Source organism: Streptomyces sp. NPDC054872, assembly GCF_053610705.1.
Genome location: NZ_JBSGYY010000048.1, coordinates 1 through 55,543 on the forward strand (window position 1 = coordinate 1; position 55,543 = coordinate 55,543).

The window sequence follows — 55,543 nt, forward strand, 5'->3', positions numbered from 1 at the left end:
GCGTATCGCCGCGGGCCACTCCCTTTGCCGGTGACTCTGCCGGTGCCTCGCCGGTGAGTCCTACGTCCGGCGCCGTCAGGCCTCGATGCTGTCCTTCGAGCTCTCGTCGGAGGCGTCCTTGCCCTCCGCCGCGTCCTTCTCGGCCTGCTTCTTGGAGGCGATGAGGCTGGTGATCGTGGTGATGACCAGGACACCGCAGATGACGCCGAGCGAGACCGGGATGGAGATCTCGGGGACGTGCACGCCGTTCTCGTGCAGGGCGTGCAGGACCAGCTTGACGCCGATGAAGCCCAGGATGACCGAGAGGCCGTAGCTGAGGTGGACCAGCTTCTTGAGCAGTCCGCCGATGAGGAAGTACAGCTGACGCAGACCCATCAGGGCGAAGGCGTTCGCCGTGAAGACGATGTACGGGTCCTGGGTGAGGCCGAAGATCGCGGGGATCGAGTCCATCGCGAAGAGGATGTCGGTGGTGCCGATGGCGAGCATGACGATCATGAGCGGCGTCATGATCTTCTTGCCGTTCTTGCGGATGAAGAGCTTGGTGCCGTGGTACTGGTCGGCGACACCGAACTTCTTCTCGGCAGCCTTCAGGAGGCGGTTCTCCTCCCACTCCTCTTCGTCGTCACCGGCGCGCGCCTCCTGGATGAGCTTCCAGGCGGTGTAGATCAGGAACGCGCCGAAGATGTAGAAGACCCAGGAGAAGTTGGCGATGACCGCGGCGCCGGCGGCGATGAAGATCGCTCGCAGGACGAGCGCGATCAGCACACCGAACAGCAGCACCCGCTGCTGGAGGTGGGTGGGCACCGAGAACTTCGCCATGATCAGGATGAAGACGAAGAGGTTGTCGACACTGAGCGACTTCTCGGTGATGAAGCCCGCGAAGAACTCACCGCCCGCCTGGCCACCGCCCCAGATCATCAGGCCCACTCCGAAGAGAGCGGCCAGCACGATCCAGACGATCGTCCAGATTCCGGCTTCCTTGATCGATACGTCGTGCGGCTTGCGGCCGATGAAGAAGTCGACCGCGATCAGGGCACACAGACCAAGAATGGTCAGCACCCAAAGGGTCATTGAAACGTCCACTGCGCCTCCGGCGTCGTACGGCTACTGATCAGCGTCGTCGCTGCCGGAGGTCTCTTCCACCCGAGGCGGCTCACCGCCCCGCGGGCCGACGCCCCGGGATCGATGGCGATCCGTATTGACGGGCACGTCGCGTTCGGGAGTACTCCCCTCCGCTGCAAGAAGAGTACGCGAAACACCAAGGGTTGGTAAAGGGGAATCCAAACTGGAGCCAAAAGCGCAGGTCAGGGGCGGTCGAAAGTCGCTTTACCGTCAGTGGCCAGAGTGGCCAGAGTGGCCAGAGTGGCCAGAGTGGCCCGAGTGGTCCGAGTGACCTGCCGGGCGCACCGAGGTGTCAGCGGCCCCCGGTGCGCCGGGCGTGCGCGACCTGGTTCAGGACCTGTTCGATCACCCGGCTGCCGGGCGGCGCCATCGGCGGTTCGTAGGTCCAAGCGTGACCGACCCAGGGGTCGGCGAGGTGGTCGTCGGCCACCGGGGTCAGGCGCATGAGGGCCCGCCAGAGCGGGTCGAGCAGCGGGCCGTACTCCGCGGCGTCCTCGCGGTCGGCGACCATCATCAGGTGCACGCCCACCGCCGGGCCCTCGTCCGCGAGATAGCGGAGCTGGGTCACCGCGCGGTCGTCGAAGCCGTGCGGGAAGTCGTTGACGATCAGGAGCTGCTCGGCGGTGTCCAGGTCCGGCGGCAGCGCGTCGGCGGCACCCGCGCGGATGGCCATCTGCACCAGGTCCACGCGCTGGGTGAGCTTGGCGAGCACGGCGGAGACGCCCGCCGCGCCGGCGGCCGGAGCTCCGTCGAGCACGCCCGCCGTCACCAGCGGGGAGAGCGTGCCGGCCGCGGAGCCCGCCGCGTCGATGACGTGCACCGTGAACTCGCCCGCGGGATAGACCGCAAGGAGCCGCGCGGCGTGCGCGACCGCGCTGTCCATGGCGAGGCGGCGCAGCTGGTCGGTGTCGGCCAGGGAGTCCGTGCCCGACGACCGGCCGCTGTCGATCCACAGGCCGCGCTCCAGGGGCAGCCGGACAAGCAGCGGAATGCGCAGGTCGGGGCGCTCGGGCAGATGGAGGTCGCCGAGGCGCAGCGCCATGGGGATCTCCATCGGGGTGCGATAGGCGTGCCAGACCGGGCTGTCCCAGCCGGCGAACGCCAGGGGCAGGGCGGGCTCGACGACCTCGGACTCGGCGGCGAGCTGCCCCAGGTCGCGGTCGAGGGCGGCCCTTGCCCGGTCGACGAGGAGGCCGTGCTTGGCGCGGGCGGCCTCGCGCGCCATGTCCCCGGTGTTGCCGATGCGGCTGCGCGGGTCGGAGAGGGCCTTGTCGAGCTCCTGGTCCATGCGCGACTCGGCGAAGTCGACGGCGCTGCGATACGCGGCCGTGGAGCGGGCCAGGTCCTCGAACATGCCCCACACCTGGTTGTAGAGGCGCTCCTCCATGGACCAGCCGGTCGCGTCGCCCGCCACGGGCTGGGCGGCCCTGCCCGGTTCGGCCGGGGCCGCGGCCGGTGAGGGCGGCGGCGGTGCGCTGGTCTGGCGGCCGGGGTGGGTGTAGTTGACCGGGCCGCCCGTGGTGGTGCTCGCGTCGCCCGGCTGGGGCGCCGGGGCGGGCTGCGGGGACGCGGCGCTGTCCGGGCCCGGGCCCGGCGCTGCCGCCGGGCCGGGTGCGGCGGTCTGGCCCGTCGTCCGCACTCGGGCCTCGTCCGAGGAGCGTGGCGGCGGCGCGGCCACCGAACGGGCCAGGCCCTGCGCCACCGCTTCGTTGATCGAACCCGCCAGTTCATGGGCCCTCGGGAGGCCCTGGTCGGTGAGCATATCGGCGAGGCCGCCCGCGTATCCCTGGCCGACGGCGCGCACCTTCCAGGCGTCCTGCCTGCGGTAGAGCTCCAGGGCGACGACGGCGGACTCGGCGTCCAGGTCGGTGATGGTGTAGCTGGCGACCTCGGAGCCGTCCAGCGCGGTGACCGCGATGAAGGGGGCGGCGAGGGAGCCGAAGCTGACCGGCCCCCCGACGCCGACGGGCAGCGCGAGGAGGACGTTGACCCGGTGCACCGCTTCCGGGACCGCGTCGAGGTCCACCGCGAGGCGGTGGTCGGCGGCCGCCTGCCTGGGCACTTCGAGCCCGGGCAGCGTGGGCGCGCCGGGGTGGGCCACCCAGTCCGCGCCGCGCACCTTGCCGTGCTCGTCGCTGAGCGTGACCCCCGCCACGATCGGTTTGCCGATCGAGACCCGGATCTCCAGACGGGTCTCGGAAAGCGGGTGGTTCTGCCCCCGGACCAGCTCGGCCGTCATCGCCTTCGTCCCCCTCGTGCCCTCTGAACTTGTGGGTGCCGCGTGTCTACAGGTGCGGCAGGATCGACGGCATCAGGTCCTGGAACGTCCGGCCGTTGGCGGGATTGCCGATGGCCGTCATCTGCCAGCCCGTGCCCGCACGGTGGACCTTCGCCATGATCTGCGCGGTGTACTGACCGCCGCCGTCGAGTGTGTACCGGGCGAGCTCCTGGCCGTTGGTCTCGTCGACCAGGCGGCAGAACGCGTTCTGCACCTCCTGGAACGTCTGGCCCGTGAAGGAGTTCACCGTGAAGACGATCTGGTCGATGTGGACCGGGATCCGCTGCAGGTCGACGAGGATCGCCTCGTCGTCCCCGCCCTGGCCGACACCGCCCACCAGGTTGTCGCCGGTGTGCCGCACGGAGCCGTCGTCACTGACGAGGTGACGGAAGAACACGACGTCCACCGGCTGCTTGTCGGCGAACAGGACCGCCGACGCGTCCAGGTCGACCTCACGCGTGCGCGTGCCGAACAGGCCCCGCCTCGGGGCCGCTTGCCAGCCGAGTCCCATGCGCACCGCGGTCAGGGCGCCCCCGTCGTCCTTCTGCAGGCTGATGGCCTGACCCTTGGTCATGTTGACCGTCACGCGCTGTCCCCTCTCGAACTGCCTCGGCAACCGCCGGTCTGTGCGGTTGCCCAGCACCTTATGCAGAGGCACTGACAGTGCCGCACCGCGGGCAGCACTTTGTGTCGGTCTTGCAACACACCAGGCAGTACGCCTACGCCTGCCCCGCCTCCCTCATCTGCCTGAGCTCCTTCTTCATCTCTGACACCTCGTCACGCAGCCGTGCGGCGATCTCGAACTGGAGGTCCGCGGCGGCCGCGCGCATCCGGGCCGTCATCTCCTCGATCTGTTCCGCCAGTTCGGCCGCGGGACGGTCGGTGGGCACCTTCGGGGCGCCCTTGCCCTTGGCCGCCTTGCCCGCCTTGTCGGCCTTCCCGCCGAGCGCGGGCACCGGCGCCTTGGCCTCCTTGCCGTCCTTCGCCTTGCGGTAGTCGGTGCCGAGGAGCTGCTCCGTGTCGACCTCCTCGCGCGCGATCGCCGACACGATGTCGTTGATCTTCTTGCGCAGCGGCTGGGGGTCGATGCCCCTCTCCTCGTTGTACGCGATCTGCTTCTCGCGCCGCCGGTTGGTCTCCTCGATGGCCTGCTCCATCGCGGGGGTGACCTTGTCCGCGTACATATGGACCTGCCCGGAGACGTTTCGCGCCGCGCGGCCGATCGTCTGGATCAGGGAGGTGCCGGAGCGCAGGAAGCCCTGCTTGTCGGCGTCGAGGATGGCGACCAGGGAGACCTCGGGCAGGTCGAGTCCCTCACGCAGGAGGTTGATGCCGACCAGCACGTCGTACTCACCGGCGCGCAGCTCGCGCAGGAGCTCGACGCGGCGCAGGGTGTCGACGTCGCTGTGCAGATAGCGGACCTGGATGCCCAGCTCGAGGAAGTAGTCGGTGAGGTCCTCGGCCATCTTCTTGGTGAGCGTGGTGACCAGGACGCGCTCGTCCTTCTCGGTGCGCGTGCGGATCTCGTGCACCAGGTCGTCGATCTGCCCCTCGGTGGGCTTGACCACGACCTCCGGGTCGATGAGGCCGGTGGGGCGGATGATCTGCTCGACGAAGCCGTCGCCGCGCGAGAGCTCGTACTTCCCGGGCGTCGCGGAGAGGTAGACGGTCTGGCCGATGCGGCCGAGGAATTCCTCCCACTTCAGCGGGCGGTTGTCCAGCGCGGACGGCAGGCGGAAGCCGTGGTCCACCAGGGTGCGCTTGCGGGAGGCGTCCCCTTCGTACATGGCGCCGATCTGCGGGACCGTGACGTGCGACTCGTCGATGACGAGGAGGAAGTCCTCGGGGAAGTAGTCGAGGAGGGTGTTCGGGGCGGTGCCGGGCTCGCGGTCGTCGAAGTGCATCGAGTAGTTCTCGACGCCGGAGCAGGAGCCGATCTGGCGGAGCATCTCCAGGTCGTACGTCGTGCGCATGCGCAGGCGCTGGGCCTCCAGCATCTTGCCCTGCTTCTCCAGCTCGGCGAGGCGCTCGGAGAGCTCCTTCTCGATGCCGGTGACCGCCTTCTCCAGGCGCTCGGGACCCGCCACGTAGTGCGAGGCCGGGAACACGTACAGGTGGTCGTCGTCGCTGATGACCTCGCCGGTGAGCGGGTGCAGCGTGGAGAGCGCCTCGATCTCGTCGCCGAACATCTCGATGCGGACGGCCAGCTCTTCGTAGACCGGGAAGATCTCGATGGTGTCGCCGCGCACCCGGAAGGTGCCGCGGGCGAAGGCCATGTCGTTCCGTGTGTACTGGATGTCGACGAAGCGGCGCAGGAGCTGGTCGCGGTCGATCTCGTCGCCGACCTTGAGCGGCACCATCCGGTCGACGTACTCCTGCGGGGTGCCGAGGCCATAGATGCAGGAGACCGAGGCGACCACGATCGTGTCGCGCCGGGTGAGCAGCGAGTTCGTCGCGGAGTGGCGCAGGCGCTCGACCTCCTCGTTGATCGAGGAGTCCTTCTCGATGTACGTGTCCGACTGCGGGACGTACGCCTCGGGCTGGTAGTAGTCGTAGTACGAGACGAAGTACTCGACCGCGTTGTTCGGCAGGAGCTCGCGGAACTCGTTGGCCAGCTGGGCGGCCAGCGTCTTGTTCGGCGCCATCACGAGGGTGGGGCGCTGGAGCTTCTCGATCATCCACGCGGTGGTGGCCGACTTGCCGGTGCCGGTCGCGCCGAGCAGGACGACGTCCTTCTCACCTGCATTGATGCGCCGCTCCAGGTCGGCGATGGCCGCCGGCTGGTCGCCGCTTGGCTGGTAGTTGCTGACGACCTCGAAAGGCGCCACCGTGCGTTCGATCTTGGATACGGGCCGCATGGAACCAACCGTACGACCCCCCACTGACAATGGGGTCGGATCACCAGCTCTGCGGGGTTTTCGGACCGGGGCGCTGCGGGGGCCTGCGGCCCGCCCGCGGGGCATGGCGGTCGCCCGAGCGCGGGACGGGGTAGGGGGCGTGCTTTCCCTGCGCGGCGCTCTGGAGCTCGGCCTTCCCCATCACCATCAGCGGGTCGAACATCACGATCACCCCCGCGAGGAGCAGGAAGGCGAGCGGACCGATCATCATGGGCGCGAGCAGCTCGGCCGCCGAGTCTCCCCCGGTGGGCGCCGCGGACGAGCCGTGCAGATGGACCTTGAGGGCGGCCATCCCGGTGTAGTGCATGCCGCTGACGGCGAGCCCCATGACGAGGCTCGCGCCCAGGCTCCAGAGGAAACCCCTGACCTGCGCGGCCGCCCAGAGGGCCGCCGAGGCGGCCACCACGGCGATCACGACGGACGCGGAGACGGTGAGGGTGTTGTACTCCAGCGTCCCGCGCAGACGCATACCGGCCATTCCCAGATAGTGCATCGAGGCGACGCCCAGACCGGTGATCGTCCCGCCGGTGAACAGAGCCGTCCCGGTCGCTCCGCGGTAACCCACTATGAAGATCCCGATGCCGACCATGACGATGGCCACGGCGAGACTCGCGAAGGTCAGCGCCTTGTCGTAGTGGATCGGGGCCTCGTCGACGCTGAAGCCCATCATCGCGATGAAGTGCATGGTCCAGATGCCGGATCCGATCGCCGCCGACCCGAGCGCGAGCCAGCCGGGCCGCCAGGAGTGCGCGACTAGGAGCGACCTCGTGGTGCAGCGCAGGCCCAGCGCTCCCCCGAGGCAGGCCATGAGGTACGCCGCCACCGGTGTGACCAGTCCATAGCTGAAACCGTCGACTGTCCCCTGCATGCGCGGTAACCCTTCCGCCTGTTGTGTCCAAATGCCCGGGATTGCCCCCAAGTGGCCCCACCCGACCGCGTTCTGACAGGCCATGGGCTGACGCAGAGAGTAAAGCTCACTCCGGAACTTGCGAACGATTTTCCGGGAAAGAAACCCGGCTGTCTCCGTTCAACCTGTGGCCATCCTGCACCTGTCTCGCGTTGGCCGTGGACTGTCACTCTCATCCGGTCCGTGCCCGAACATCACGAGGAGTCACCGTTGTACGCACGCGTTGCCGCTGCCACCACTGCCGCTCTTCTTGGAGCCGGTGCACTGGCTCTCCCTTCCGCCTCCGCTCACGCCGCCGACCAGAAGTCGGCGCAGACGTCCACGCGCACGCCCGCACAGACGTCCGCCTCGCACGACACCCCGCTGGTCGTCGCGCACCGGGGCGCTTCCGCCTACGCGCCCGAGAACACTTTCGCAGCCATCGACAAGGCGGCTGACATGGGGTTCCGGTGGGTCGAGAACGACGTCCAGCGCACCAAGGACGGCGAGCTCGTGATCATGCACGACGACAACCTGAAGCGGACCACGAACGTCGAGGAGCTCTTCCCCGACCGCGCGCCGTGGAAGGTCGCGGACTTCACCGCGGCGGAGATCGCCAGGCTGGACGCGGGCAGCTGGTTCAGCCCGAAGTACGCGGGCCAGCGCGTGCCGACGCTGAAGCAGTACATGAACCGTGTCTCGCGCAACCACCAGAAGCTCGTCTTCGAGTTCAAGAAGCCCGAGCTGTACCCGGGCATCGAGAAGCAGGGCCTCGACGTCCTGCGCAAGACGGGCTGGCTGGACAAGCACCACGTCAAGAGCAAGCTGGTCATCCAGAGCTTCAGCGCGGACAGCGTCAAGACGGTCCACAAGCTGCGGCCCGACATCAAGACCGGCTTCCTCGGCACGCCCGCGGTCGCCGATCTGCCCGAGTACGCCAAGTTCTCCGACCAGATCAACTCGACGCACGGCTCCATCTCCGGTGAGTACGTCTCCGCGATACACGCGCTCAAGGGGCCGCACCGCAAGCGCCTGGAGATCTTCACGTGGACCGTGAACGACGCGGCCGCCGCCAAGCGGGTGGCCGGGTTCGGGGTGGACGGCATCATCACGAACACGCCCGACGTCGTGCGCAAGGCCATCGCCGGCTGACGCCGTTCCGGCGCGGGCGGCGTTGTCAGTGCCCGGTCGTACGGTGGTCCACATGAACGCCAACGGGCAGCACGGGCAGGGCCGGCCAGGTCAGGACGGATCGCGGCAGGTGGTGTGGGCCGTCGTCGCGAGCGACATCGGCCCACTGCTGCTCGCCGGGACCGACGAAGGCCTGGTCAGCGTCGTCTTCCACGCCACGGACGAGATACGCGACACGGCGATCGAGCGGCTCGGCTCCCGGCTGGGGGCCGAGCCGGTCGAGGATCCCGGGTCCCCGCTCCTCGCCGAGCCGATACGCCAGCTCTCGGCGTACTTCGCGGGCGAGCGGCACGCCTTCGAGCTGCCGCTCGACTGGTCGCTGATCTCCGGCTTCAACCGCCAGGTCCTGCGCGAGCTGACCACCGTTCCGTACGGCGCGGTCGTGGGGTACGGAGACCTCGCCCGCCGTGTGGGCCAGCCCGGCGCGGCCCAGGCGGTCGGCATGGCGATGGGTGCCAACCCGCTGCCGGTCGTGGTGCCGTGCCACCGGGTGGTCGAGAGCGACGGCGGCATCGGCGGTTTCGGCGGCGGCATCGAGACCAAGCGCCGGCTTCTCGCCCTGGAGGGAGTACTGCCACAGCCGCTGTTCTGAGGCTCCCGCACCGTGCGGGGCGAGCCGTGAAATCCCTGTTTCCCCCGTTCGAACGCCCTGGCACACTGCGTCAGTGACTTCGACCCTCGACGCTCCTGACATACCCGCGCCGGAAGCGCTGCCCGCGTTGCGCCGCCGGACCACCGCGGTGCTGGTCGCCAGTCAGATACTGGGCGGGCTCGGGGTACCGATCGGCATCGCCCTCGCACCGATGCTGGCGACCGAGGTGAGCGGGACGGAGGCGCTGTCCGGCCTCGCGCCCACCGCGTCCGTGGCCGGGACGGCGCTGCTCTCGCTGCCGCTCGCCGCCCTGATGACCTCGCGCGGACGGCGGCCCGGTCTCGTCCTCGCGTATCTGATCGGCGCGCTGGGAGCGGGCCTCGTGGTCCTCGCCGCGGTCATCGAGAGCTTCCCTCTGCTGCTGCTCGGCATGGCCGGCTTCGGGGCTGGTTCGTCGGCCAACCTGCAGGCCCGCTTCGCGGCGGCCGACCTCGCCGAGCCCGACCGGCGCGGCCGCGCCATCTCCCTCGTCATCTGGGCCACCACCATCGGCTCGGTCCTCGGCCCGAACATCGCCGCGCCCACGAGTCGCGCCTTCGCCGGGACCTCCATCCCCGAGGCGGCGGGGCCCTTCCTGTTCGCCGCCGGGATCTTCGCCGTCGCCGGTCTCGTGGTGGCGGTGCTGCTGCGTCCCGACCCGCTGCTCACCGCCCGCGCGCTCGCCCCACAGGAGAACGACTCCGCGCAGAGCCGCTCCCTGCGGGCCGGTGTCGCCGCGGTGGCCGCGTCGCCGATGGCCCGGCTCGCCCTGGTGACGGTGGCCGCGTCCCACACGGTGATGGTCTCGATCATGGTCATGACCCCGGTCGACCTGGGACACCACGGGGCGAGCCTGCAGTTGGTCGGCCTGGTCATCAGCGGCCACATCGCGGGCATGTACGCGCTGTCGCCGGTGATGGGCTGGCTCTCCGACCGGTTCGGGCGGCTCTCCGTGATCGGACTCGCGGTCGGGCTGCTGTGCTGCGCGGCGCTCCTCGCCGGTACGGCGGGGGCCGGCCACGGGCAGACCGCCGCCGGGCTCTTCGTGCTCGGTCTCGGCTGGTCCGCGGGCCTGGTGTCGGGCTCCGCGCTGCTCACCGACTCGGTCCCCCAGCCTGCGCGCGCCGCCGTGCAGGGCCTCTCGGACCTGACCATGAACACGGCGGCGGGCATCGGCGGCGCGGCGGCCGGCCTGATCGTCGCGCGGGCGAGCTACGGCTGGCTCAACCTCATCGGGGTCTGCGTACTGCTGCCGATGGCGGCCCTCGCGCTCCGCAGGACGGTCAAGAAGGCCTGAGGCGGTGGCCCTCAAGCCCGGAGTTCAGGGCAGCGTGATGTGGTACGCCTTGCGCAGCGTCTCGTGCACGGTCCACGTCGTACGGTCGCCCTCGCGCAGGACGGCCGCGTCGCCGGGGCCGATCTCGATCACGTCGCCGCCCTCGACCTCGATGGTGGCGCGGCCGCTGACGACGACGAAGAGTTCGTTCGCCTCGGTGTCGGTGACCACGCCGGGCGTGATCTGCCAGATGCCGCGCAGCTGCTTGCCGTCGGCCGACTCCCACAGGACCTTGCCGGTGACCTCCGGGGTGCCGGACACGATCTGCTCGGGGTCGAGGGGCTCGGCCTCCAGGTCGGCATCCGGAATGTGCACGGCAAAGGACGCAACGGCTTGATCATTCGTGGTCATGGCCGGTCACCCTAGCCGGGGCCCGCGCGCCCCTCGGCCAGGGGTCAGCCTTTCCCGTCTTCTCCGTAGTGCCGGGCTTCGAAGATGTTCCCGTCGGGGTCGCGGAAGTAGAAGCCGCGGAGGGCCTCGCCGCGGGCGCCGAACGCGCCCTGCGAGATGTCCGACACCGGCGTTCCGTGCTCCTCCAGACGGGCACGCAGCGCCTCGAAGCCGGTCTCCGTAAGGGCGAGGCAGACGTGGTTGACGGGGTGGCCCGCGCTCTTGTCCGCGTCCGGCACGACGTTCATGCGTTCGGCGAGCGTGAGCGGGGCGAGGTCGAAGATGGTCTCCTCGTTGAGCCGGACGGAGGGGAACGCGACCTTGTTTGCCGTGTAATCGGCGACGCGCAGGGGTTCGAGACCCAGCACCTTCTCGTAGAAGTCGGCTGCCGCCGCGGGATCGCGCACCCACAGGACGACGTGGTCGAGACGTGTCGTGTTGTCCGTCATGCCGCCAGGCTGCTGTCCCCTCCCCGGCGCCGCAAGGGTTTGGCGCGGCGCGCCGGTCGCCAGGGATGAGAGGAGACCCGACAGGCAGGAGGCAGGCCCGTGTTGGTGGTGTCCGACGAGGTACAGGCGGCTGTGGCGAACCGGCGGCCCGTGGTCGCCCTGGAGTCCACGATCATCGCGCACGGGCTGCCGCGCCCGCGCAACCTCCAGGTCGCGCGTGAGCTCGAAGAGGTCGTACGCGAAGAGGGTGCCGTCCCCGCGACGATCGCCGTACTGGACGGGCGCCCTCATGTCGGCCTGGACGACAAGCAGGTGGAGCGGGTCGCGAACGAGGACGGCATCCGGAAGCTGGGCCACCGCGACCTGCCCCTCGCGGTCGCGGCGGGCGCGAGCGGGGCGACGACCGTGTCCGCGACGGCGCTGCTCGCGGCGCGGGCGGGCGTACGGGTGTTTGCCACGGGTGGGCTCGGCGGGGTGCACCGGGAGTGGACGGTGACCCAGGACGAGTCCGCCGACCTGGGGCTGCTCGCCCGGACGCGCATCACGGTGGTCTGCGCGGGAGTGAAGTCGATCCTGGACGTCGCGGCGACGCTGCAGCGCCTGGAGACGCTGGGTGTGGCGGTGGCCGGATACGGGACGGATCGTTTCCCCGGCTTCTATCTCACCGACTCCGGTCATCCGGTGGACTGGACCCTGCGGACTCCGCGGGAGGTCGCGGCGGTGATGCGGGCCCAGGACGCGGTCGGCGGCCCGGAGTCCGCGCTCCTGGTGGCGAACCCCGTGCCGGAGGCGGCGCAGCTCGATCCCGCGCTCCACGCGCGCGTGCTCGCCGAGGCGTTGGAGGCGTGCGCCGAGCGGGGCATCACCGGGCAGGCGGTCACGCCCTTCCTCCTGGACCAGCTGGTGCGGCGTACGGAGGGTGCCTCGCTGAGTGCCAATCTCGCGGCGGTGCGGGGCAATGTGCGCCTCGCGGCGCGGATCGCGACGGCGTGGACGGGGTGGTGAGTTCGGGGCGGGGCAAGGCCCTGTTGGTGGTCGGGGATGTCGTCACCGATGTCGTCGCCCGGCTCCGCACGCCGCCGCTTCCCGGTACGGACACGGTGGCGTCGATCCGTACGGTGCCGGGTGGCGCGGGCGCCAACGTGGCGTGCTGGGCGGCTTCCTGGGGCTGCCGCGAGGTGCGGTTCCTGGGGCGGGCCGGTGCGGACTCGGCGGCATGGCACGAGGAGGCGCTGACGCGCGCGGGGGTGCGCCCGCGGCTCGTCGTCGACCGCGGGGCGCCCACGGGGACGGTGATCTGCCTGGTCGACGGGGGCATCGGGGCGGAGCGGACGTTCCTCACGGACAGCGGCGCGTCGCTGCGTCTGTCGGCCGCCGACTGGTCACCGGGGCTGCTGGACGGAGTGGGCTGGCTGCACCTGTCGGGGTACCTGTTCTTCGCCGGGCCGAGCAGAGGGGCGGCCGAGACCGCCTTGGCGGCGGCACGCGCGCGTGGAGTGCCGGTCAGCGTGGACCCGGCGTCGGCGGGCTTCCTCACCGAGCTGGGGGTGGAGCGGTTCTTGGCGGCGGTGGAGGGGGTGGACGTGCTGCTGCCGAGCGAGGGAGAGCTGAGGTTGCTGGAGGAAGCGGGCGGCCCGGAAGAAGCGGCTGCGAAATTGAGCCGCCGGTTCCCCGCGGTGGTGGTCAAGCGGGGCGCCGCGGGCGCGCTGGTCGCCCGGGAGGGTGAGGTGCGCGCCGAGATCCCGGCGCTGCCGGCCACCGCGGTGGACTCCACGGGGGCGGGCGACGCGTTCACCGGTGCTTTCCTCGCGACGCACCTGAGCGGCGCGGGGCTCGGCGAGGCCGCGGCGGAGGGGTGCAGGGCGGGGGCCAGGGCGGTCGAACTGGTGGGCGGCAGGCCGGTTTAGGGGCCTGCTGACGGAGCTCCCCGGGAGGAGGAGCCGGGGGGCGGTCCGTGCGCTCGGCGTCCGGCGTGCACGTGCGCGTGGCGAGGGTGAGTGCTCGGCGTCGCCACGCCACGGAGTTCCGCCGGAAGGGCCCTGGGGGTGCGGCACTCCGGCGGGCACTTCCCCGCACCGCCCCGCCCCCTCCTCACGAGCCGGCGCCGCGGGGCCGACGAGCGGGTGGGCGGCGCGGCGCGGCGCGTCCGGGTGTGCCCGAGTACCGGTGTCCGGGCGAGAGGGCCCGAGTACCGGTGTCCGGGCGAGAGGGAGCGGGGGTGGACCGCTGTGGGGAAGGGCCCCGGGAGGACCGGAAGGGTTACGGCTTGCGGCCCCAGGCCGAGATCAGAGGGGGTGTGGCCAGGTCCAGGGGTTCCGCGGTGATGTTCGTCAGGTGGTCGGTGATGTCCGCGTCCGTGGCGAGCCCCGCGCTCGTCAGCGCCGCGCGGGACTGCTGGATCGTGGCCGTCTCCAGCGCCGCGCAGGCAGGCGAGGTCAGAGGGAAGTACGCGTCGGCCTCCACCTGGCACAGGCCCGCCGCACGGAGCAGGCGGGGCAGCCCGCGGCCGTACGCGAGGTCGGTGCCGCGCTGGGTGAGCAGCGCGTGCCGGATGCGGTTCGCCAACTGCTGGGCCGGCCCGTGCTCGTCCGGGCAGGACAGGGGCTGCAGGGCCGGGTCCACCTCCTCGACCAGCAGGCGGCCGCCCGGCCGCAGGGCCCGGATCATCATGCGCAGCGCCCGCTCCCGCTCCGGCACCCGGGCGAGGACGAGCCGCGCGTGGACGAGGTCGAAGCCCCCGCCGGGCGGCGCCACCTCCGTCCCCACGTCGTGGATGCGCACCTCGACGGGCGATCGGGCGGCCGAGGTGTGCCAGGAGATGTCCGCGTCGGTCGCGAGGACCCGCCCGGTGGGGCCGACGCGCTTGGCGAGCCAGGAGACGACGGAGGTGCCGCCCGCGCCGACCTCCCAGCAGCGCCACCCCGGCCCGATGCCGAGCCGCTCGATGTGCCGGAAGGTCGTGGGGTCGAAGAGCGCGGAGAAGGCGTCGGAGCGCTGGCCCGCCCCCGCCCCCTCGGCGTGCCGTTTCCGAGTACCGGTCAGATAGCCGTCGATGAGCGTCATAAGGCAATTATCCCGATTGTCCGGCTTGCCCCGGGGAGGCAGCCCCGCAATGCCCGGAGCGGAGTCGTCCGTTCCCACAGGGTCCGGCCACTCCGTCGCAGCTCCCTGGCACACTGGCACGTCAAGTCACCGGAACGAGGAGCCACACGCATGTCGATGGCAGGCAACCTGCGAAAGGTAGGCAACCTCCGCAAGGTGGGCGGCCTGCGGAAAGTCGCGCGGGTCGCCCAGTTCGTGCGGAAGCACAACCGCGTCGACCTGAGCCACCCCGCCCGCTCCCCCCTGGGCTCGGCGGTGGTGAACTGCGTGGCGTATCGCAACGGCGTGCGCCAGGACGGCGGCCGCGACCTCGTCGCGGAGGTCGAGCGGGTCCGCAAGAGCGGTGACGGGTTCGTGTGGCTCGGGCTGCACGAACCGACGGAGGAGGAGTTCGCGGGCATCGCCGAGCTCTTCGACCTGCACCCGCTCGCCGTGGAGGACGCGGTCCACGCCCACCAGCGGCCGAAGGTGGAGCGGTACGACGAGACGCTGTTCGCGGTGTTCAAGACCGTGTGTTACGTGGAGCATGCCGAACTCACCGCGACCAGTGAGGTGGTGGACACCGGCGAGATCATGGTCTTCGTCGGCAGGGAGTTCGTGATCACCGTGCGGCACGGCCGCCACGGTTCGCTCGGCCCGCTGCGCGAGGAGCTCGAATCAGCGCCCGAGCAGCTCGCCAAGGGCCCCGCGGCGGTCCTGCACGCACTGGCCGACCACGTCGTGGACGACTATCTCGTCGTGACGGACGCGGTGCAGGGGGACATAGACCAGGTGGAGATGGACGTGTTCTCCAAGGACGGGGAGCGCGCCGACCCCGGTCGGATCTACCAGCTCAAGCGCGAACTCCTGGAACTGAAGCGGGCCGTGGTGCCGCTCGGCCGTCCCCTGCAGGTCCTCTCCACCCAGCCGATGCGGGCGATCGCCCCGGAGATACAGGCCTACTTCCGGGACGTCGACGACCACCTCAAGCGGGTCACGGAGCAGATCGCCGCCTTCGACGAACTCCTGAACTCCATCCTCCAGGCCCATCTCGCGCAGGTGACGGTCGCGCAGAACGAGGACATGCGGAAGATCACCGCCTGGGCCGCCGTGATCGCCGTGCCGACGATGGTCTGCGGTGTGTACGGAATGAACTTCGACCACATGCCCGAACTGCACTGGAAGTACGGGTACGGCCTGGTGATCGGCGTCATCGTCACCATCTGCGCCTCCCTCTACCGCGGCTTCCGCCGCAACGGCTGGCTCTAGGCTGTACGGGCCATGCCAACTACGGGGGGAAGTGGGGGACGGCGACCGATGCCTCTGCGTGAGGGTGATCCGGAGTCGATCGGCGGCTATCGGATCGAGTCGCGGATCGGCGCCGGAGGCATGGGCGTCGTCTATCTCGGCCGCTCGGCGTCCGGCCGCGCGGTCGCGGTCAAGGTGGTCCACACGCAGTACGCGGACGACCCCGAGTTCCGCGCCCGCTTCCGCCAGGAGGTCAAGGCCGCACGCCGGGTCAGCGGTGCCTTCACCGCGCCGGTGGTGGACGCCGACCCGGAAGCCGCGCTGCCCTGGATGGCCACCGCGTACGTCTCCGGGGACACCCTCGCCCAGCGTGTCGCCGACCAGGGCCCACTGGACTGGCCGCAGCTCAAGCGGCTCGGCGGCGAACTGGCCGAGGCCCTGCGGGAGATCCACCGTGCCGAGGTCGTGCACCGCGACCTGAAGCCGAGCAACGTGCTGCTGCTGGACTCCGCGGGCGGCCCGGACGGTGGCGACGGCAGCGGTGGCGACGGCGGGATGACGCGCGTCATCGACTTCGGCATCTCCCGTGCCGCGCAGAGCGACGTACGGACGCAGACCGGACTGGTGATGGGATCGCCGCCGTTCATGGCGCCCGAACAGTTCAGCAGCCCGCGTGACGTCGGGCCGCCGGTCGACGTCTTCGCGCTGGGCGCCCTGCTGGTGTACGCGGCCACGGGTCGCAGCCCGTTCGAGGCGGAGAACGCGTACCTGGCCGCATACCAGACCGTGCACAACGACCCCGAACTGGGCATTCTGCCAGCGGAGTTGCGCCCCCTGGTGATGTCCTGCCTCGCCAAGGCACCCCAGGACAGACCCACTCCGCTCCAGGTGCTCGACGCGCTGGCCGCGCTGCCGGAGGATGGCCCGCCGGCCGAACGACGGGAACGTACACACCAGGAGGCCCCGGCAACACCCACCGCGACCACGACCACCGCCGCTGCTGCCACTGCTGCCGCTGTCACGGATCGACGCCCGCGCCGCGGACGCCGGTTCAAGGCCGGTCTCGTGAGTGCCGCGGCGCTGGTGGCACTGATCGGCACCGGAGTCTCCGCGGTGTTCCTCGGCGGCACGGAATCCGGCGAAGCCGGCACGCACGCGAAGGCCGGCGTCCCCGAGGGCTGGAGGGCGTGGCACGTCGCCACCGAGAAGGACGAGCGGGACATGATGCCCTCGTCCGAGTCCTGCACCCCGCACGCGCAGGGCGTCTACTGCGCCTCGGACACCACGGCGCTGACCCGGCTCGATCCCCTGACGGGCAAGGTCAGATGGACGAAACCGATGCACCGCCCGAAGTCGACCACCGGCTACTCGGTCACCGATCCGGTCCTGGGCGCCGGCGCGGTGTTCACGTACAGCGCGGAGGGTTCGGGCGGAGTCGACGCGTACGACGCGAAGAGCGGCAGGCGGCTGTGGCGGCTGCCGGGGCCGCACGCGGAGTTCCAGTACCTGAGCGGCGTACTCGTCGTGCACAAGGGCGAGTTGAGCGCATCGCCCACGTCGACGTACACGGCGTACGACCCTCGTTCCGGCCGGGAGCTGTGGCACCACGAGGTGACCAGTGACTCGGCGGGCGCGTTCTACGCGGGCCCGGACGGGACGCTCTTCGCCGATCTCCGCGCGGCCGGACGCAAGGGCGACCCCGGCTCGTCGGAGATCGCCCGCTATGACGCGCGGTCCGGCCGGAAGCTGGGCGGGACCACGGCGCCGAAGGGTGACCTGTGGCTGGCCACGGTGCACGACGGCAAGGGGTACTTCGCGCGCTGGGAGGACGATTCAGGCGTGTCGTCGCGCTTCTTCATCCAGGACCTGACCTCGGGGAAGGTGCGCGGCATCGACTTCCCCTGGGCGGTCGAGCCGGAGGCGCCGCCGCTGGTGCGCGGCGACGCCATGTACCTCTTCGACTACGCGAACGAGACCGTGCTCGCACTCGACCTCAAGCGCGGCAAGCCGCTCTGGACGACCTCCCGCGAACTGCGGATCTTCAGCGAACCGTCGGTGCGGGGCGACACCTTGTACGCCACGATGCCCGACAGCAGCGTCATCGCCATCAATACCCGTACAGGCAGGGAGCGTTGGCGTTCGGAGCCCTCTTTCGAGGAGGCCGAGGACGCCAAGGGCGGCTCGGTCGACCACCGCTCCCCCAGCGGGACGGCCCCGCTGGCACAGGGTGGAGTGCTCTACGGGGTCACGGACGAGGGGACATTCTCGGTGGCCGCCAAACGGTGAGGCGACCGAGAGGTGCGGCGGAGCGGGGAGACGCGGCGGCCGAGAGGTGAGTCGGCCGAGAGGCGCAGCTGTCAGCCCTTCGCGTACACGCTTTCGACCCAGCTCGCGAGTTGCGTGTTGTCGAGGTGGGTGGCGAGGTCGGCCTCGCTGATCATGCCGACCAGGCGCTTGTTCTCGATGACCGGGAGCCTGCGGATCTGGCTGCCCTTCATCTCCTGGAGGACCTCGTCGACGCCCGCGCCCGAGTCGATCCAGCGTGGCGTGCCCTTGGCCATGTCGCCCGCGGTCACCCGGGACGGGTCGTGGCCCATCGCCACGCAGCCGACCACGATGTCACGGTCGGTGAGGATGCCGCAGAGCCGCTCGTTCTCGTCGCTGATGGGCAGCGCGCCCACGTCGAGCTGCCGCATCAGTTGCGCGGCGCGGTCCAGGGTCTCGTGTGCGGGGATCCACTGGGCGCCCCGGTGCATGATGTCTCCGGCGGTGGTCATGTGGTACCTCCCGGTGCCGGACGGCCGGCGCGGCGCGGAGGCACCGCTAGTCCCGGCGCCCCTCATTCTCGCCGGGCCCCCGGAGGTCCGCACTCCGGAGGCGGGCGTCCCGGGCGGGAGAGGCGTCCGGGCGGGCGCCCCGCGCAGGGCCCCGGGGCCTCATGCCGAGAATCCGACGATCTTCTCCGGGGTCACTTTGATGATCACCCGGACCTCCTCCTCTTTCTCGCCGGGCGGGTCGATGCCCAGGTACTTGTGCGCGAGCTCGTGCGGAAGCCGCTTCTCCGGGTCGGGGAGGATCTCGGCGACGCCACGGATCTCGGTCGACGTGTACGGGTTGGCCAGGTCGAAGACCGAGATGCTGATGCGCGGGTCGCGTTCGAGGTTGCGGACCTTCTGACGCCGCGCGGTGGACGAGAACAGCACGGTGTCGCCTTCCCGTTTGATCCACACCACCGAGTTCTGGGGTGCGCCGCCGGGGCCGAGGGTCGCGACGCTGGCGAAGTTCTTGCCGTCGAGGAGGGTGCGGACCGATTCGCTGAAGTGGAGCGCTGTGGTTGCCATGCCCAGACTCTAACTACATGCACGTGCATATAAAAGAGTTTTGGCGAACGTCCTCCTGCGGACTGCGGACTTTCCCGATCGCGGGCGTTCGCCGTCTCAGCCTCAGCCGCTCCAGGCCGGATGCCGTGGATCGTCCGCGCGTACGACGACGTCGGCCACCCCACCGGGGTCCGTCTCCGTCTCGTACCGCTCGAAGGCGGGCAGGGTCCACCGCTCGCTCTCCGCCGTACGCCGCCGCAGGGCGCCCGGCGAGAGGCTCGTGTGGACGGTCAGGTCGAAGGGGAACCAGTGGCCGAGCAGGAGCGGGCCGTGCAGCAACAGCAGCGCGCCGGGCTGCAGTTGTACGTACGGGCTGCGCGTCGCTCGGTCCGACTCCGGGTCCCACAGGTCGGGCAGTACGCGCCCTGTGCCGCCCGGGTCCAGCGGGCCGAAGACCTCGCGCCACAGGGCCCCGGTGTCGAACCAGCCGCTGTAGTACGCCTCCACGTCCTCGCGCCCGTATTCGAGGCGCAGCGAGGCGGGGCGCAGGAAGCCTTCGGTGCCGACGACGAGCGCGGACCGCCCGCGCACCCGTAGCGCGTCGGCCACACCTTGGGCCAGCTCGCCCGGCCTGCCCGCCGGGGCCCCGTCGAAGGCGATGCGCGGCCAGGGGCTCGCGTCGGCCGTCTTCAGGTCCAGCAGCCGGTCGGCGAGGGTGTCCGTGAGCCGGTCCCAGGTGATCGCTTCGAGTCGCACCCGTCCCATGATGCCGCGCGCTCCCTGCCGTGGCGTCGGGCCTTGCTCCGCGGCGATAGCCCCGGCCGTTCGGGGGAATCCTTTCTGCATGGCACCAACTCCCCTAACCCGGAAAGCACTTCTCGCCATCCAGCCCCTCAGGCGCCGGCACTGTGCGGAGTGTCACGACGGGCCGCTCTCCCTCCTGGTCGTCCAGGAATCCGAGCCGCGCTGCCTGGACTGCGCCGACCTGGGCCATCTCGTCTTCCTGCCACGCGGCGACACCGCGCTGACGCGCCGGGCCCGCGAGGGGAGCGGGCTCTCGGCGGTGGTCGTGCGCCTCAACCGGCGACAGGGCCGGTACGAGCGGCAGGGTGTACTCGTCGAGGAGGCGGCGCTCGCGCGCGCCGAGGAGCGGTGCCTCGCGGACGCGGAGGCGAGGGCTCGCCGCCGGGCACGGGACGCCGCGCGCCGGGCTCTGGAGGACGTGCGCTTCACCAGCGCCTTCGCGGAGGAGATACGGCGGCTCTTTCCGGGGTGCCCCGAGGAGCGCTGCCGGGCGATCGCCGCGCACGCGTCCGTGCGGGGCAGCGGGCGGGTGGGCCGGAGCGCGGCGGGCCGGGCCTTGTCCGCGTCGGCGGTGACGGCCGCGGTGGTGGCCGCCGTCCGGCACACCGAGACGCCGTACGACCGCCTCCTCATGAGCGGAGTACCCCGGGGCGAGGCACGGCGCCGGATCGCCCCGACGGTCGAGGCGACGCTGCGGTCCTGGCAGGAGCCCGGGGCCCACGGGGGTGTGGCGGTCTGAGGCGGCCCCCGGCCCGGGGGCCTGGGGCGACGCACACGCATGCCCCCGCGCGCCCCGCGCATGGCCGTCGGGACGGTCGAGGCAATTCACTTGTGGTGCGGGGCCGCGCCATGGAGGATCACTGCGGCTCGCTCACCTGTCGGCTGCCTTACCCAACGCGGGAGTTGTCATGATCGAGGGACCGTATTTCGTGCTCGTCGTGCTGGGCGCGCTCGCCTGCGGCCTGGTCGCGGGCGCGTTCGTCGCGTTCTCGACCTTCGTGATGCAGGGCCTCGCCGCCCTCCCCCCGGCGCAAGGCATCGCGGCCATGCAGTCGATCAACGTCAAGGCGGTCACCGCCGGGTTCATGACCGTGTTCATGGGCGCCGCCGGCCTCAGCGCGGTCGTCGCCGTCGTCACCTTCGTGCTCTGGCCCGAGAACGGCACCGTCGAGTTGCTGCTGGGGGCCGCGCTGTATCTGTTCGGCTCGTTCGGAGTCACCGTCGCCGCGAACGTCCCCCGCAACGACGCCCTCGCCAAGCTCGACCCGCAGGCACCGGAGAGCGCGGACCGCTGGCGTACGTACGTGCGGGAGTGGACCATGTGGAACCACATCCGCGTCGGCGCCTCCCTGGCCGCATCGGCGTCCTTCATCCTCGCCCTGACCTGAGCCCCGGGCAAGGACGCGTCAGCCCCGCGCCCCTGCCCCAGCCAGCACCAGCTCGGCCCGGCCCGGCCCGCGCGAACATGCCCGCACAGCCCTCCCGTCGTACAGTGGCCGAAAGCCTGCGAGAGCACCCGAGGGAGACGGCCATGGCCGACCCCAGAGGCTTCCTCACCACCCCCCGTCAGGAATGGCCGCGCCGGTCCGTCGGCGAGCGGGTCGAGGACTGGGACGAGGTGTACGTCCCCGGCGCGCTGCTGCCCATCGTCGAGCGGCAGGCCGACCGCTGCATGGACTGCGGCATCCCGTTCTGCCACGAGGCCTGCCCGCTGGGCAACCTGATCCCCGACTGGAACGACCTCGTCTCGCGCGCCGACTGGCGTGCCGCGGCCGACCGGCTGCACGCCACGAACAATTTCCCCGAGTTCACCGGCCGCCTCTGCCCCGCCCCCTGCGAGGCGGGCTGTGTCCTCGCGATCAACCAGCCCGCGGTGACCATCAAGAACGTCGAGGCGGCCATCGCCGACCGCTCCTGGGCGGACGGCCTCAATGCGCCTCGCGCCCCGGACCGGCACTCCGGCCGGACGGTCGCCGTCGTCGGCTCGGGCCCGGCAGGGCTCGCCGCCGCACAGCAGCTGACGCGCGCCGGGCACACCGTCGTCGTGTACGAGCGCGACGACCGCGCGGGCGGGCTCCTGCGGTACGGCATCCCCGCGTTCAAGATGGAGAAGCACCATGTGGAGCGGCGCCTCGCGCAACTGCGGGACGAGGGGACGGTCTTCCGTACGTCCGTCACGATCGGGCAGGACATCGGCGCCGCCGAGCTGCGGACCAGGCACGACGCGGTGGTGCTCGCCACCGGCGCCACCGCGTGGCGCGAACTCGACGTCCCAGGACGGGAGTTGAGTGGCATCCACCAGGCCATGGAGTACCTTCCGCTCGCCAACCGCGTCTGCGAGGGAGACCTCGACACCTCCCCGCTGAGCGCCGCCGGACGGCACGTCGTGATCGTCGGTGGCGGTGACACCGGAGCGGACTGTCTGGGCACGGCGATACGCGAAGGGGCCGCGTCCGTCACACAGTTGGACATCTACGGCCGGCCCGGTGACGCACGCGACGAGCTGGCCGAGCCCTGGCCGACGTACCCGAAGGTCTACCGCCTGCCCCCCGCGCACGAGGAGGCGGGCGTGCTGCGTACGGCACCGGCCGCGGACGCGGACGCCGACGCGCGGCTGTTCGCCGCGTCCACACTCCGCTTCACCGGCGACGCGGCGGGCCGGGTGAACGCCCTGCACCTGACCGAGGTCGACGCGGACCGCCGCCCTCGCCCCGGCACCGACCGCGAGCTCCCCGCCGACCTGGTGCTGCTCGCGCTCGGTTTCACCGGGCCCGAGCGGACCGCGGGCGGCTTGGTCGACCAGCTCGGCCTGGACGTCGCGGACCGCGGCACCCTCGCCCGCGGCCCGGACTTCGCGACCAACGTGCCGGGGGTCTTCGCGACCGGCGACGCGGCCCGCGGCCAGTCACTGGTCGTATGGGCGATAGCCGAGGGCCGCGCCACCGCCGCCGCGGTCGACCGATGGCTGACCGGCACGACCTGCCTCGCGGCACCGATCGGTCCGTACGACCGGCCGATGACCGCCTGAAACACCTCCCGGGCCGCGAGGAAACGGGCACACGCGCGCTAACGGGCACACACGCGCGCGCTCAGGACAGCAGGAAGTCGGCCTCCCCCGCCTTCGCCCCCTGGATGAACGCGTTGATCTCGCCGTATGTGTAGATCAGCGCCGGGCCGTCCGGATCTGCCGACTGGCGGACCGCCACCCGGCCGTCGGCCAGCTTCATGGCCTCCAGGCAGTTGCCGCCGTTGCCACCGCTCCACGGCTTGTGCCAGCCCTCGCTGCCGAGTTCGCGGGCGGGCATGCCGTTGTAGATCCGGGAGTCGTCCCGGGAATCGGGACGGGTCCCGGCTCCGGGTTTGGACCCGGGTCGCGTACCGGCTCGGTGTCGATCCATTCACAGCTCCTTGCGGAGGTCCCGGAGGATCTCCTTTGTGCGATGTGCCGTCGCGGCTTGCGCCGCCATGCGGTCCATGACCTCGAGGTGGGTCGCCACCTCGGAGCGCGCGTCCAGATAGACGGCGCCGGTCAGGTACTCGCTGTAGACCATGTCCGGCAGTTCCGCCATGGCGAAGCGGAAGAGCACGAACGGTCCGTACGTGCCCGGGTGCGGACCCGCCGCGAATGGCGCGATCTGCAGGGTCACATGAGGAAGTTCGACGGCTTCCAGGAGCTTGTCGATCTGCTCGCGCATCACCTCGGGACCGCCCACGGGTCTGAGCAGGGCGGTCTCGTCCATCACGACCCAGACCCGGGGCGCGTCCTCGCGGGTGAGCAGCGACTGTCGCTCCATGCGCAGCGCCACGTACCGCTCGATGTCCTCGGGGTTGGTCTGGCCGATCGCTCCGGAGCGCATCACACCACGTGCGTACTCCTCGGTCTGCAGCAGACCCGGCACGAAGTGCGGTTCGTAGGACCTGATGAGGCCGGCCGCCCCCTCCAGGCTGACGTACATGCTGAACCAGCCCGGCAGGATGTCGTGGAACCGCTGCCACCAGCCCGGCTTGTTCGCCTCCTCGGCGAGCGTCACGAAGGCGTCGGCCTCGTCGTCGCCGACGCCGTAGGACTTCAGGAGGAGCTGGAGATACGGGATCTTGAGCGCGACCTCTGCCATCTCCATGCGGCGGACCGTGGCGGGGGCCACGCGGAGAATCCGCGCGGCCTCCTCTCGTTTGAGGCCCGCGCGCTCACGCAGGTCCTGCAAACGACGGCCTAGGACGACCTGGCCGACGGTCGGCGCGGACCGCGGTTCGCTCACGTCCTACCTCCACGTACTCCATGACATGCCAATTCACTCCGCACCTGGAGCCGTTGCCAGCAGTGTGCCACGTGCCGTCTCGAAGGAACACGCCACTGTGCACTTTTCAGAGTGGGTCTTGCCAAGGTGTTCCCGGCGGGGCGATAGTGGATGGCGTGACTCCGCCCGCGCCGTTACACACAGCTGCCGCCGAAGCCCCTGTTGGCATGTCCGCCGACGCGCGGGTCGAGGGCGGCTCCGAGCTCTGCGTCAGCTTCGCGCTGGTGCCACGGCCTGGCTCCGCCGCACAAGCCAGACGGCTCGCGAACGCCCAGCTCCTGGGCTGGGACCTGGGCGAGGACTGCCGCGACGCCGCCGCGCTCGTGGTTTCCGAGCTGGTCACGAACGCGATCGTGCACACGGCGAGTCACCGGATCGTCTGCGAGCTCTGCACCAAACCCGGGTCACTGCGCATAGCTGTGCGTGACGACGGATACGGATCGGGTGTCCCGCGGCCCGCCCAGGAAGGGCCCGACGCCGACGAGGAGCACGGGAGGGGATTGCTTCTCGTCGAGGCGGTGAGCAACGCGTGGGGCGTGCGTGACGAGGGCCCCGGCGCCGGTCTCACCGTATGGGCGGAACTGCGGGCGTGACGTGACAGAGGGTGCGGGCGTGAGGACGACGTGGACAGGGGGCGTGTGAGCGCGGTGACGGTGCGGCGGCTGTGGGACCTGGACACGCTGGTCCGCCTCGAACGGAGGCGGTCCGCCGCCTCCTCCCCACCGGCGCCGACGCGGCTCGCCGTCCCGGCCGGGATGACGCAGCCCCTGGGATGCGACGCGGTCTCGGTGCCCGCGCGGCTCGGGCCCCGGCTGATGGCGCGGCTGCCGCGCGTGGGGTGTGTGTACGAAGAGGCCGGGGACGCCGATGGCGCGGCCGCGGCGCGGTGGTGGTGGATCGTCCCCGCGGACTCCGACGTCGCGCTCGAATGGCCTTCCCCGGCCTACTACGCCGCGGGAGCCGTGGTGCCGGGCGCCCGGCGCGCTCCCTCACTGATCCACAGCCCGTCGGGCGGCGAGGTTCCCTATACGCCGCCCATTCCTCTGTATCTGGCGTTGTGCAGGGCCACGGGCACCACACCGGGATGGTCACGGGCCGTACGCGCCTAGAAATCGCGTCGCGAAGAACTCCTCTCCGTGCGCGGGTGCGGTGCTGCCTGCATGGGGTATGCCATGCAGGCACACCGCACCCGCGCACGGAGAGGGAGAAGAAGACGAACCACCATCAGAGCAACACCCGCAAAGGGGACGGGACTTCGGGGTCGGAGAAACTGCTCTTCGGCGGCCCCCTGCGCTATGACACCGGCTGGGCCCAGTACGAGGAGGCGTTCCTCCAGCTGGGGTTCCGGTCCATGCTGAAGCGGCTTCCCGCGCTGCTGGCCGCCAGCTTCCGGCTCGCGTGGCAGGCCGACCGGCCGGCGGCGCGCGCCGTCATCACCGCCGAGGTGGGCCGCGGACTGTGCCAGGCGGTGAGCCTCCTCGCGGTCAACAGCGTGCTCGCGCGCCTGCTGACCGACGCCCCGCTCGCCGACCGGCTGCGCGGCGCGGCGCCCGCCCTGGTGACGATGGCGTCCGTGCTGTTCGTGGCCGCGCTGCTGCGCGCCGCGTCGACGTACGCGACGGGGCGTCTGGAACCGAAGGTCGAACGCGTCGCCACCGAGCAGTACCTGGAGAGGGCGGCGTCGGTGGAGCTCTCGGCCATCGAGGACGACGCGTTCCACAAGCTGCTGGACACGGCGCAGTACGGGGCCGCGTCCGCCCGCCGCATGATCGGCATCGCGACACGCGTGGTGAACGCGATGATCTCGCTGGTCGCCGCGGCGAGTGTGCTGACCGTCCTGCACCCGGCGCTGCTGCCGCTCCTGGTGACGATGACCCTGCCGAGCGCGTGGAGCGCCCTGACGATCGCCCGGCGCCGCTATGTCTCCTTCCACGCGTGGGTGCAGCACGCCCGCGCGGGCCGTCTCATCGGCAGCCTGCTCACGGAGGAGCGGGCGGCACCGGAGATCCGGGTGCACGGCGTGGGTCCGTTCCTGCTGCGGCACTTCCGGTCCATGTCGGAGGCCGCGGAGGAGGAGCAGGCGCGCCTGGCACGCCTGGCCGCCCGGACGGGCCTGATCGCGGCGGCCTGGACGGGCGTCGCCACCGCGGCGACGTACGCGACGCTCGGCGGCCTGATGCTCGCCGGGGCGATGGCGCTGTCCGTCGCGGGCACCGCCGTCATCGCGATCCGCACCGGCGCTTCCAATCTCGACACACTCGTCGTGGAGGTCAACTCCCTGCATGAGGACGCCCTGTTCGTCGGCGACCTGGAGCGGCTCTTCGTGGAGGCGGCGCGGCGCGAGATCCCGGTCGGCGGCGCCGAACTGCCGCCGGAGCCACGGGAGATACGGTTCGAGAACGTCACGTTCCGCTATCCGGGAGCCTCGGAGAAGGACGCGCTCAGCGATGTTTCCCTCACCCTGCCTACCGGGAAGATCGTCGCTCTCGTGGGCGAGAACGGCTCCGGCAAGACCACACTGGTGAAGCTCCTCGCCGGTCTGTACGCGCCGAAGGGCGGCCGGATCCTGTGGGACGACGTGGACGCGGCGACCGCGGACCGGCAGCAACTCGCGGAACGTATCGCGATGGTGGCGCAGGACTTCAAGCGCTGGCCGTTCACGGCACGCGTGAACATCGCGATCGGCCGGTCATCGGTGCCCCTGACGGACGACCGGATCGGCGCCGCGGTCGAGGAGGCCGGTGCCGATGACGTCGTGGCCGACCTGCCGCGTGGGCTCGACACGCTGCTGGCCCGCGCGTTCACCGGCGGGCACCAGCTGTCCGGCGGTCAGTGGCAGCGGCTCGGCATCGCGCGCGCCGCCTACCGGCGCGGCAGCATCCTCATCGTGGACGAGCCGACGGCGGCGCTCGACGCCCGCGCCGAGCTCGAGGTCTTCGAGAAGATCAGGGCACTCGCCGGGACGGGCCAGACCGTCATCCTCATCACCCACCGTCTGGCGTCGGTGCGCCACGCCGACCTGGTCCACGTCCTGGACGGCGGGCGCCTGGTGGAGTCGGGCACACCGGACGAACTCCTGCGGACCGGCGGCGTCTACGCGGAGCTGTACGCGCTGCAGGCCGACCAGTTCACGGCGAAGATTCCCTCGCCGAAGTCACCGAACGGGCACGCCGAGCGCTGAGGGGCGTACTCGCGCCTATGCCGCGGCGGCTATCTCCGACAGGTCGGTGACGGCGGTCTCGCGCGCCACGGGCTCGCGCACGATCACCAGGAAGGCATCGGACGCGAGGTCCATCACGACCTCCGCCCGCTGCCCTTCCAGGCGGCGGGCCCGCGCGAAGTCCTCCGCGGGCCACGATCCTCGCGGCCCACCGGCCGGAAAGCGTTCCAGTACGACTCGCTTGTTCATCATCGTCCTTCTGTTCCCCCGTTGGCAGTCCTTATGGACTCTTTAGGAGTAGAACGCGCCGGGGGGTGGAAAGGACTCGCAACGTGACGGACCTGACACCTGGTTGTACCGGTTCCTCACCTCTCGTACTCGTCGTGATACCTGACCCGGTCGCTGCCCGCGGGCGCCCCGAGCCCCGTCGCCCGGCCCTTGGGCTCCTCCCACTCCTCCTGCCGGCCGAGGGCGGTGAGGTCGAGGAGGCTCGAATAGGAGGCGATCCAGTCGGTGCCGCGGTCGTACGTCGAGTACGTGTGGAAGACGCGGTCGCCCTCCCGCAGGAAGCAGCTGAGGCCCGGCTGCTCGAAGGACTCCTCGCCCTCGCCGACGGTGGCGTGGAAGTCCTGGTTGAAGTCGCCGCCGTGCGAGGAGTACCACGGCACCGTCCAGCCCATCCGGGCCTTGAAGGGCAGGATCTTGGTGAAGGGCGCGCGGGAGACGGCGATGAAGTTCGTGCCGCGGGCCCGCAGATGGGACAGGTGGCCGATCTGGTCGAGGAAGGCCGAGCAGCTGCGGCAGCCCGCGTCCCACTCCGGGGCGAACATGAAGTGGTAGACGATCAGTTGGGCGTTGCCGTCGAAGAGGTCGAACAGCGTGGCCTTTCCGTCGGAACCGTCGAAGAGGTACTCCTTGTCGATCTCGACCATCGGGAGCCGCCGCCGCTCGGCATTGAGCGCGTCACGCGCCCGTGTCTCCGCCTTCTCCTTGGCGAGCAGGTCCTGGCGAGCGGCGAGCCACTCCTCGCGCGTGACGATGTCGGGAAGTCGCATGGTCCCTCAGTCCCTCCTGCGGACCCGCCCCTCGGATCCGTACGTCTGCGAGGGGTGACCCGCGCGGTCATCGGAACTCATCGGTCGCGACGGAAAAACTTCTCAACCTTCGTAGTCCTGGATCCGCTTCCCGTGACCGCGGTCGATCAGAGCGGGCAGTTCGCCGGCCAACTCCCCTACGATCGCGGGCACATCGAGGGTCAGCAGCCGCCGGTCGCGCATCAGGATCCGCCCGTCGACGATCGTCGTGGTGACGTCCGCCGAGCGGGCGCTGTGCACGAGCGTGGCCGCGAGGTCGTGCACGGGCTGGGTGTGGGGCCCGGTGAGGTCGACGAGGACGATGTCGGCGCGGCGGCCCGGCGCGAGGCTGCCGATCTCCTCGCCCAGGCCGACGGCTCGCGCGCTCTGCAGTGTGGCGTGACCGAGCGCCTGGCGCGCGGTCAGCCAGGCCGGATCGCGCCGCGTGGACTTCTGGACGAGTGCGGTGAGCGTCATGGACTCCCAGACGTCCAGGGTGTTGTTCGACGCGGCGCCGTCCGTGGCGAGCCCGACGGGGATGCCGATGTCGCTCAGGGCATGCACGGGCGTGGTGTCCCAGCCGAACTTCAGGTAGCCGCGGGGCGCGGAGGCCACGGCGACACGTCCCGTGCCCTGCCGGAGGACGGGCAGGTCGCGGTCGAGGATGCCGGTGCCGTGCGCGATGAGGACGTCGACGTCGAGCAGTCCGGCGCGGTGCAGGATCTCGATGGGGGTGCGGCCGTGGCGTTCCAGGCTGTTCTCGGTCTGGGCGCGGTTCTCGGAGGCGTGCAGATGGACCATGAGGCCGTGCTCGCGGGCGAGTTCCGCGGTCGCGGCGAGGTCCGCGTCGTCGACGGTGTACGGGGCGTGCGGGGCGAGCGAGGTGGTGATGCGGCCGTCGGCGGCGCCGCGTTGCCGCAGCGCGAACTCCAGGGACGCGGCGCGGCCCTCGGGCCCCTGCGAGGAGAAGAAGGCGGCACCGAGGTTGGCGCGCAGACCGCTCTCGGCGACGACGTCGGCGACGGTGTCCATCGCGAAGTAGTGGTCGGCGAAGGTCGTCACGCCGCCCCGGATCATCTCGGCGCAGGCGAGACGCGCGCCGAGCCCGACCACCCGCTCGGTCAGGTTGGACTCGATGGGCCAGATCCAGTCGTTGAACCACTCGTGCGCCGGCAGATCCTCGGCGAGGCCGCGCAGGGCCACCATCGGCGTGTGCGTATGGCAGTTGATCAGACCCGGCAGGGCCGCCTGGCCACGTGCGTCGATGCGTTCGGCGGCCCGCAGTCCGGCGACGTCGGGGGTGGTGGTGACGGTGTCGATGCGACCGCCGCGGACGACCACGGCGGCGTCGTCGAGGAACCCGATCCGGCCTTCCGTGTCGTGGACGAGGGCCGTGCAGCCCGTGATGACGAGATCGGCGGGGCCGTGCGCGGGAGGCGGCGTCATCTCTTCAAGGTACGGGGAGTGCGCATCCCGTGCCCTGTCGCGGCACCGGATTCGCGGGCACGCTGGCGTCAACCCGCTGACCACGCCGAACCGTTGGAGCCCGCCATGCTCGTCGGCACCTGGAACCTGGAGAACCTCTACCGGCCCGGCGGAAAGTTCGGGCCCGAGGACAAGGCCGCGTACGAGGCGAAGCTGGCCTCTCTCGCGGCGACGATCAAGGCGCTGAACCCGAGCGTGCTCGGCGTGCAGGAGGTCGGCGACCCGGAGGCCCTCTCGGATCTGGCCGGGATGCTGGAGGGCACCTGGCACACCACGCTCTCGGAGCACGCGGACGAGCGCGGCACCCGCGTCGGCTTCCTCAGCTCCCTGCCGGTGTCCGTCGTGGCCGACGAGAACCGCTTCCCCGAACCGCTGCGCGCGGTGCAGTCCGGTGACGCGGGCAGGCCGGTGACGCGGGCCGGGCGCGGAGTCCTCGCGGTGACGGTGACGACGCGCGCCTTCTTCTTCGACGTGGCCGTCTGCCATCTGAAGTCGAAGCTCCTGTCGTACGGCAACGGCCGGTTCCAGCCGCGGGACGAGGGCGAGCGGGCCCGCTTCGGGGCGTACGCGCTCTACCGGCGTGCGGCGGAGGCCACCCTGGTGCGCTCACTCTCCGACCGCCTCCTGAAGGGGGACGGCCGTACGCACGATGTCGTCGTGCTCGGCGACCTGAACGACGAGGTGTCGGCGGCGACGACCCAGATCCTGCTCGGCCCGCCGGGCTCCGAGATCGGCACCCCCGGGTTCGACAAGGCGGACAAGGGCGACGCGCACCGGCTGTGGAACGTGGCCCCGCTCATCCCGCCCGAGCAGCGCTACTCCCGTATCCACGCGGGACGCCGCGAGCTGATCGACCACGTCCTGGTGAGCCGCGGCTTCCTGAACCTGGTCAAGGCCGCGGGCACGGGTGTGCCGGGGTCGACGGCGACCGCGCTGCCGTCGGTGGAGGACGAGGATCCGGCTGTGCGGCGGGACGCGAGGGGCTCGGATCACGCGCCGGTGTGGGTACGGATCGAACGCTAGCCGCGGGGCCCGTGCGGGTCAGCCGCGCGGGAGCACCGTCGAGAGGACGCCCGGCAGCGGATACCAGTCCGACGACACGATGCTGGCGTTGCCGCGCGCGAGCAGGGCGACGCGGTCGCGGGCCTGGGCCTCGGTCGGGTTCACGGCGTCGATGGCCGGGGCGACGTTGTGGGCGTCGGACATGACGACCAGGTATCGCCGGTCGGCGTACCACTTGGTGTCGATGGTGCCGCCCGCGTACGTGGACGCGTCGCCGTCGAACAGCACGAACCAGGGCCGGATCGCCGCGTCCGTGTACCGCCCGCGCGGGTCGCCCGCCTCGGCGCCGAGCACGGCGGGGAAGGCGGCGGCATCGCCCAGGCGCCCGGCGGCCTTGAGGTCGCGCAGATGGGTGGCGTACTCGCGGTCGGTCCACAGGGTGTCCGCCGGGTTGCCCTGTTCGACGGTGCCGGGGATCAGCTCGACGATGAACTTGCCCGCGAGGGCACTGCGCTGGGGCCAGCCGTCGCTCCGTACGGCCTCGTCGAGGGTGGCGTGCCCTCCGGTGAGCTGGCCGGGGCGGTAGACGGCGTCGCCGAGCTTGCTCTTCAGGAGGGTGTCGAGGTCGGCGGGCCCGCGCCCGTTCCTCCCCTGGAAGCCGTCCTTCAGCTCCACCTTGAGGAGGATGGGCCGGTGGCCCGGGTTGGCGTCGTGCCAGCTCTTCATGTCCGTGAGGCACCCGGCGAGGCTCTGGTTGCGGGCCTTGGTGCGCAATTCGGCCGCACTCGCGGCGTTCTCGCAGTTGTTGTCGTTGCCGACCGGGTTGCTGTGCGACACCCGCCAGCCGCTGCCGAACACATTGGTCCACACGTCGAGTTCGAGCATGCCCGCACCGGAGTCGAGCGCGTCCGCGAAGTACGGGTACTTCGCCTTCTCGTAGGCGTTGTGGACGCCGACGCCGGTGGTGGACGCGTACGGCGACTGCGGGGCCGGGTCGCCGGTGGCCGACGCGGCGGCGCCGCTCGCCGACCCCGCGGTTCCGAGGGCCAGTACGCCTGCCGCCGCGAGCGCCGTGGCGAGGCCCGTCCCCGTCCGTGTCCCGGCCGGTATCCCCGTACGTGTCCCAGTACGTGCCCTCATGCCCGCCGCCCCTCCGCCGCTCCGGTCAAGTCCCCCGCAACGTATGGGGGTTGAGTGGCGTAGGGGAAGACGGCGTCTTACGGGAGGGGATGGATATTCAGCCGTACGGCCGTACGGGAGGGAGCGCGGAGCGTGGCGTGTCGACTACCGTCTGCGCCCGTCATGGATCAACGTACACAGAGATCCACACGCCACGGCTCCCACCGCTACGGCGTTCCCCACCCCTGTGCACCCTGACCTGCTCCCCCTCTCCCCCTGATCTGCCCCACCGAAAGGGATCAGCCGCCATGCCCCGCACCCTCTCCCGCATCTCCCGCACCCGCCTCGCCGTGGCCGCGGCCGCCGCGACGGTCCTCGCCGTCGGCGCCCCGGCGGCGTACGCCTCGTTCGACACCGACACGCGCTCGCCCGGCACGACCACCACGTCGCAGGTCTCCCGGGGGCACGCCTACACCGAGACCCGGCTCCTCTTCGGGACCGAGCGTCCCGACGGTGGCCCCGAGGTGACCGACAAGCAGTTCATGAGGTTCATCGACGTCAAGGTGACGCCGTGGTTCCCCGACGGGCTCACGGTGCAGGAAGGTCGCGGCCAGTGGCGGGACTCGAACGGCAAGGTCGAGCGTGAGCGCACGTACGAGCTGATCCTGCTGTATCCGACGTCGCAGGCGCACAAGCGTGACACCCGGATCGAGAACATCCGCGAGTCCTACGTGAAGAGGTACGAGCAGGACTCGGTGGCACGGCTCGACGACCGGGTGCGGGTGGACTTCTGAGACCCTCCCGGCGCGGGCCCCGGGATCACGCCACCGTGGTGAGCTCCGCGAGCAGCGCGTCGAGGCGCTCCGCGTGCCGCCGCGGCAGGCGTCCCGTGTCGTCGACGTGCACCGCGCAGGCGGTCGTGGTGTCGACGAGGCGTTCGAGGGTGGCCGCCACTCGCTCGGAGCCCTGGGAGTGCCGGGCCAGGGCGGGAAGTTCGGCGGCCGCCAGGTCGATCGCGGCGCGGGCCTCGGCCAGCGTCCGGTAGGCCTCGCGCCGCAGGGCCCAGCGGGCGGCACGGTGGTCGGCAGCGGTTCTCCCGCCGGTGCCGACCGCCGCGCCGACCGTCGTGCCGTCCGCCGCGCCGCTCATGACATGGCGCAGGTAGTCGTGCGCGGAGGCGTGGGCGGCGGCCAGCCGGTCCTGTACGCGACCGCCGCGCCGCACGGGCCACGGCAGATGCCCGACCAGCAGGACGATGCCGCAGGCGAGCAGGGTCTCCCCGATCCGCCCCCGAGCGGCCTGCGGCTCCCCGCCCACCATGACCAGGGCGAGGACGAGGACCGTGACGACCGCGGTCTGGGCGGCGAAGTGCCGCGTGGCCACGGGGATCAGCGCACCGCACACGGCGACGACGGCGACGAGCCCGACCGGGCGTGGTAGCAGGGCGGCGAGCGCCGCGAAGAGGACGGCTCCGAGGACGGTGCCGAGGGCGCGGCACAGGACGCGGGACGCCAGCGGCCCGAGGTCGGGCTTGACCAGGAAGACGGCGGTGGCGGGCAGCCAGTACCAGTGCGGGTGCTGCAGGGCCTGCGCGACCGCGGCGCTCGCCCCGAAGCAGAGCGCGACCCGCACGCCGTACTCGCGCCCGCCGGGCCCGGCCACCGTGCGCAGTACGTCGACGGGGCCGCGCCGCCGGCCGTGCGGGGGCCGCGCGGTGCCGCTGTCGAAGGCCTCGGCGGCGTGCAGCAGCGCGTCGTCGAGGGCGCGGAGCCCGGCGCCGGAGCGTGCGGGCGCGGGCAGCGGTCCGCTGGGGACGCCGTCGCGAATGGCGGCGGCGAGACGGCGCGGCCCCTCGCCCGTGCGCGGCGGGAGCGGCTCACCGGCCCAGGCGAGCGCGGTCGCCGCCTCTCCGAGCGGCAGCGCGGCGAGGTACTGCGCGTGCAGCCGCCGCTCGGCCGCCGAGGCGGCGTGCCTGCGCAGGCGCGGCCCGGAGAGGGCGTCCTGGGCGTGGTCGAGCGCGGCGGTGAGGGCTGCGCGGCGGGCGGTCGCGTCCGAGGTGCCCGCGGAATCGAGAAGCGCGGCGACGGCTTCGTAGACGGCGGACACGGCGGTGCGTTCACCGTCGAGGCGGTAGGGCCGGGCAGCTCCCTTGCGGCTGTCGGGCGAAGGCAGCAGGAGCCGCAGCACGATCAGCCACGCGGCTCCGCCCAGGAAGAACGACGCGCGCTGCCATCCGGGTTCAGGCAACGGCATCCCGGCTCCGACGGCGGCGGCGACGAGCAACTGCGTGCCACCGGCGGAGGCGACGGGCCCCACGGCGCTGAACGCGCCGGCGAGAAGACCGAGCAAGGCGAACAGCAGAGGAAGCAGCAGAGGCCCTCCGCCGGCTTCGACGACGTACGCCCCGAAAACGAGCCCGCCCGCGCCGGCGACCGCGGGCACCCCGAGCCGCCGCACGGCGACCCGACGGCTCCCGGGCCGGTCGTTGATCCCGGCCAGCATGGCCCCGAGCGCGGCCACCACCCCCACGGAGACCCGCCCGGAGACCACGCCCGCGCCCAGCAACGGCCCCGCAGCCAGCGCACCCCGCAGAACGGCGTGCCACGGCACGGGCCCGCGCTGCGTACGCAGGGCATGGCCGAGCCAGGGCGGAAGGGAAGCTGCGCGCGGGATCACCGGACTCACCGTGCTCCTGTGTCGTCATCGGGCGGGCATGGACGGATGGGTGCCGCCGGACGACATCGGCCTGGGCTTGTGATCAACCGTAAACGGTCTTCTTGGAGGGAATGGGACGGGAGTATTTCCGCGATGTGACGATCTCGCGGACGAGCGCGACCGCACGACGGGCCGAGCCGGCCCGCCGAGTGGACAGAGGGCGTCCCGCGTCAGGCGCCGCCCCGCGACTCCCCCCGGCACAGCGGGCAGCGGTCCCTGCCGTCCCAGCTGGACCAGCCGAACTCCTCGGGCGAGAGGGACTGGCCGTCGAGTTCCTTGCGTACGGCGACGCGATAGCCCCAGACGCTTCCGATGTAGGGGTGGTAGGCCGCGTGGAAGGCGGGTGAGGTCTGCGTGGCGCCGGTCGCGACCGCCTTCCGGAGGGCGCGCAGCCGCTCGAACATCACCTGGCCCGCGCCGGCGACGGCGGAGCTCGCGTCGATGAACAGCCGTTCCCGGACCTCGTAGATCGTGGCTTCCGTCAGTGCCGCGCGTGTGACCGCGTCGAGATCGCCTTCTCCGTCGCCTCCCGGCGCACCGGGCCCCTGAGCGATCTGCCGCAGGCGCGAGTGACACCCCTCCGCGGCGCTGATGAACTCGATGTAGACCGCCCGCCGCCGCTCGTTGAGGCCACGGCCCGCCTCATGACGGTGACGCAGGTGGTCGGCCAGAACCGTGCCGGTGATGGCGATGGAACCACCGCTCACCGCGGCGACGAGCGTCCCCCAGTCCACTGCTCCCCCAAGCGACGATCACGGCATCGAGATCTGGAATCTACCCTCGGGCTCGCTCTCAGGGACAGATCGTCGTGCTCAGGGCTCCCACCGGGTCCTCGTCCGCCTCCCCCTCCGGCCACCAGTCGTCACGCCCCGCCTCGCTGCGGTACGGGTACCAGCGGCCGTCCCGGCCGAAGCGGAGTTGCAAGGAACCCCGCGCGTCCGTGAGGTGGTTCCGGTGGATCGTCATGCGCGGGAGGTCCGCCGCGAGGAGCGCGCCCCTAGCTCGGTCGAACGGGCCCGCCGGGGGATCCCACGGGGATTCCAGGACCGCCAGGCCCTCCTCGCCGCCCTGGCGCCAGGCCGCCGCAGCGCGGGCGAGGTCCGCGGGGGTGTGGTCCACCGACTGTGCCAGTTCGGCGAATGGGCGGCTGAAGCTGCGGCGGCCCGTGAGGCCGGGGTGGGAGGCCGCGAGGCGGACCGCGTCGTGCCAGGGGTCGGTGGTGGGGAACGGGTCGGCGCCCGTGGTCAGGTACGCGTGGGCCCGGTTCGCCGTGTCCGTGGCCAGGAACTCCAGGGACGTGGCGCTGGGAGCGCCCGGGACCGACGGGAGGAGCGGGGGTTCGCCCGGGTGGGCGGGGGGTGCGAGCGGGGGCGGGAGCGGGGGGCGGTACTCCGTGGACAGGACGTCTCGGGCCAGGGTGCCGGGGAGCGCTTCGGGGGTCGCACCCCGCGTGGTGGCGGACTGCTCGCGCGCCGCCTGGTGCGCGTTCCGCTGGGCCAGTTCGTCGAGGAGCGCCTGCTCGTCCCCGCCTCGCAGGAGGAGGAGCACGAAGGGGTCGGCATCGAGGAGCCTGGCCGTCTGGTAGGTGAGCGCTGCCGCGTGCTTGCAGGGCCGGCCGTGGTCCGGGCAGGTGCAGGAAGGCACCAAGTCGCCCGGTCCTGGCAGCAGTTGGACCCCGGCTCGCTCCGCCGCGTCCACCAGTGCGTGCGGCATGTCCTTGTCCAGGAGCGCCGCGATGTGCGCGGGTTCCGTGGCCACCGCGTCCAGGAACCCGTCCCAGTCCTCCGGCGCGAGGGTGCGCATACGGATCTCGGCGCGGTAGGGGCGCGGGCGGCTGCCGTGCACGTACGCCACGATGCGGCCCGGCGCCACGGTGATGGTGTCGACGTGCCCCTCCCGGGCGTACGCGCGCCCGCGGGCCAGGCGCCCCGCGTCGAGCGATGTCCCCTCCAGCGCTCCGATCCAGGCGTTGCCCCACCAGGAGGTGGCGAACGGTGCCTGGGGGTCCGGGTGCCGGGGCAGTGGGGGGAAGACCCGGTTGGCGCCGGTCGCGCGACCGCGCGCCCCGGCCCTCACGACACCCTCCGCAACGACACCAGGTCCGCAAGCTCCGCATCCGACAGCTCCGTGAGCGTCGACTCGCCGCCCTCGCCGAGGACCGCGTCCGCCAACGCCTGCTTCGCGGCGAGGAGTTCGGCGATGCGGTCCTCCACCGTGCCCTCGGTGATCAGACGGTGGACCTGGACCGGCTGGGTCTGGCCGATGCGGTAGGCGCGGTCCGTGGCCTGTTCCTCCACCGCCGGGTTCCACCAGCGGTCGTAGTGGATGACGTGGCCCGCCCGGGTGAGGTTGAGGCCGGTGCCCGCCGCCTTGAGGGAGAGGAGGAACACCGGGACCTCGCCCGACTGGAAGCGGTCCACCATCTCCTCCCTCCGCTTGACGGGCGTACCCCCGTGCAGGAGTTGGGTGCCGATGCCGCGCCCTGACAGGTGCGATGCGAGGAGGCGGGCCATCTCCACGTACTGCGTGAAGATCAGTACGCAGCCGTCCTCCGCCAGGATCGTGTCGAGGAGCTCGTCGAGGAGTTCGAGCTTCCCCGAGCGCGAGCGGCCCGCGCGCGTGGCGAGCGCGCCGTCCTTCAGGTACTGCGCCGGGTGGTTGCAGATCTGCTTCAGCGCCATGAGGAGTTTCATGACCAGGCCCCTGCGCGCGATGCCATCGGATGCCTCGATGCGGGCCAGCGTCTCGCGTACGACCGCCTCGTAGAGCGACGCCTGTTCGCGGGTGAGTGTCACCGGGTGGTCCGTCTCCGTCTTGGGAGGAAGCTCCGGGGCGATGCCCGGATCGGACTTCTTGCGGCGCAGGAGGAAGGGGCGCACCAGGCGGGCGAGGCGGGCCATCGCCTCGTCGTTCTCGGCGAACTCGCCGCCCTCCGCCAGGCGGGCGTGGCGGGCCCGGAACGACTTGAGGGGGCCGAGGAGGCCCGGTGTCGTCCAGTCCAGCAAGGCCCACAGCTCGGAGAGGTTGTTCTCGACCGGGGTGCCGGTGAGGGCCACGCGCGCCGCTGAGGGGATCGTGCGCAGCGCCTTCGCCGTTGCCGCGTGCGGGTTCTTGACGTGCTGGGCCTCGTCGGCCACCACCAGTCCCCATTTGTGGGCGGCCAGTTCGGCGGAACTCGTACGCATCGTCCCGTACGTCGTCAGGACGAAGCCGCCGTCCAGGTCGCCGTCCAGGCTGCGGCCCGTCCCGTGGAAGCGTCGCACCGGGACCCCCGGCGCGAAGCGCTCGATCTCCCGCTGCCAGTTGCCCAGCAGCGAGGCCGGGCAGACCACCAGCGTCGGTTCCGGCCTGGCCCGGTGCAGGTGGAGGGCGATCAGCGTGACCGTCTTGCCGAGGCCCATGTCGTCGGCGAGGCAGCCGCCGAGGCCGAGGGAGGTCATGCGGTCCAGCCAGGCGAGGCCCCGGAGCTGGTAGTCGCGGAGGGTGGCGGCGAGCGCGGGCGGCGGGGTGACGGTGCGCAGGTCGTCGGTCAGGCGTTCCCGCAGGCGGGCGAGGGCGCCGATCGGGACGGCCTCGACGCGCTCCCCCTCCACCTCCGCCGTTCCCGTCAGCGCGACGGACAGCGCGTCCACCGGGTCCAGGAGGCCCAGGTCCCGCTTGCGCGCCTTGCGTACGAGTTCGGGGTCGACCAGGACCCATTGGTCACGGAGGCGTACGACGGGGCGGTGCGCCTCCGCCAGGATGTCCATCTCCGCCTCGGTGAGGGGGCTCCCGGTCCCGTCACCTTCGCCGTCTTCTGAACCGAGCGCCAACTGCCACCGGAATTCCAGCAGTTGCTCGGTCTTGAAGAAGTCGAAGTTGTCGGCCGCGGTGCCGGGTGCGGGGCGTACGACCGCGGTCGCCGTCAGGCCGCGCGTCAGCTCGCGGGGCCAGTGCACGGCGACTCCCGCGGCGGCGAGCCTGGTCGCCGCCGTGCCGAGGAGTTCGTACAACTCACCCTCGCTCAGGGGGAGTACGTCGGGACGCGGCCGTTCCAGGAGGCGGGTCAGCGGCGGCCATACGCGGGCCGCGCGCCGCACCGCGAGCAGCGTGTCCACGCGGGCCCGCGGCCCGAAGTGGTCGGCGCCCGACCAGAGTTGGGCCGCGTCCGCCACGAGGGTGGGGTCGGCGAGGCTGTGCACCTGCACGACGGCCGCGGCCGGGCTCGCCATGCTCTCGCCGGTGTCCCCCGTCCGCCCGCCGTCAGGTACGCCGCCGGGTACGTCGTCGGTCGCCCCGTCGAACACCTCGTGCGCCTGAAGGTCGAGCCGCAGCGACACGCGTACGCCGGCGTCCATCCCGGCAGCCACTTCCGCGGCCCACTCCCGCGCGCCCGGCAGCCGCTGCGGCTCGCGCGCGGCGAAGGGCGCGCCGACCGCGTGCGCCGCGGCGGGCGTACGCGGCAGGGTGTCCACCACGGCGTCGATGAAGGCCCTGACCAGGGCGAAGGGCTCGGGGAGCAGGAGGGGCCTGCTGCCCGGCAGCGGTACGGCGTGCGCCTCGGCCGGCATCGCCGCGGCGATGGCCCGCAGCTGTGTGACGTCGGCGGCGTCCAGCGGCCCCGCCCGCCACGCGTCGAGATCACCGCCGGTCAGCCCGGGCAGCAGCCTGCCGCGCGCGGCCAGATGCAGGGCGTGCCGGGCGGCGGCGGCCCAGCAGGCCACGGCGGGGTGCGGGGACGCGGCGCGCAGCAGTAGCGGGAGGGCTTCCGCCACGGGCAGGGTCAACGCGGGGACGGTACGTGTACGGACGCCTTTGCCGTGGGGGCGTACGACGGCGATGTCCTCGTCGACGGCACGGGTCAGCGGGTTCTCCCCGCCGGGAGGCACGCCCTGCCCGGCGGCACCACCAGCGGCGGCTGCCTCAGCCGTGGCTCCGGCAGCATGGGCCACACCGGCACCAGGCACTCCGCCCCCGGCAGAACCGAGAAACCGGGCGTTGCCACCACCGGGCGCTCCGCTCCCGACAGCGCCAGACGGCCTCGCCACGCCGGCTCCGGACTCCTCACCCCCGGCAGCTCCAGGCGGCCCGGCCCCCGCGGCACCGGACTCCCCACCCCCCGCAGAACCAACCGCCCCGCCCCCGACAACGCCCCGAACCCCGGCCAGACCGCTTCGGGAAGTACCCTCCGGGGACCAGAACGCGATCCGGCCCTCCCTCGGCACCTCGGCCGGAAGGAACACCGCGGCGCACGAGCGCACCAGCTCCGCGAGCAGCGGCTCGGCGTCAGTGGAAGGCCCGGCGTCGGCGGCGTCCGTGCTCGCGGCGACCCCCGCCCTCACGTGCACCACCTCGCTCACCCTCAGTCACTTGCGCGCCATTCCCGCACCTCAGCCTAGGCCAGCCGCTCGGGGGCCGGCGCCGGGCGGCAGGGGGCGACGCGGCCCGCCCCGGCGGAATTCGGATGCGCCCCCGCACCCCGCTCCCCCAGGATCGGGCCCATGACCACCACACAGCGCACCGTCGTGCCCACCCTCTTCCCGCCGCCCGGATACGCCCACGCCGCCCTCGTCGAGGCCGGCACCACGCTCGCCTTCATGGCGGGTTCCGTGCCCCTGGATCCGGAGGGGAACCTCGTGGGAGAGGGAGACGTGGCACGCCAGACCGGACAAGTCATCGCCAATCTCGACGAGGCCCTGCGCGCGATCGGCAGTGATTTGACGCAGGTGGTGGCCAGCACGGTGTACGTGGTGAGTGACGAGCCGGGCCCGCTGAGCGAGGCGTGGGAGGTGATCCGTGCCTCCGACCTGCTCGCGAAGGGCCCGCACACCTCGACGCTGCTCGGCACGACGTGCCTCGGCTACCCCGGCCAGCTGGTCGAGATCACCGCCACGGCCGTGGTCCCGGACACGCCGCCCGCCGCCTGATGCGCTCGGCTACCCCTGTGCCCTGCTCGCGAGCCCCAGCGCGTACTCCGGCCACCACTGCCCGGCCTTCGGCCCGCCCCGGCACGTCCCGTCGGACTCGCCGGGCCGCTTGATCCACAGGTAGGCGTCGAGGGCGGGGTCACCGGTGGCGGCGGTCGGCGGGGTGCCGAGGGCGCGGCCCGGGGGGTTGCACCAGGGCTTGTCGCCGTCGCCGGTGTAGGTGCCGTTTCCGTTGCGGCTACTGTCCACGACGAAGTGCTTGGCGCCGCCGAGTGCCGTGGCGATGCGGCGCCCGTACGCCGAACTCTCGGCGTTCGTATGGAAGTTGGACGTGTTGACGGCGAATCCGTCGGCCTTGGCGATCCCGGCCTGTCGCAGCGGGGCGACGAGGCGCCCTTCGTCGGGGATCCAGCCGGGGTTGCCCGCGTCCAGGTAGACCTTGGTGTGCGGACGGGCCTTGAGCCGGTCGACGACGTGGGCGAGCAGGCCGTACCGCTCGTCGGCGTCGGCCTTCGCGCAGCCCGCGATCTCCTGCGCGACGGCGTCCGGTTCGACGATGACGTACGCGGCGCGGTCGCCGATGCCCGCGGCGAGTTCGTCGGCCCACTGCCGGTACTCCGAGGCGGTCGCCGCCCCGCCTCCGGAGTAGTCGCCGCAGTCGCGGTGCGGGATGAAGTACGCGACAAGCACGGGGGTGCGCCCTGCCGCGGCGGCCGCGACCGTGACGGCGCGGGCGGTGGGCCCGGGGTCGGCGGCGTACAGCCAGACGGCCTGGGGGCGGTCCGCGATGCGCTGGATGAGCTGGGCGTCGGCGGTCCGGCCCTGGTTTCGCCATGCGGTGACCTGACGGGCGGCGGCGCTGTTCGGGTCGACCCAGAATTCGGTGGCCGGCGGGGCGGACGCGGGTCCCTCTTCGTCACGGGGGCCGACGCCGTCCGCCTGAGCGGCGCCGGACGCCACCGCGCTCACCAGGAGGGTGGCGGCGAGGAGACGGGCGAGGCGGGGGCGGGTTCGGCCGGGTGATCGGAAGGGCGGCTGCGACTGCGACACCGGGCACCTCCAGTTGTTCGGCGCCGGACGGGCCCGGCGCGTTCCCCGGAGTCTGCGGTGGTCGGGCCGCTGCCATGCCTCCTGCACCGCCGGACGGGCGACAGATGACCGCGAGAATCACTCCGACGGCCGCGCCAAGTCCCCACCCGCAGCGAACGCTTGGCATATCCACCGACGCCTGCCCGCTCAACCTGGGCCTGACAACCGACCACCCATGAGCAGCCACTCCAGCCTCGGCCACGATCTCGCCACGGGCCCGATCAGGCACACCCGGAAGTACGCGCACCCGGGGCGGGGTTGGCCAAGTCACCGGTATGACCCGCGATCACCCCACCCCCGTCCCCAAATCCGTTCCTTGGGCAAGGGTTTGGCGTAGCCGCCCGCCCGGCTCGTGGTCAGGCCCAGGGTGATCAGGGACTCGGCGAGTTTCACCGCCGCGGCCACTCCGTCGACCACCGGCATGTCGAGAGCCGTGCCGACCTTCTCCTGCAGGCCGGTCATCCCCGCGCAGCCAAGGACCAGGACCTCGGCGCCCGCGTCACGGGCCCGCTCGGCGGCGGCCAGGAAGGCTCGGGCGGTGATCTCGGAGTCCCCGAGGTCGAGGACGCCGAGCCCGGTTCCGACCACCGCCGCGCAGTTCTGCGCGACGCCCGCCGCGTGCAGGCTGTCCTCGATCTGGCCGCGCGCCCGGTCGAGGGTGGTGACGACGCCGTACCGCCGCCCGAGCAGACAGGCGAGATGCGCGGCGGCCTCGGTGATGTCGACGACGGGCACGTCCAGGAGTTCCCGGGCGCCCTCGCGTCCGTGCTCGCCGAACCCGGCCATGACCACGGCGTCGTACGACTCCTCGTATCCGCGCAGGGTGTCGAGGACGGCGGCCGCCGAGAGGTAGCTGTCGAGCCATCCCTCGGCGGACTGAGGCCCCCAGGCGGGGGTGAGCCCGGTGATCGTGGTGCCGGGAGCGGCCGCGCCCCTGGCACCCCGCACGATCTCCTCGGTCATCGCCCGCGTGGTGTTGCAGTTGGTGACGACGATGCGCACTAGGCCTCCACCTCCGCCGCTTCCGTGAGCGCCGCGGTCCGCTCGGCGCGGCACAGCGCCGCGTACAGCAGCGCGGCCGTGGCCGTCCCGATGAACCAGGAGTACGGCGCGACGTAGTCGAAGAACGGCACGAGCGCGCACACCGCGGCGACACCGGCGGTCGGCACGAACGCCCCCAGCGCCTTCGGGTTGACTCCCCTCTTGTAGTAGTACGCCGATCCGGGCTCGGCCTTGAAGAGCGCCTCGGCGTCGATGCGCCCGCGCTTCACCCAGAAGTAGTCGACCGCGATGATCCCGAACAGCGGTCCGAGGAAGGCGCCGAGCCCGCCGAGGAAGTAGTTCACGACGGTCGGATTGGAGTACAGGTTCCACGGGGTGACGAGCAGGGCCGCGACCGTGGAGATGAGTCCGCCGATCTTGAAGGTGATCTTCTGCGGCCAGACGTTGGCGAGGTCGTACGCGGGCGAGACGAAGTTGGCCACGATGTTCACGCCCATCGTGGCGACCGCGAAGGTGAGCGCCCCGAAGATCAGCACCCAGGTGTTGCCGATCTCGGCGACCAGTTCGGCGGGGTCGGTGATCGCCTTGCCGAAGACCTCCAGGCTGCCCGCGGTGACGATGACGGAGAGGATCACGAAGGCCGTGGAGTTGATGGGAAGGCCCCAGAAGTTGCCGCGCTTGACGGTGCGGTAGTCGGGGGCGAAGCGCGAGAAGTCGCAGAAGTTGAGCATCAGCGTGCCGTACGTGGCGAGGATGAGCCCGATGGCGCCGAACCACTGCCGCACCTGCTCACCGGTGGAGACCGGGTTCGGGGTGCTGGTGAGCGAGATGGTCCAGCCGGCCTTCCAGAGGATCCACACCGCCAGGGCGATCATCACGACCCAGATGGCGGGCCCGCAGAAGTCCTGGAACTTCCGTACGGATTCCATGCCTTGGGTCATGATCAGCCCCTGGACGAGCCAGAGGGCGACGAACGAACACCAGCCGAGGGCGTGCAGGCCGAGGAAGGAGTGCTCGGTCCACGCGTCCAGGCCCGGGAAGGCGGCGATCAGCATGACGTTGACGGCGATGGATGCCAGGTAGGTCTGGATTCCGTACCACATGATGGCGATCACGGCCCGGATCAGGGCGGGGATGTTGGCGCCCCAGACGCCGAAGCTGATGCGGCTGACGACGGGGAACGGCACGCCGTGGCGCTGGCCGATGCGTCCCATCATGTTCATCCCGGCGTAGATGAGCACGAAGCCCACGAGCAGGGAGGTGAAGATCTGCCAGACGTTCAGGCCGAGGACCAACAGGCCTGCCGCGAAAGTGTAGTTGCCCAGGTTGTGGACGTCCGACATCCACAGGGCGAAGAGGTCGAAGACCTTCCACTTGCGTTCGACGGAGGGGGCGAGGTCTTCGTTGGTGAGGCGGGGGTCGGGCACGAAGTCGGTCTCGGCGCCCGGGGAGTCGGCGCGTCGGGCGGGAGTCACGGGGGTGAGGGACACGGGGCCTCCTGCGAAGGGGGACGGAGGTGCGGCGTGCGGGGGGACGGGGGTGCGTCGCGGGGGGACAAGGATGTGGCGTTCTTTGGTATACCAAAGTTTGGTATACCAAAGATTCCGTCATGCTCCCGCCCTCAGGAGCGCCCGGCAATGTCCGTACGGTTACGAATCGGTAAATCGATGCGAGGTTCGGCAATGATGGACCCCATGACGACCGTGGAGCAGCCGCTGGCCGCCGTACGCGAACGAGTGCTCGCCGAGCTGCGGCAGGAGATCATCGCCGGGCGCCTGGGGCCGGGTGACCGCCTGGTCGAACGGGAGCTCGCGGAGCGCCTGGGGGTGTCCAGGGTTCCGGTCCGCGAGGCGATCCGTGCCCTGGTGGCCGAGGGCTTCGTCACCTTCGAGACCCCGCGCAGAACCGTGGTCCGCCGTCTGACCCGTACCGACGTGGCCGAACTCTTCGAGCTGCGCGAGGCGTTGGAGGTCTTCGCGACGGGGCGCGCGGCGGAGCGGGCCACGAAGGAGGGACTCGCCGAGCTCGCCGAGCTGCTCGACCGCGCGGCCGAGGCGACGCGCACGGCGGACGCGGAGGCGATCACGGACATCAACACGCGCTTCCACGACCGCCTCCTGTCGATGGCGGGGAACGGCCTGCTGACCTCGGTCATGGAGCCGGTGGACGGGCGTCTTCGGTGGATGACGCGGCGCAATGAGGAGTGGACGCATCTGCTCGCGGAGCACCGGGAGTTGTACGAGGCGGTGGCGTCCGGGGACGCGGAGCGTGCGCGTGACGTGGCGCTGGCCCACGTGCAGACCAACTACCGCTCCACGGTCCGGCATCTGTTCGGCGAAGAAGCCGAAGGAGCCGTAGAAGGCGAATCGGGCGAATCAGGCGAAGAAACAGACCGGGAGAGCGCCGGCCGGGCCGGATGAGGCATCCGGCCCGGCGGGTTCGCGGAACGCCGGGCTACTGGGCCCGCAGCCCCCGCATCCGCCCGTACGCGTACACACAGCCCGCGAGCGCCAGGTCCGAGAGCAGCATGAAGCCGATCGAGTACGAGTCCTTGGCGCTGTAGATCGCGCCCATGACGAGGGGCGGGACGAAGCCTCCGAGGCCGCCCATCGCGCCCACGATCCCGGTCACGGAGCCGACCTGTGCCTGCGGCGTCACCTGGGAGACGAGGGCGAAGACGCTGCCGCTCGCCGTGCCGAGCCCGGCCGCCATGACCAGGAAGCAGATCGTGCCGCCCGGGTTCAGTGACGGTTCGAAGGCCTGGGCGATGGCGAAGACGGCGACGACCGCGAGGGCCCACGAGGTGACCGTCGCCGGGTGGATCCGGTCGGAGAGCCAGCCGCCGATGGGCCGGAAGATGACCGTGACCAGCGCGAACCCGGCCGCCTTGGTGCCCGCGTCGGTGGGCGAGAGGTCGTACCAGGTCTTCAGGTACGTGGGCAGATAGACCCCGAAGGCGACGATGCCGCCGAAGCCGATCGCGTACAGCGCGGACAGCTCCCACGTCACCCGCAGCCGCCCCGCCTCACCGAGGCGCGTGGTGAGCGGACTCGTCGGCACCGGACGGTCGGGGCGGTCGGAGATGAGCAGCGCCGCGAGCACCGCGTAGGCCGCCAGCGCGATCGCCACGACCAGGAAGGGGAGGTTGTCGCCGTGCTTGGCGATCCGGGGCGTGAAGTAGCCGGAGAGCGCCACACCGCCCATGCCCATCCCGAAGACACCGAGCGCGAAGCCGCGGTGGGCCGGCGGGAACCAGGAGTTGACCAGCGGGATGCCGATCGCGAACGTCGTCCCGCCGAGGCCGAGCAGGAAACCGACCGCGAGCATCGCGACGTAGTTGTCCCTGGCCGGGATGATCAGCAGCACCGGCACGATGGTGAGCGCCGAGACCAGCGGGAACATCAGCTTGGCGCCGTAGCGGTCGGTGAGCGCCCCGACCGGGACGCGGCCGAGTGAGCCGACGATGACCGGCACGGCGACCAGCAGGGACTGCGCGAACGAGGAGAGCCCGAGCCGCTCCCCGAAGTCGCTGCCGAGCGGTGCGATCAGGTCCCACGCCCAGAAGGTGAGGGTGAACCCGACGGTGGCCACGACGAGATTGCGGTAGGCGGCGGCCGACGGACGGGCCGCGGCGGGCGTAGCTGTAGCTGGTGCGTTCGTTGTCATGTGAGAGCCGCTCCAAGCGCCACGAAGGCGCAGATCAGGACGAACAGGATGGCGAGCAGCGGCCACACGAAGCGCAGGTACTTGTCGTAACCGACCTTCGCGAGTGCGACGCCGCCGATGGTCACGGCCGTGGTCGGGACCCAGAGGTTCATCCAGCCGCTCGCCGCCTGCCAGGCCGTGACGACGACGGAGCGCGAGACCCCGGCGAAGTCGGCGAGCGGGGCGAGGATCGGCATGGCGAGGGTCGCGTGGCCCGAGGTGGACGGGATGAGGAAGGCGAGCGGCAGGTTCACGACGAAGACGATGATCGCGAAGAGGCCGGAGGACGTGCCCTTGACCACACCCTCGATGGAGTGCAGGACGGTGTCCGTGACCTTCGAGTTGTTCATGATCACCGTGACGCCGCGGGCGAGCACGATGACCAGCGCGGGCGAGATGAAGTCGGCGGCGCCCTGGATGATCGTCGAGCTGAGTCGCTGCTCGCCCATCCGTGCCACACACCCGACGAGTACGGCCGCGACGAGGAAGAGCGCCGCGAGCTGCGGGAAGGACCAGTCGAGTTCGAAGCCGTACGGCTTCGCGTCCGCGTTGCCCGTCAGCGCGCTCGACCAGGGCACCACCGAGAAGATCATGAACGCGAAGACGAGCGCGACCAGGACGAGCACGGCCTTGTGCAGGCGGGTCAGTTCGGGCACCTCGCCCGCGTCGGCGGCGGTCTGCTCCCGGTCACCGGGCAGGAAGCCGGAGAGGGAGCGCGCCGGGTTCCGCTGTACGCGCCTCGCGTAGCGGATGACGTAGGCGATGGTGACCGCGGTCAGGACGATCCACATCGCGAACCGCAGAATGATGCCGTCGCCGAGCGAGATGTCGGCGGCGGACGAGGCGACGCCGGTCGCGAACGGGTTGACCGTCGAGCAGAGCACGCCGATGCCGGCGCCCAGGATGATCGCGCCGACCGCGACCATGCGGTCGTAGCCGAGAGCGAGCATCAGCGGCACGATGAGGCCGTAGAAGCCGAGCGTCTCCTCCGCGAAGCCCTCGACCGTGCCGAGGACGGAGAAGACGAGCATCACTCCCGCGATCAGCATCGCGCCGCGCTCGCGCAGCCGGTGCGCGAGGCGGCCGATGCCGCGGTCGAGGGCGCCGGTGGCGAAGACGACGGTGATGAACGCGCCGATGGCGAGCACGAACAGGAAGACGCCCGCGCTGCCGTACAGCTCACCGGCCATGTCGGGCCCGACCACGCCCGACTTCTCGTCCTGGATGCCGTACAGGCCGTTGACCGGGGCGAGGAAGAGGTCATTGAGCCGGTCGACGAAGGTCTGGCCGGAGTCGACGCGGTGGTAGCTGCCCTGGACGGGGGCGCCCTTGTCGTCGCGGTCGTAGGCGCCGGACGGGATGAGGAAGGCGAGCAGCCAGACGGCGACGGTGACGATCGCGAGGATGGTCAGGGCGCTGGGGAAGGTGAACTTCCTTTTGCGCCCCGGTTCTTCCGTTCCGGGGTCGGTCGCGGTGGTGCTCATGCGCCGCCCTCTTCGTCGCCGGGGGTGGCGCCGAAGCCGGCGGCGTACTCACGCACGAAGGCCGTCATGGCGACGACCGTGTTGCGCAGCTCGGAGAAGAGGACGCGTTCGTTCGGCGCGTGCAGGTTGCACATGCCGTCCTGGGCGCCGAAGAGCAGGACCTCGGCGCCGGGTGCCGCCTCGGCGAGACCGTTGACCAGCGGGATGGAGCCGCCGGTCGCCACGGACGAGGCCTCTTCGCCCCAGGCCTCCTTGAGTGCGGCGCGGGCGGCGCGGTAGGCGGGTCCGCCGGTGGCCGCCTCGTAACCGGGGCCGGTGTCACCGGGCGTGACGGTGAGGGGGACGCCGAAGGGAGTGAGCGAACGCAGGTGCTCGACCAGCTTCGCCTGGGCCTCCCGCGCACCCTGACGGGGATGGAAGCGGAGGTTCAACTTGGCGCGCGCGTACGGCACGACGGCCGACGCCGCGTGCTCGACGCTCGGCGCGTCCAGGCCGATGACGGTGATCGCGGGGCCGCTCCACAGCCGTTCACCGAGGCTGCCGCTGCCCACGAGCGGCACTCCGTCCACCACCCCGGCGAGCTCGCGGAACTCCTCGTCGGTGTAGCCCGTGCCGCTCCACTCCTCGCGCCGCAGCCCCTCCACGGCCACGTCTCCGTGTACGTCGTGCAGAGTGGCGAGGGCCTTGAGCAGCACGAGCAGCGCGTCGGGCGCCGCGCCGCCGAACTCCCCGCTGTGGCGCGGCTCGTCGAGGGTGCGCACCTCCACCACGACCTCGGCCGCGCCGCGCAGGGCGGTGGTGAGGGTGGGGGTGCCCGGCCGGAGGTTGCCGAGGTCGGCGACGACCATGGCATCGCAGGCGAAGCGCTCCGGGTCGGTGGGCGGGTATGCGTCGAAGGAGCTGCCGTACTCCTCCTGGCCCTCGATGACGATCTTGATTCCGACCGGCGGGCGGCCGCCGTAGGCCCGCAGCATTCCCAGATGCGCGATGACGTTGGACTTGTCGTCCGCGATGCCGCGGGCGCGCAGGCCGCCCCCTCCCTCGTCGATGGGAGTCGGCTCGAAGGGCGGCGACTTCCACAGGCTCTCGTCGCCGGGCGGCTGGACGTCGTAGTGCCCGTAGAGCAGGACCGTGGGTGCCTCGGGGGTCGGCGGCGGGATCTCCCCGTAGATCACGGGCGCGGTGTCCGGCAGGTCGAGCTGTTCGACATGGGGCACCCCCGCGTCCCGCAACAGCTCGACCACCAGGTCGTGCGCCTCTCGCACCGGTGCGGACGGGAAGCCGGGGAAGGCGATCGACGGGATCGAGGCGAGGCGTACGAGGTCGGCCCGCAACGTGTCCATCAGGCCATCGACAGTGGCTTCGAGCTTCATGGGCGGCACCCCTCGGTCTACGTCCCGCTTTGCGGCGAATAGGCCGAATTATCGGACTTCGAGGGGAGCGGTTCCCGTGCGGCTCGCCGGGCGGGCGGGGATGCCGCACTGCTGCCGCACAGCCCGCACCCCGGCCCTGAACCACCGGGCAGGCACTAAAGTCGGAGCATGGCTTCGCAGAATGCAGGCGGTGGCGGCGGTAACGGGTCCGGTGGTGCACCGGCGGGCACGGCCACGGGCAGCGGTGGCGCGGGTACTGGCGGGGGCTCGGTGCGCGTCGACGCCTGGATCTGGTCCGTACGCCTGGTGAAGACCCGCTCCATGGGCGCGGCGGCCTGCAAGGGCGGCCATGTGCGCGTCAACGGCGAGCGCGTGAAGCCCGCTTACGGCCTCCACGTCGGTGACGAGGTGCGCCTGCGCCACGCGGGCGGCCGCGAACACGTCGTCGTCGTCAAGCGCCTCATCCGCAAGCGCGTCGGCGCCCCGGTGGCCGTCGAGTGCTACGTCGACAACAGCCCTCCCCCGCCGCCCCGCGAGGCCGTGGCCCCCGCCGGCGTACGGGACCGGGGAACGGGCCGCCCCACCAAGCGCGACCGCCGCGAGCTGGAACGACTGCGCGGCATCGAGGGCTGACGACGCCCCTGTCCCGGTGTTGGGGGCTCACCCGCGGTGCGGCCGAGCCCTCAACACCGGGACAGGGGCTTGAGCAGGGGCGGAACTCCACCCCGGTGCCCGGGTTTCACTCCCCGCGCCGCGCGAGGAGACGGACCAGCTTCGGCGTCTGTTCGCGCCGCGCCCACGCGATCCACGCGAGCGGCAGGATCAGGATGGGCGGCGTGGCGGCGTTCTCCCCGCCGAGCGCGGACACGCTCACGACGAACGCGCCGATCATCAGCCCGACCAGGGCCGTCGCACCGACGGAACTGAGCACCGGAATCAGCAGCGCGATCCCGCCGAGCACCTCGAGCGCGCCGATCGTGTACATCCCCGGATCGCCCCATCCGAGCCTCTCGAAGGCCTCGACGGCTGTGGGGTGCGCGATCAGCTTCGGTGCGCCGCTGGCGAGAGCGAAGAACAGGCCGAGCACCACCTGGACCGTGCGCAGGGTGATCCGCACGGAGCGGCGGCCCCCGACGGTGGTGGTGCGGGTGGAGGCGGTGGAAGCGGCAGTGTCAGAAGCGACGGAAGTGGCGGCCGTGGTCATGGTGATCTCCTCGGTGAGCAGGGGGTGTTGTGCTGTCACCTGGATAGACCGGGCCGCCCCACAGAACTCATCGGCCGCAGCACACCATCTCTGTACGAATCAGCGGATCGGCAGCGCCCGGACCCAGACCCCGTCCTCCGTCAGGTATTTGTCGACCCTCAGCCCTGCCTCCTCCAGCGCCTGCTCGAACTCCTCCTGCGTCAGCGGCCGGGCGCGGAACGTCTGGGTCCATACGGCGTCCGGGAAGACGTACTCCGCGCGCACCTCGTTCACGCCGTCGCCGAGGGGCTGCGCCGACAAGATCCGCACCGTGTAGCCCGCCGGGTCGACCCGCTCCCTCGGCAGGTTCGTGTGATAGTCCGCGCCCTCCCGCTGGATCAGCACACAGCCGTCGTCCGTCACATGGCTGCGGCAGGCCCGCAGCATCCCGCGCCGGACCGCCGTGTCGCCGTCGTGCACGAGGAACGACGCGAGCATCACCACCTCGAACCGCTCCCCCAGGTCGAGGGCCTCGATCGGGCTCCGGACCGTACGCACCCGCCCGTCGAGCGCGGAGACCTTCTCCAGCATCTCGGCGGACTCGTCCACCGCCGTGACCCGGAACCCCCGCTCCAGCAGGGGACGCGTCACCCGTCCCGCGCCGCAGCCCAGCTCCAGGATGTGCGCCCCGGCCGGCACCGCCGCGGCGATGACGTCGGGCTCCTCCCCGACGGACAGGCGCGTGTAGAGCTCGACCGCGCAGCCGTCCGGCGTGATCGCTCCGGGCCCCGTCCCCGCGTATCCCTCACGCATCTCAACAGTCATGCCACCTCAACGAAGCGCCCCGGGGGCCCGTTCCCACCACGCCCCGAACCCTCGCGGTCTACAGCGGGAACCAGCCACGCCCCCCGTACCAGTGCCCGCCCGCCCGCAGGTGGTCGCCCACGGCCCGCTCCACCCGTGTGCGCCTGGGCAGTTCGGCCACGGGGAGGTCGCCGTCGCCGAAGACGAAGGCGACGGGTGCCGCGTCGTCCGCCTCCGGCTCATAGCCGGAGGCCTGGCGGAAGCGCTCCTGGAAGCGGACGATGTTCGAGTCCGCCGGAAGGTACTGCCTCAGCTGCGGATCGAGCAGCCAGGAGTGGCACGCGGCTGTCTCATATCGTTCCTCGGGGAAGTGCCGCGCGAAGAACTCCCGGGCCAGCGCGATCGACCGGTCGCAGGACTCCGGTGACAGCGGGCCACGGAAGTCGGTGATGTGAAGGTTCAGGTAGGGGTCGCCGGGTCCCGCGCGGTGCCCCGCCGCGGTAGCCGCGCCGCCCATCCGCTTCCCGAGAACCGCGCGCTGGAACTGCAGCCGGCCCAGCTGGTAGAGCTCGCCCCGGAAGTGCAGGGAGTTCCAGCTCGGGTGCAGAAGGCCGGGGCCGCCACGCGCCCTGCGGTGCACCGCCATGTGCCGCCCGAGATCCGCGAGCGTACGCCGGGAGGTGTCGTCAGGGATGCCTCGGCTCCGGTGATACGCGCGCACGTACGGAAGCGCCGCCACGAACACATACACGTAGAAGAAGGTGCCGAGTGCGCCCAACTCCGGTGGCAGGGGCGGGTACATGGGGCCGGCCCCGGGCTTTCCCAGGTCCCGCACCGTCCGGTCGACGACCCGGTCCAGCAGCCAACGCGCTTCCGGGTCCCGCGCCATCCGGCCGCGCAGGGCCACCAGGTCGTTGATGTCCTCGTGCGGCACGGCCAGGTCCAGCAGTACGTCCGGCAGCTCGTCGGCAGCGGGCAGCACCGCCTCGGCCCGGGGCTCCCGCACCCCCTCGAGATCCGTCAGCCACGCGGCGAGCCGCTCGTCCGTCCTCGCCCGGTTCCTCAGTACGTCCAGCACAGCCATACCCCCGATCGTCGCATCTACGATCTTGGGGCCTCGGGCCCTTCCGGTCCACCGCCCCCGGGTGGATCCTGGAAGGTGGAGACGTCCCGGGAACAGGGGTGAACAGGGAGGACAGGGCGGACAGGGAGGAGATGGCCTCTCATGATGCGCACAGGCAGTGAACCGGTGACCGCGCGCAGTCCGCTGCGCATGCGTTTCTGGCTCAGCGTGTGGGGTCTGATCTGGGCCACGTTCGGCACCGTCGCCTTCGCCGTGACGGGCCGTCCCGGGTGGGCAGCGGTGTGCGGCGCGCTCTGGCTGATCGTCACCGCGGACCTGGTGATGGTCCTGCGCCACATCCGCCAGGGCCCGCACTACCAGCCGGGCCGCGACATCCCGCCGTACGAACCTCCGGGAGCCGGTTAGCCGTCGTCGTCGAAGCGCGCCGCCGCCAGGTACTCCGGCTGCGGGTCGAGCGCCGCGGCCAGCCGGAAGTGGCGCCGCGCCTGGTCGGGCCGCGCCCCGCGTTCGTAGGTGCGGGCGAGTGCGAAGTGGGCGAACGCGTTGTCCGGCTCACGGTCCAGGACGACGTTGAACTCCAGCTCGGCAGCGCGGAGTTGAGCGGCGGCGAAGAAGGCGCGGGCACGCAGCAGCCGTGCCGCGGTGTTCTCGGGATGGGCCGCGATGACCTTGTCCAGCAACTTCACGGCGCCTCTGGGGTCCCGGGCGGCAAGGAGCTGCTCCGCCGCACGGAAGTCGATGACATGAGTCTCCGGGGTTATTTCGGGCACGCGTGACTCCTTCCCTCACTGCACTGTGTCAACGCCCCTCACGGCGCCCTCTATTCCACTCCCCGCCGCTTCCCGCCCCCGCTAGGCCGCCCGCGCCCGCCGCGCGAGATCCGCCCAGACATCGCCGACCCGCTGCTCCAGGCCTTCCAGCGGGCCGTCGTTGTCGATCACGAGGTCGGCGATCTCCAGACGCTTCTCGCGCGTGGCCTGGGCGGCCATCCGCGCGCGGGCGTCCTCCTCGCTCATGCCGCGCAGCCGCACGAGGCGGTCCAGCTGAGTCTCGGGGCTCGCGTCGACGACGACCACCAGGTCGTACAGGGGTGCCAGGCCGTTCTCCGCGAGCAGCGGCACGTCATGGATGACCACCGCGTCCTCGGGAGCGGCCTCCTCCAGCTCGGCCGAGCGGGCGCCGACCAGGGGATGCACGATCGCGTTCAGCGCGGCCAGCTTCGCGGGGTCGGCGAAGACGACCGAGCCGAGCTTCGGCCGGTCGAGGGTGCCGCCCGGAGCGAGAATCTCCTGACCGAAGGTCTCAACGACCTTGGCCAGGCCGGGAGTTCCGGGCTCCACGACTTCCCGCGCGATCTTGTCGGCGTCGATCAGCACGGCTCCCGAGGCGACGAGGAGACGCGATACTTCACTCTTGCCGGCGCCGATACCGCCGGTCAGGCCCACCTTCAGCATGACCGGCAGCTTAGGGGGTGGCATCACGCTCCGCCTTCCCGGCCGCGGAATGCCCCTCCGCTACGCGTCGCCCTCCCGCTCGGCGAGGAAGCGCTCGAATTCCTGACCGATCTCGTCGGCCGACGGAATGTCCATGGGCTCCGCGAGCATGTTCCCGCGCGCGTCGCCGCCCGCCGCCGCGTCGTACTGGTGCTCGAGCCCCTGGACGAGGGCGACCAGTTCCTCGTCGCCCTCCTGGATCTGCCGGTCGATCTCGGTCTGGGTGCGGTGCGCCTCCGTACGCAGGCCGTGCGCGACGCTCGGCAGCACGAGGCCCGTCGCCGCGGTGATCGCCTCCAGGACCGTGAGGGCGGCGTCCGGGTACGCGGAGCGCGCGATGTAGTGCGGGACGTGCGCGGCGACACCGAGCACGTCGTGGCCCGCCTCCAGGAGGCGGTACTCGACGAGCGAGGCGGCACTGCCCGGCACCTGCGCCTCGTCGAAGGGGCTGCGGTGCCCCGGCACCAGGTCGGTGCGGTTGCCGTGCGGCGTGAGGCCCACGGGGCGGGTGTGCGGCACGCCCATGGGGATGCCGTGGAAGTTCACCGCGAGGCGCACGCCGAGGCGCTCCACGATCTGCTCGATCGCCGCCGCGAAACGCTCCCACTCGATGTCGGGCTCGGGCCCGGAGAGCAGCAGGAAAGGCGCTCCCGTGGCGTCCTGGAGCAGCCGCACCTCGAGCGCGGGCACCTCGTAGTCCGTCCAGCGGTCGCGTCGGAACGTGAGCAGCGGGCGCCGCGCGCGGTAGTCGACGAGACGGTCGTGGTCGAAGCGTGCGACCACCTGTCCGGGCAGGCTGTCCGTGAGCCGCTCGACGATCTGGTCGCCGGTCTCGCCCGCGTCGATGTAGCCGTCGAAGTGGTAGAGCATGACAAGGCCGGCCGATTCCTGGGCGAGCGCCATGTCGACGACGGCAAGGCCCTTCGGCTCCCATGCGTACAAATCCTGCGGATCAAGCACTGTGACCGCTCCTCGCCCTCTTCGTCGTGACTCGTACAACAGAACGCCCGCGGCGACGCGCGCATTCCCTCCGCCGCCTCTTCACGGCGGCTTCTTGCGGCACGGCGAATCCCCGCGGGGGACAGTCGAGTTCACGACGGCGGCGAGCGAACGCACCGCGGGCCCGCACCTCCGAAGAGGTACGGGCCCGCGGTTTCAGCTGTTACCGCCTGGCGGAGAGCTTCAGCTCTGGCCGCCGGCGAGCTTCTCGCGCAGAGCGGCGAGCGCCTCGTCCGACGCCAGGGCGCCGGAGTTGTCGTCCGACTCCGAGGAGTACGAACCGCCGCCGCCACCGCTGCCACCGGCAGCCGGGGCACCGGTCGAGGACGCGGGAGCCGCAGCACCCTCGGCCTCGGCCTGGGCGTCCGCCTCGCGGGACTTGATGACCTGGGCCTGGTGCTGCTCGAAGCGCGTCTGCGCCTCGGCGTACTGACCCTCCCAAGCCTCACGCTGGGTCTCGAAGCCCTCGAGCCAGTCGTTCGTCTCGGGGTCGAAGCCCTCGGGGTAGATGTAGTTGCCCTGGTCGTCGTAGGACGCGGCCATGCCGTACAGGGTCGGGTCGAACTCGACGGCCGACGGGTCGGCGCCGAAGGACTCGTTGGCCTGCTTCAGCGACAGCGAGATCCGGCGACGCTCGAGGTCGATGTCGATGACCTTGACGAAGATCTCGTCGTTGACCTGGACGACCTGCTCCGGGATCTCCACGTGGCGCTCGGCCAGCTCGGAGATGTGGACCAGGCCCTCGATGCCCTCGTCGACGCGCACGAACGCACCGAACGGAACGAGCTTGGTGACCTTACCGGGAACAACCTGCCCGATCTGGTGCGTGCGGGCGAACTGCTGCCACGGGTCTTCCTGCGTCGCCTTGAGCGACAGGGACACGCGCTCGCGGTCCATGTCCACGTCGAGAACCTCGACGGTGACTTCCTGGCCGAC

53 protein-coding genes (1 of these 53 cut by a window edge) are annotated in these 55,543 nt (G+C 71.5%); 19 read left to right on the forward strand and 34 right to left on the reverse strand.

The annotated features are described in order from the left end of the window. Nucleotides 1-75: 75 nt before the first annotated feature. From ACWGIH_RS38010 to ACWGIH_RS38030, 5 genes are all read right to left on the reverse strand, one after another. On the reverse strand, nt 76-1,083 hold the full coding sequence (locus ACWGIH_RS38010) for a TerC family protein (RefSeq protein WP_453448552.1): 1,008 nt from the start codon (nt 1,081-1,083) through the stop codon (nt 76-78). A 331-nt stretch (nt 1,084-1,414) separates the two neighbouring features. Next, entirely contained in the window at nt 1,415-3,361 is a 1,947-nt protein-coding gene (locus ACWGIH_RS38015; protein WP_453448551.1) for a TerD family protein, read from the reverse strand. Nucleotides 3,362-3,407: 46 nt separating this feature from the next. Beyond that, entirely contained in the window at nt 3,408-3,986 is a 579-nt protein-coding gene (locus ACWGIH_RS38020) for a TerD family protein (protein WP_363208074.1), read from the reverse strand. Nucleotides 3,987-4,119: 133 nt separating this feature from the next. Next, nucleotides 4,120-6,258: an excinuclease ABC subunit UvrB gene (uvrB, locus tag ACWGIH_RS38025; protein WP_453448550.1), complete on the reverse strand. Its 2,139-nt coding sequence runs from the start codon at nt 6,256-6,258 to the stop codon at nt 4,120-4,122. A 40-nt stretch (nt 6,259-6,298) separates the two neighbouring features. Beyond that, nucleotides 6,299-7,165, reverse strand: coding sequence for an MHYT domain-containing protein (locus tag ACWGIH_RS38030; protein WP_453448549.1), 867 nt, complete (start codon nt 7,163-7,165; stop codon nt 6,299-6,301). Nucleotides 7,166-7,414: 249 nt separating this feature from the next. Here ACWGIH_RS38030 and ACWGIH_RS38035 point away from each other — a divergent pair, with 249 nt between their 5' ends. The 3 genes from ACWGIH_RS38035 to ACWGIH_RS38045 all read left to right on the forward strand — a co-directional run bounded on the left by ACWGIH_RS38035 (nt 7,415) and on the right by ACWGIH_RS38045 (nt 10,302). Further along, the gene (locus tag ACWGIH_RS38035; RefSeq protein WP_453448560.1) at nt 7,415-8,335 is read left to right on the forward strand and encodes a glycerophosphodiester phosphodiesterase; all 921 of its coding nucleotides are present in this window, start codon (nt 7,415-7,417) and stop codon (nt 8,333-8,335) included. Between the two features lie 52 nt (nt 8,336-8,387). Continuing rightward, nucleotides 8,388-8,966, forward strand: a complete 579-nt coding sequence (locus ACWGIH_RS38040; protein ID WP_453448548.1) for a methylated-DNA--[protein]-cysteine S-methyltransferase — start codon at nt 8,388-8,390, stop codon at nt 8,964-8,966. Nucleotides 8,967-9,039: 73 nt separating this feature from the next. Then, nucleotides 9,040-10,302 carry an MFS transporter gene (locus tag ACWGIH_RS38045; RefSeq protein ID WP_453448547.1) on the forward strand — a complete coding sequence of 421 codons (1,263 nt, stop codon included), beginning with the start codon at nt 9,040-9,042 and terminating at the stop codon, nt 10,300-10,302. A 24-nt stretch (nt 10,303-10,326) separates the two neighbouring features. On the opposite strand, the gene ACWGIH_RS38050 is transcribed toward ACWGIH_RS38045, so the two are convergent. Together ACWGIH_RS38050 and ACWGIH_RS38055 are read right to left on the reverse strand one after the other, a co-directional pair. Next, nucleotides 10,327-10,692, reverse strand: a complete 366-nt coding sequence (locus ACWGIH_RS38050) for a cupin domain-containing protein (protein WP_451215682.1) — start codon at nt 10,690-10,692, stop codon at nt 10,327-10,329. A 44-nt stretch (nt 10,693-10,736) separates the two neighbouring features. After that, entirely contained in the window at nt 10,737-11,180 is a 444-nt protein-coding gene (locus ACWGIH_RS38055; RefSeq protein WP_453448546.1) for a VOC family protein, read from the reverse strand. A gap of 99 nt (nt 11,181-11,279) precedes the next feature. On the opposite strand from ACWGIH_RS38055, the gene ACWGIH_RS38060 reads away from it, so the two are divergent. Together ACWGIH_RS38060 and ACWGIH_RS38065 are read left to right on the forward strand one after the other, a co-directional pair. Beyond that, nucleotides 11,280-12,185 (forward strand): pseudouridine-5'-phosphate glycosidase, encoded by a 906-nt coding sequence (locus tag ACWGIH_RS38060; protein WP_453448545.1) that lies wholly within the window; start codon nt 11,280-11,282, stop codon nt 12,183-12,185. Then, nucleotides 12,170-13,087 carry a carbohydrate kinase family protein gene (locus ACWGIH_RS38065; protein WP_453448544.1) on the forward strand — a complete coding sequence of 306 codons (918 nt, stop codon included), beginning with the start codon at nt 12,170-12,172 and terminating at the stop codon, nt 13,085-13,087. The genes ACWGIH_RS38060 and ACWGIH_RS38065 overlap by 16 nt, the downstream gene beginning before the upstream one ends. Nucleotides 13,088-13,439: 352 nt before the next feature. Here ACWGIH_RS38065 and ACWGIH_RS38070 read toward each other — a convergent pair whose 3' ends face one another. Beyond that, the gene (locus ACWGIH_RS38070) at nt 13,440-14,243 is read right to left on the reverse strand and encodes a methyltransferase domain-containing protein (RefSeq protein ID WP_453448543.1); all 804 of its coding nucleotides are present in this window, start codon (nt 14,241-14,243) and stop codon (nt 13,440-13,442) included. A 150-nt stretch (nt 14,244-14,393) separates the two neighbouring features. Between ACWGIH_RS38070 and ACWGIH_RS38075 the strand changes: the two genes are divergently transcribed. Together ACWGIH_RS38075 and ACWGIH_RS38080 are read left to right on the forward strand one after the other, a co-directional pair. Continuing rightward, complete coding sequence (locus ACWGIH_RS38075) at nt 14,394-15,530, forward strand: magnesium and cobalt transport protein CorA (protein WP_453448542.1); 1,137 nt, start codon at nt 14,394-14,396, stop codon at nt 15,528-15,530. A 48-nt stretch (nt 15,531-15,578) separates the two neighbouring features. Then, on the forward strand, nt 15,579-17,795 hold the full coding sequence (locus ACWGIH_RS38080) for a protein kinase domain-containing protein (protein WP_453448541.1): 2,217 nt from the start codon (nt 15,579-15,581) through the stop codon (nt 17,793-17,795). 71 nt (nt 17,796-17,866) lie between these two features. Here ACWGIH_RS38080 and ACWGIH_RS38085 read toward each other — a convergent pair whose 3' ends face one another. The 3 genes from ACWGIH_RS38085 to ACWGIH_RS38095 form a co-directional block, all read right to left on the reverse strand. After that, on the reverse strand, nt 17,867-18,286 hold the full coding sequence (locus tag ACWGIH_RS38085; RefSeq protein WP_453448540.1) for a CBS domain-containing protein: 420 nt from the start codon (nt 18,284-18,286) through the stop codon (nt 17,867-17,869). A gap of 159 nt (nt 18,287-18,445) precedes the next feature. After that, entirely contained in the window at nt 18,446-18,850 is a 405-nt protein-coding gene (locus ACWGIH_RS38090; RefSeq protein ID WP_453448539.1) for a PPOX class F420-dependent oxidoreductase, read from the reverse strand. A gap of 102 nt (nt 18,851-18,952) precedes the next feature. Continuing rightward, nucleotides 18,953-19,594 (reverse strand): uridine kinase, encoded by a 642-nt coding sequence (locus tag ACWGIH_RS38095; RefSeq protein WP_453448538.1) that lies wholly within the window; start codon nt 19,592-19,594, stop codon nt 18,953-18,955. Nucleotides 19,595-19,673: 79 nt separating this feature from the next. Between ACWGIH_RS38095 and ACWGIH_RS38100 the strand changes: the two genes are divergently transcribed. From ACWGIH_RS38100 to ACWGIH_RS38110, 3 genes are all read left to right on the forward strand, one after another. After that, the gene (locus ACWGIH_RS38100; protein WP_453448537.1) at nt 19,674-20,372 is read left to right on the forward strand and encodes a DUF2293 domain-containing protein; all 699 of its coding nucleotides are present in this window, start codon (nt 19,674-19,676) and stop codon (nt 20,370-20,372) included. A gap of 169 nt (nt 20,373-20,541) precedes the next feature. Next, nucleotides 20,542-21,021 carry an anthrone oxygenase family protein gene (locus ACWGIH_RS38105; RefSeq protein ID WP_453448536.1) on the forward strand — a complete coding sequence of 160 codons (480 nt, stop codon included), beginning with the start codon at nt 20,542-20,544 and terminating at the stop codon, nt 21,019-21,021. Between the two features lie 143 nt (nt 21,022-21,164). Then, nucleotides 21,165-22,661 carry a glutamate synthase subunit beta gene (locus ACWGIH_RS38110; protein ID WP_453448535.1) on the forward strand — a complete coding sequence of 499 codons (1,497 nt, stop codon included), beginning with the start codon at nt 21,165-21,167 and terminating at the stop codon, nt 22,659-22,661. Between the two features lie 61 nt (nt 22,662-22,722). On the opposite strand, the gene ACWGIH_RS38115 is transcribed toward ACWGIH_RS38110, so the two are convergent. Both ACWGIH_RS38115 and ACWGIH_RS38120 read right to left on the reverse strand, forming a co-directional pair. Further along, on the reverse strand, nt 22,723-22,938 hold the full coding sequence (locus ACWGIH_RS38115; RefSeq protein ID WP_361188955.1) for a DUF397 domain-containing protein: 216 nt from the start codon (nt 22,936-22,938) through the stop codon (nt 22,723-22,725). 93 nt (nt 22,939-23,031) lie between these two features. Then, nucleotides 23,032-23,892, reverse strand: a complete 861-nt coding sequence (locus tag ACWGIH_RS38120) for a helix-turn-helix domain-containing protein (protein ID WP_453448534.1) — start codon at nt 23,890-23,892, stop codon at nt 23,032-23,034. A 206-nt stretch (nt 23,893-24,098) separates the two neighbouring features. Here ACWGIH_RS38120 and ACWGIH_RS38125 point away from each other — a divergent pair, with 206 nt between their 5' ends. The 3 genes from ACWGIH_RS38125 (at nt 24,099) to ACWGIH_RS38135 (ending at nt 27,112) form a co-directional block, all read left to right on the forward strand. Beyond that, nucleotides 24,099-24,524, forward strand: coding sequence for an ATP-binding protein (locus ACWGIH_RS38125; RefSeq protein ID WP_453448533.1), 426 nt, complete (start codon nt 24,099-24,101; stop codon nt 24,522-24,524). A 30-nt stretch (nt 24,525-24,554) separates the two neighbouring features. Continuing rightward, nucleotides 24,555-25,040: a hypothetical protein gene (locus ACWGIH_RS38130; RefSeq protein WP_453448532.1), complete on the forward strand. Its 486-nt coding sequence runs from the start codon at nt 24,555-24,557 to the stop codon at nt 25,038-25,040. 242 nt (nt 25,041-25,282) lie between these two features. After that, nucleotides 25,283-27,112: an ABC transporter ATP-binding protein gene (locus ACWGIH_RS38135; protein WP_453448559.1), complete on the forward strand. Its 1,830-nt coding sequence runs from the start codon at nt 25,283-25,285 to the stop codon at nt 27,110-27,112. Nucleotides 27,113-27,127: 15 nt separating this feature from the next. On the opposite strand, the gene ACWGIH_RS38140 is transcribed toward ACWGIH_RS38135, so the two are convergent. From ACWGIH_RS38140 to ACWGIH_RS38150, 3 genes are all read right to left on the reverse strand, one after another. Then, nucleotides 27,128-27,340, reverse strand: a complete 213-nt coding sequence (locus ACWGIH_RS38140; protein WP_453448558.1) for a hypothetical protein — start codon at nt 27,338-27,340, stop codon at nt 27,128-27,130. 116 nt (nt 27,341-27,456) lie between these two features. After that, entirely contained in the window at nt 27,457-28,146 is a 690-nt protein-coding gene (locus ACWGIH_RS38145) for a DUF899 domain-containing protein (RefSeq protein WP_453448531.1), read from the reverse strand. A gap of 102 nt (nt 28,147-28,248) precedes the next feature. Continuing rightward, nucleotides 28,249-29,610, reverse strand: a complete 1,362-nt coding sequence (locus ACWGIH_RS38150; protein ID WP_453448530.1) for an amidohydrolase — start codon at nt 29,608-29,610, stop codon at nt 28,249-28,251. 105 nt (nt 29,611-29,715) lie between these two features. Here ACWGIH_RS38150 and ACWGIH_RS38155 point away from each other — a divergent pair, with 105 nt between their 5' ends. Then, on the forward strand, nt 29,716-30,672 hold the full coding sequence (locus ACWGIH_RS38155; protein WP_453448529.1) for an endonuclease/exonuclease/phosphatase family protein: 957 nt from the start codon (nt 29,716-29,718) through the stop codon (nt 30,670-30,672). 18 nt (nt 30,673-30,690) lie between these two features. On the opposite strand, the gene ACWGIH_RS38160 is transcribed toward ACWGIH_RS38155, so the two are convergent. Continuing rightward, nucleotides 30,691-31,791 carry a phosphatidylinositol-specific phospholipase C domain-containing protein gene (locus ACWGIH_RS38160; protein ID WP_453448528.1) on the reverse strand — a complete coding sequence of 367 codons (1,101 nt, stop codon included), beginning with the start codon at nt 31,789-31,791 and terminating at the stop codon, nt 30,691-30,693. A 287-nt stretch (nt 31,792-32,078) separates the two neighbouring features. Between ACWGIH_RS38160 and ACWGIH_RS38165 the strand changes: the two genes are divergently transcribed. Further along, nucleotides 32,079-32,564, forward strand: a complete 486-nt coding sequence (locus tag ACWGIH_RS38165; RefSeq protein WP_453448527.1) for a DUF3574 domain-containing protein — start codon at nt 32,079-32,081, stop codon at nt 32,562-32,564. Nucleotides 32,565-32,589: 25 nt separating this feature from the next. Here ACWGIH_RS38165 and ACWGIH_RS38170 read toward each other — a convergent pair whose 3' ends face one another. The 4 genes from ACWGIH_RS38170 to ACWGIH_RS38185 all read right to left on the reverse strand — a co-directional run bounded on the left by ACWGIH_RS38170 (nt 32,590) and on the right by ACWGIH_RS38185 (nt 39,416). Next, nucleotides 32,590-34,446, reverse strand: a complete 1,857-nt coding sequence (locus ACWGIH_RS38170; protein WP_453448526.1) for an FUSC family protein — start codon at nt 34,444-34,446, stop codon at nt 32,590-32,592. Nucleotides 34,447-34,655: 209 nt separating this feature from the next. Then, complete coding sequence (locus tag ACWGIH_RS38175; RefSeq protein WP_453448525.1) at nt 34,656-35,219, reverse strand: CchlQ; 564 nt, start codon at nt 35,217-35,219, stop codon at nt 34,656-34,658. A gap of 58 nt (nt 35,220-35,277) precedes the next feature. Beyond that, a complete protein-coding gene (locus tag ACWGIH_RS38180; RefSeq protein WP_453448524.1) occupies nt 35,278-36,561 on the reverse strand; it encodes an SWIM zinc finger family protein in 1,284 nt (427 codons plus the stop codon). Beyond that, a complete protein-coding gene (locus tag ACWGIH_RS38185) occupies nt 36,558-39,416 on the reverse strand; it encodes a DEAD/DEAH box helicase (protein ID WP_453448523.1) in 2,859 nt (952 codons plus the stop codon). Before ACWGIH_RS38185 ends, ACWGIH_RS38180 begins: the two co-directional genes overlap by 4 nt. A gap of 549 nt (nt 39,417-39,965) precedes the next feature. Here ACWGIH_RS38185 and ACWGIH_RS38190 point away from each other — a divergent pair. After that, entirely contained in the window at nt 39,966-40,391 is a 426-nt protein-coding gene (locus ACWGIH_RS38190; RefSeq protein ID WP_453448522.1) for a RidA family protein, read from the forward strand. Between the two features lie 9 nt (nt 40,392-40,400). Here the strand turns inward: ACWGIH_RS38190 and ACWGIH_RS38195 are convergent, their stop codons facing one another. The 3 genes from ACWGIH_RS38195 to ACWGIH_RS38205 all read right to left on the reverse strand — a co-directional run bounded on the left by ACWGIH_RS38195 (nt 40,401) and on the right by ACWGIH_RS38205 (nt 43,957). Continuing rightward, a complete protein-coding gene (locus ACWGIH_RS38195; protein WP_453448521.1) occupies nt 40,401-41,441 on the reverse strand; it encodes a glycoside hydrolase family 6 protein in 1,041 nt (346 codons plus the stop codon). Between the two features lie 306 nt (nt 41,442-41,747). Next, nucleotides 41,748-42,482, reverse strand: coding sequence for an aspartate/glutamate racemase family protein (locus ACWGIH_RS38200; RefSeq protein ID WP_453448520.1), 735 nt, complete (start codon nt 42,480-42,482; stop codon nt 41,748-41,750). Next, entirely contained in the window at nt 42,482-43,957 is a 1,476-nt protein-coding gene (locus ACWGIH_RS38205; RefSeq protein WP_453448557.1) for an NCS1 family nucleobase:cation symporter-1, read from the reverse strand. The genes ACWGIH_RS38200 and ACWGIH_RS38205 overlap by 1 nt, the downstream gene beginning before the upstream one ends. 219 nt (nt 43,958-44,176) lie before the next feature. Between ACWGIH_RS38205 and ACWGIH_RS38210 the strand changes: the two genes are divergently transcribed. Continuing rightward, nucleotides 44,177-44,902, forward strand: a complete 726-nt coding sequence (locus ACWGIH_RS38210; protein ID WP_453448519.1) for a GntR family transcriptional regulator — start codon at nt 44,177-44,179, stop codon at nt 44,900-44,902. A gap of 34 nt (nt 44,903-44,936) precedes the next feature. Here ACWGIH_RS38210 and ACWGIH_RS38215 read toward each other — a convergent pair whose 3' ends face one another. From ACWGIH_RS38215 to ACWGIH_RS38225, 3 genes are read right to left on the reverse strand one after another with little or no spacing between them, the layout of a single operon-like run. Further along, nucleotides 44,937-46,148, reverse strand: a complete 1,212-nt coding sequence (locus ACWGIH_RS38215) for an MFS transporter (protein ID WP_453448518.1) — start codon at nt 46,146-46,148, stop codon at nt 44,937-44,939. Further along, nucleotides 46,145-47,671 (reverse strand): YfcC family protein, encoded by a 1,527-nt coding sequence (locus tag ACWGIH_RS38220; RefSeq protein ID WP_453448517.1) that lies wholly within the window; start codon nt 47,669-47,671, stop codon nt 46,145-46,147. The genes ACWGIH_RS38215 and ACWGIH_RS38220 overlap by 4 nt, the downstream gene beginning before the upstream one ends. Further along, entirely contained in the window at nt 47,668-49,044 is a 1,377-nt protein-coding gene (locus ACWGIH_RS38225) for a M20/M25/M40 family metallo-hydrolase (RefSeq protein ID WP_453448516.1), read from the reverse strand. Before ACWGIH_RS38225 ends, ACWGIH_RS38220 begins: the two co-directional genes overlap by 4 nt. A gap of 168 nt (nt 49,045-49,212) precedes the next feature. On the opposite strand from ACWGIH_RS38225, the gene ACWGIH_RS38230 reads away from it, so the two are divergent. Then, on the forward strand, nt 49,213-49,677 hold the full coding sequence (locus ACWGIH_RS38230) for an RNA-binding S4 domain-containing protein (RefSeq protein WP_453448515.1): 465 nt from the start codon (nt 49,213-49,215) through the stop codon (nt 49,675-49,677). 106 nt (nt 49,678-49,783) lie between these two features. On the opposite strand, the gene ACWGIH_RS38235 is transcribed toward ACWGIH_RS38230, so the two are convergent. The 3 genes from ACWGIH_RS38235 to ACWGIH_RS38245 form a co-directional block, all read right to left on the reverse strand. Continuing rightward, nucleotides 49,784-50,248 carry a DoxX family protein gene (locus ACWGIH_RS38235; RefSeq protein ID WP_453448514.1) on the reverse strand — a complete coding sequence of 155 codons (465 nt, stop codon included), beginning with the start codon at nt 50,246-50,248 and terminating at the stop codon, nt 49,784-49,786. Nucleotides 50,249-50,347: 99 nt separating this feature from the next. Further along, complete coding sequence (locus tag ACWGIH_RS38240) at nt 50,348-51,040, reverse strand: class I SAM-dependent methyltransferase (protein WP_453448556.1); 693 nt, start codon at nt 51,038-51,040, stop codon at nt 50,348-50,350. A gap of 70 nt (nt 51,041-51,110) precedes the next feature. Continuing rightward, nucleotides 51,111-52,013 (reverse strand): acyltransferase domain-containing protein, encoded by a 903-nt coding sequence (locus ACWGIH_RS38245; protein WP_453448555.1) that lies wholly within the window; start codon nt 52,011-52,013, stop codon nt 51,111-51,113. A 246-nt stretch (nt 52,014-52,259) separates the two neighbouring features. Here ACWGIH_RS38245 and ACWGIH_RS38250 point away from each other — a divergent pair, with 246 nt between their 5' ends. After that, a complete protein-coding gene (locus tag ACWGIH_RS38250; protein WP_453448554.1) occupies nt 52,260-52,520 on the forward strand; it encodes a DUF6343 family protein in 261 nt (86 codons plus the stop codon). Here the strand turns inward: ACWGIH_RS38250 and ACWGIH_RS38255 are convergent. The 4 genes from ACWGIH_RS38255 to rpsA form a co-directional block, all read right to left on the reverse strand. Beyond that, nucleotides 52,517-52,885, reverse strand: coding sequence for a tetratricopeptide repeat protein (locus tag ACWGIH_RS38255; protein WP_453448513.1), 369 nt, complete (start codon nt 52,883-52,885; stop codon nt 52,517-52,519). The two genes, ACWGIH_RS38250 and ACWGIH_RS38255, sit on opposite strands and share 4 nt — an antisense overlap. Nucleotides 52,886-52,966: 81 nt before the next feature. Beyond that, nucleotides 52,967-53,569: a dephospho-CoA kinase gene (coaE, locus tag ACWGIH_RS38260; RefSeq protein ID WP_453448512.1), complete on the reverse strand. Its 603-nt coding sequence runs from the start codon at nt 53,567-53,569 to the stop codon at nt 52,967-52,969. A 60-nt stretch (nt 53,570-53,629) separates the two neighbouring features. Continuing rightward, complete coding sequence (locus ACWGIH_RS38265) at nt 53,630-54,568, reverse strand: PAC2 family protein (RefSeq protein ID WP_453448511.1); 939 nt, start codon at nt 54,566-54,568, stop codon at nt 53,630-53,632. 222 nt (nt 54,569-54,790) lie between these two features. Beyond that, nucleotides 54,791-55,543, reverse strand: the end of a protein-coding gene (gene rpsA, locus ACWGIH_RS38270) for a 30S ribosomal protein S1 (RefSeq protein WP_365822523.1). It continues 768 nt past the right edge of the window; 753 of the gene's 1,521 nt are visible here — the last part of the coding sequence; its start codon lies off the right edge, out of view — the gene reads right to left on this strand; its stop codon occupies nt 54,791-54,793.

Excerpts from the sequence above, each read along its gene's own strand:
- ACWGIH_RS38240 (WP_453448556.1), bottom strand. The coding sequence starts at position 51,040 with ATGCGTGAGGGATACGCGGGGACGGGGCCCGGAGCGATCACGCCGGAC.
- ACWGIH_RS38230 (WP_453448515.1), top strand. The coding sequence starts at position 49,213 with ATGGCTTCGCAGAATGCAGGCGGTGGCGGCGGTAACGGGTCCGGTGGT.
- ACWGIH_RS38150 (WP_453448530.1), bottom strand. The coding sequence starts at position 29,610 with ATGACGCCGCCTCCCGCGCACGGCCCCGCCGATCTCGTCATCACGGGC.
- ACWGIH_RS38085 (WP_453448540.1), bottom strand. The coding sequence starts at position 18,286 with ATGACCACCGCCGGAGACATCATGCACCGGGGCGCCCAGTGGATCCCC.
- ACWGIH_RS38125 (WP_453448533.1), top strand. The coding sequence starts at position 24,099 with ATGTCCGCCGACGCGCGGGTCGAGGGCGGCTCCGAGCTCTGCGTCAGC.
- coaE (WP_453448512.1), bottom strand. The coding sequence starts at position 53,569 with ATGCTGAAGGTGGGCCTGACCGGCGGTATCGGCGCCGGCAAGAGTGAA.
- ACWGIH_RS38220 (WP_453448517.1), bottom strand. The coding sequence starts at position 47,671 with ATGAGCACCACCGCGACCGACCCCGGAACGGAAGAACCGGGGCGCAAA.
- ACWGIH_RS38190 (WP_453448522.1), top strand. The coding sequence starts at position 39,966 with ATGACCACCACACAGCGCACCGTCGTGCCCACCCTCTTCCCGCCGCCC.
- ACWGIH_RS38140 (WP_453448558.1), bottom strand. The coding sequence starts at position 27,340 with ATGAACAAGCGAGTCGTACTGGAACGCTTTCCGGCCGGTGGGCCGCGA.
- ACWGIH_RS38030 (WP_453448549.1), bottom strand. The coding sequence starts at position 7,165 with ATGCAGGGGACAGTCGACGGTTTCAGCTATGGACTGGTCACACCGGTG.
- ACWGIH_RS38110 (WP_453448535.1), top strand. The coding sequence starts at position 21,165 with ATGGCCGACCCCAGAGGCTTCCTCACCACCCCCCGTCAGGAATGGCCG.
- ACWGIH_RS38095 (WP_453448538.1), bottom strand. The coding sequence starts at position 19,594 with ATGGGACGGGTGCGACTCGAAGCGATCACCTGGGACCGGCTCACGGAC.
- ACWGIH_RS38235 (WP_453448514.1), bottom strand. The coding sequence starts at position 50,248 with ATGACCACGGCCGCCACTTCCGTCGCTTCTGACACTGCCGCTTCCACC.
- ACWGIH_RS38210 (WP_453448519.1), top strand. The coding sequence starts at position 44,177 with ATGACGACCGTGGAGCAGCCGCTGGCCGCCGTACGCGAACGAGTGCTC.
- ACWGIH_RS38040 (WP_453448548.1), top strand. The coding sequence starts at position 8,388 with ATGAACGCCAACGGGCAGCACGGGCAGGGCCGGCCAGGTCAGGACGGA.
- uvrB (WP_453448550.1), bottom strand. The coding sequence starts at position 6,258 with ATGCGGCCCGTATCCAAGATCGAACGCACGGTGGCGCCTTTCGAGGTC.
- ACWGIH_RS38075 (WP_453448542.1), top strand. The coding sequence starts at position 14,394 with ATGTCGATGGCAGGCAACCTGCGAAAGGTAGGCAACCTCCGCAAGGTG.
- ACWGIH_RS38145 (WP_453448531.1), bottom strand. The coding sequence starts at position 28,146 with ATGCGACTTCCCGACATCGTCACGCGCGAGGAGTGGCTCGCCGCTCGC.
- ACWGIH_RS38105 (WP_453448536.1), top strand. The coding sequence starts at position 20,542 with ATGATCGAGGGACCGTATTTCGTGCTCGTCGTGCTGGGCGCGCTCGCC.
- ACWGIH_RS38135 (WP_453448559.1), top strand. The coding sequence starts at position 25,283 with ATGCTGAAGCGGCTTCCCGCGCTGCTGGCCGCCAGCTTCCGGCTCGCG.
- ACWGIH_RS38115 (WP_361188955.1), bottom strand. The coding sequence starts at position 22,938 with ATGCCCGCCCGCGAACTCGGCAGCGAGGGCTGGCACAAGCCGTGGAGC.
- ACWGIH_RS38165 (WP_453448527.1), top strand. The coding sequence starts at position 32,079 with ATGCCCCGCACCCTCTCCCGCATCTCCCGCACCCGCCTCGCCGTGGCC.
- ACWGIH_RS38080 (WP_453448541.1), top strand. The coding sequence starts at position 15,579 with ATGCCTCTGCGTGAGGGTGATCCGGAGTCGATCGGCGGCTATCGGATC.
- ACWGIH_RS38215 (WP_453448518.1), bottom strand. The coding sequence starts at position 46,148 with ATGACAACGAACGCACCAGCTACAGCTACGCCCGCCGCGGCCCGTCCG.
- ACWGIH_RS38155 (WP_453448529.1), top strand. The coding sequence starts at position 29,716 with ATGCTCGTCGGCACCTGGAACCTGGAGAACCTCTACCGGCCCGGCGGA.
- ACWGIH_RS38015 (WP_453448551.1), bottom strand. The coding sequence starts at position 3,361 with ATGACGGCCGAGCTGGTCCGGGGGCAGAACCACCCGCTTTCCGAGACC.
- ACWGIH_RS38160 (WP_453448528.1), bottom strand. The coding sequence starts at position 31,791 with ATGAGGGCACGTACTGGGACACGTACGGGGATACCGGCCGGGACACGG.
- ACWGIH_RS38225 (WP_453448516.1), bottom strand. The coding sequence starts at position 49,044 with ATGAAGCTCGAAGCCACTGTCGATGGCCTGATGGACACGTTGCGGGCC.
- ACWGIH_RS38100 (WP_453448537.1), top strand. The coding sequence starts at position 19,674 with ATGGCACCAACTCCCCTAACCCGGAAAGCACTTCTCGCCATCCAGCCC.
- ACWGIH_RS38050 (WP_451215682.1), bottom strand. The coding sequence starts at position 10,692 with ATGACCACGAATGATCAAGCCGTTGCGTCCTTTGCCGTGCACATTCCG.
- ACWGIH_RS38250 (WP_453448554.1), top strand. The coding sequence starts at position 52,260 with ATGCGCACAGGCAGTGAACCGGTGACCGCGCGCAGTCCGCTGCGCATG.
- ACWGIH_RS38090 (WP_453448539.1), bottom strand. The coding sequence starts at position 18,850 with ATGGCAACCACAGCGCTCCACTTCAGCGAATCGGTCCGCACCCTCCTC.
- ACWGIH_RS38070 (WP_453448543.1), bottom strand. The coding sequence starts at position 14,243 with ATGACGCTCATCGACGGCTATCTGACCGGTACTCGGAAACGGCACGCC.
- ACWGIH_RS38055 (WP_453448546.1), bottom strand. The coding sequence starts at position 11,180 with ATGACGGACAACACGACACGTCTCGACCACGTCGTCCTGTGGGTGCGC.